The sequence below is a fragment of the Bradyrhizobium sp. 22 genome, assembly GCF_000482425.1.
GTDB lineage: Bacteria > Pseudomonadota > Alphaproteobacteria > Rhizobiales > Xanthobacteraceae > Bradyrhizobium > Bradyrhizobium japonicum_B.
The window spans coordinates 581373-638149 of the sequence record NZ_KI519399.1; the positions used below are offsets into that span (position 1 = coordinate 581373).

Genomic DNA, 56777 nt, shown 5'->3' on the forward strand with positions numbered 1-56777 from the left:
CTCGTCCTGGAGATCGCCGTGATAGGCCGCGGGCAGCTCGCGGCCGAGCTCGGTCTCGATCTCAAGATTGGCCTGCTTGGTCGAACGGCCGAGGAAGCGGTCGAACACCTGCTCGGAGGTGATCGGATAGCCGTGCCGCGTCAGCACGTCGGCATGGGCCCGGCAGGAGATCACCTCGCTGTCCACGAGCACGCCGTCGCAATCGAAGATGATGAGATCGATGGGCATTCAGTTCATCGCACGGGCGGTGCCAACCTCTCCCATCGGGAGAGGTGAAGAAAGATCGCAGAAAGAACTGTGCATCAATTCGTCGGCTTGTCGTCGTCGAGCGGGACGCAATAGAGCTCGAGCCGGTGGTCGACCAGCTTGTAGCCGAGCTTGCGGGCGATCTCCGCCTGGAGCTTCTCGATCTCTTCGGAGGTGAACTCGATCACCTTGCCGTCGCGCAGATTGATGAGGTGGTCGTGATGGCTGTCGCGCATCGTCTCGTAGCGGGCGCGGCCCTCGCGGAAGTCATGGCGCTCGATGATGCCGGCATCCTCGAACAGCTTGACGGTGCGATACACGGTCGAGATCGAGATCTTGTCGTCGACGGCGACGCAACGCCGGTACAATTCCTCGACGTCGGGGTGGTCGATCGCTTCCGCGAGCACGCGGGCGATGACACGGCGCTGCTCGGTCATGCGCATGCCGGTGGCGGCACAGCGCGCCTCGATGCCGGACGCCTTGGATGCGGAAGAAGGTTTCAGTGCGGTCATTGTTTGTCTGCCTGGCAGGGGCGCTTTCTGCCACCGATGTTACGACAAGTCACGCCGCATCAGAAGGGCGTTCAATTGTTCCCCGTTCGGCTGCTTATAGTAGCGTTCGCGGCGCCCGACCACCATGAATCCGCACCCGGCGTAGAGCCGCCGCGCCGGCTGGTTGTTTTCCTCGACCTCAAGAAATATTGTGCGGACGCCGCGCCCGGCGAGGTGGCCGAGATGGGTCATCAGCAGCGTGCGGGAGAAGCCGCGGCCGCGATAGGCCTCGTCCACCGCGATCGAGAGGATTTCCGCTTCATCCGCCCCGATCCGGGATATTGCGAAGCCGATGGTCCGGCGTCCCAGGCGCAAGCGATGCACCAGCGTGTTGCGCTCGTTGAGCATGGCCTCGAATTCGCCTTCGCCCCAGCCGTGCGCGAAGGAGGCGCCGTGCAGCTGCGCCAGCCGCGCGGCGTCGCGCATGGATGCGGGCTCGACGGCGGCGGTGCCGCCGCGCCACCATTGCGAGAGCCATCTCATCATGAGGTTGCAGATTGTGCTGCGAACGGCGGAGCTGCGGCGGGCTTTGCGTCGGGTGCCTTCAGGTAGAATGGCCGCGCCGGATTTGTCGCGGGATCGGCCGCCGCGCCGAGCCATGCGACCCAGCCGATATCCGGCGCTGCCTGCGTGTCGACCGCGACCGGTTGCTCGCCATCTTTCGGCCAGCGCTCGGCGAGGATATTTGCGGCATTGCCGACCAGATGCGGCGCGCCGAACTGCGAGGCCGCGATCGCCTCGTCGATGGCAGCGACGCGCGGCCGCACCAGCTGGCTGCCGTCGTCGGCGACGATCTGGAAATAGACATGGTCGTGCCGCGCATCGATCGCGGAGATCACCGGCGCGGATTTGCTCTGGCCGACGACGGCGGCAGCGTAGGCCGACAAGGTGGTGAGGCCGATCGCCGGCCGCGCGGCCGCGAGCGCAAGGCCGCGCGCCGCCGAAATGCCGACGCGCAGGCCGGTGAAGCTTCCGGGGCCGACGGTGACCGCGATGCGGTCGAGCGTGGTGAAGGCGACACTGGCCGATTGCATGACGCGCGCGATCATCGGCATCAAGGCCTCGGCGTGGCCGCGCTTCATCAGAAGCTGCTCCTGCGCAAGCAGCTCGGCCGCTTCGGTGTTGAGCACCGCGACGGAGCAGGCGTCGAGCGCAGTATCGATGGCGAGGATCAGCATGGCCTGATCATAGCATTAGCAACTGGATGATGGCCAAGGTTCTCGCCGTCATGGCCGGGCTTGACCCGGCCATCCACGACTTTGCAGCCTCAAAACGTGGATGCCCGGGACAAGCCCGGGCATGACGAAGGACGTGGTGCGCAGATCGCGCAATTCACATCGGCCGGACTTCGACCACGTCGGGCACGAAGTGCTTGAGCAGGTTCTGGATGCCGTGCTGCAGCGTCGCGGTCGATGACGGGCAGCCGGAGCAGGCGCCCTTCATGCTGAGATAGACGATGCCGTCCTTGAAGCCGCGGAAGGTGATGTCGCCGCCGTCATTGGCGACCGCCGGCCGCACACGCGTCTCGATCAGGTCCTTGATCATGTCGACCGTTTCGGCATCGGCCTCGTCGAAGAACTCGTCCTCGTCGTCGAGATCGGTATCGCCTTGCGCCGAGCCGTCGGCCAGCAGCGGCGCGCCGGACATGTAGTGCTCCATGATGGCGCCGAGGATCGCGGGCTTGAGCTGCTGCCATTCACCGTTCGCCTTGGTCACGGTGATGAAATCCGATCCGTAGAACACGCCGGTGACGCCGGGCACCTCGAACAGCTTTTCGGCCAGCGGCGAGCGCGTCGCGGCCTCGCGGCTCGAAAACTCCACCGGGCTGCCGTCGACCACGACGCGGCCGGGAATGAATTTCAGCGTGGCGGGATTGGGAGTGGCTTCGGTTTGAATGAACATGGTTTTCTCCAGACGTCGCCGGTTCAAGGCCGGCGCGTTGCCTCTTCCCTAGCAGATGGCGACGGTGAACGCACGATCAAGGGGAGGTGGGATATTAGCTCATAAAAATCAGTGGGTTGGCCTTACCCTCCCCTGGCGGGGGAGGGTAAGAGGCGGCGTGGCTACGACAGCGAATCCACGCTTTCGTCGCTCAGCGCGCCTGAAATGATCGTCACGGGAATCGGGAACGTCCCCACCACGTGCGCGAGCAGCGCGACCAGAGGGCCCGGTCCTTCGGCGCCGGGATTGGCGGCGAGCACCAGCATGGCGATGTCGGGGTCCTCGTCGATCACGGCGAGCAATTGTTCCATCGGCGCGCCCTCGCGGATCACCCGCTCCGGGGTGATCGCGGCGATGCCGTTGGCGCGGCCCGCGGCGCGGTCGAGCGCGGCTTCGGCGGCTTCCTGGGCCTCGGCGCGCATGATGTCGGCGACCCCCAGCCATTCCTGGCTCTGCTGCTCTGGCTCGACGATGCGCAGCATCACCACGCCGCCGCCGGCGCGAATCGCCCAACGGCTGGCATAGTAGACCGCGCGATCCCATTCGGCGGTGTCATCGACGATGACGAGGCATTTGGGCTTGTGGCCCGGCTCGTAGCAAAGTCGCTGGCTGGTCATGCATGTCCCGGATTGTGCACGGCTGGCATGCTGCCACGCCGTTGCCGCGTTCGACAAGCGGCGTCGGCGATCTTGGCTCAGGCTGAACGATCCCAGGGGATCGGCACCGGCGCCTTCGCGGCTGCAACGCTTTCTTCGCTGCCGGGCCTGACCGAAATGATGTGGCGATACTCGAATGGCAGCTCGGTTCCGAGCCAAAACTGATCGTTTTCGGCAATGGAATTCGGTTCATTGTCTAGCATGCCGACATAGCCATCTGGCGTGCGTTCGCGGATGATGACCCACATCCGTTCGACGGCCGGGTACTCATCGCCCTCAACGGTCATTTCGAAGATCAGCTTGGCGTAGTCGCCCACCCGGAGCATCTTGCGCAGGGCAAGGTCTGGGATGTGAAAGGTTGCGGGAGCTTGGCGATGACGCTCCTCGCCGTCGTCGAGACGCCAGCCGTCTTGGTGAAGGTCTGGCGCTCTCATCGATGCATTCCCCCTAGCGCCGGCGGATGAAGCCGACGATGTCCTTGGAGAGCTTCATGGTCTCGTCGGCGATCGCGCGGGCCCGGTCGGAGCCGTCGATGAGGATCGCGTCGATATGGCCGGGGTCGGCGACGAGGCGCTTCATCTCGCCGGCGATCGGCGCCAGTTTAGTCACGCACAGCTCCGCCAGCGCGTTCTTGAAGCTGGAGAACTGGCCGGCTCCGAACTCCCTGAGCACGTCGGCCTTGGAGCGGCCGGACAGCGCGGCGAAGATGCCGACGAGATTGTCGGCTTCGGGGCGCGCTTCGAGACCCTTCTCCTCAGTCGGCAGCGGCTCCGGATCGGTCTTCGCCTTGCGGATCTTTTGCGCGATGGTGTCGGCATCGTCGGTCAGATTGATGCGCGAATTGTCCGAGGCATCGGACTTCGACATCTTCTTGGTGCCGTCGCGCAAGCTCATCACGCGCGTTGCCGGGCCCGTGATCAGAGGTTCCGGCAGCGGGAAGAACAGCCCGTCATTGGTGCCCTGGGCGCGGATGGAATCGCCGAAGTCGTTGTTGAACTTCTGCGCGATGTCGCGCGAGAGCTCGAGATGCTGCTTCTGGTCCTCGCCGACCGGCACGTGTGTGGCCCGGTACAAAAGGATGTCGGCGGCCATCAGCACGGGATAGTCGAACAGCCCGACCGAGGCGTTCTCGCGGTCCTTGCCGGCCTTCTCCTTGAACTGGGTCATGCGGCCGAGCCAGCCCATGCGCGCGACGCAATTGAAGATCCAGGCAAGCTCGGCATGGCCCGAGACCTGGCTCTGGTTGAACACGATGTGCTTTTTGGGATCGATGCCGGCTGCGATGAACGCCGCGGTGACCTCGCGGGTGTTGCGCGTGAGCTCGGCGGGTCCGCCCCAGACGTCGACGCCTTGCGTGATCGCGTGCATGTCGACGACGCAATAGATGCAGTTGTGGGTTTCCTGCATCTTCACGAAGTTGACGATCGCGCCGAGATAGTTGCCGAGGTGCAGATTGCCCGTCGGCTGGACGCCCGAAAAGACCCGTTCAACGAATGGCATGGTCAGCCTTCCCATAGGTATTCGGCCGTCGTTTCCAACAGCGGCGCTGCCCCGTCAAGGGCAATTCGATAGCTGGCCCGTTAGGCGGGACGCTTCAAGGCGTTGACGGCCTCGCGCCACGAGGCCGCCCCCAGGATCTGCAGCATCAGGCCGTAGACGGCGATGCCAGCCCCGATCTGCAGGCCCAGCACGACGAAGCGGACGAGGCCGTGCGCCTCCGAGGGCACGAGGCCCGTGGTCAGCCAGAGCAGGGCGCCCATCGCAGCCGCCGCGAGCACGATCCGCGGCAGCCGGCTGCGGGCGGCCGCATCCACCGAGAAGCCGAACTCGGCCGCACCTTTCCGCAGCAGCGAGAGCGCGCTGCTCCAGGCGCCGGCCGCGATGCTCGCCGCGATCCCGCTCGCGCCGAAGAAATGGCCGAGCAGCACGGCCAGCACGACGGCGACCGCAAAACCTTTCGCGGTGGCGAGAAGCGGCGTCATCGTGTCGCTGCGGGCATAGAAGGCCGGCGACAGGGCCTTGATCAGCACGTGCGCCGGCAGGCCCAGCGCCAGCCACGTCAGCGCATGCGCGGTCGCTCTGCTGTCCTCGGTGCTGAAAGCGCCGTGCTCGAACAGCAGCCGCACGATCGGTTCGGCCAATACGATCAGGCCGAGCGTCGCCGGCAGCGCCAGCCCGGCCGCCAGCTCCAGCGCGCGCGATTCGGCATGCACCACCGCGTCCCTGTCGGAGCTGGCGACGGCGCGCGCCAGCTCCGGCACCAGCACGGTGCCCATGGCGACGCCGACGATGCCGAGCGGCAGCTCGATCAGGCGGTTGGCGAAATAGAGCCAGGATACCGCGGACGGCGTCGCGGATGCGATGATGGCGCCGGCCACCATCAGCCATTGCGGGCCGGAGCTTGCGATCATGCCGGGAACGGCCTTGGCGAAGAAAGCGCGCATCTCCTTGTCGAAGCTGACGCGAAGCGGCGTCGCGAGGCGTGCGCTTCGCTGCGACAGCAGCATCACGAGTTGCAGCAGTCCGGCGATTCCGACGGTGGCCGCCAGCAGCCAGGCGGCGACACCCGCGTCGGCATGCCAGACGAGCAGCATCGCGATCGCCGCGATCAGCGCGATGTTGAACAGCAGCGGCGAGAACGCCGTGAGGGCAAATCGCCCCTGCGCGTTCAGCAGGCCCATCAGCACCGTGACGGGTCCGGCAAAAGCGAGATAGGGCAGCATCAGCCGCGCGTTGGCGATTGCCAGATCGAGCGTCGCGCTGCCGAGAAAGCCGGGCGCGATCATCGTGATGATCAGCGGCATCACCAGCGCGATCACGATCGAGATCGCGACCAGGGCCGCGCTGACCGTGCCAAGCATGCGTCCTGCGAATGTGGCGGCGGCCTTCTCGCCATCGCGCTCGCGCACCCGAAGCCAGGCCGGAATCAGCGCGGCGTTCAGCGCCCCCTCGCTGAGCAGCCGGCGCACCACGTTGACGAGCTGGAAGGCTGCCAGGAACGCGTCCGCCACGGCGCCGGTGCCCAACAGGGCGGCAATCATGGAATCGCGCGCAAAACCCAACAGCCGCGAGGCCAGTGTTCCCGTCGAGACGGTCAGGAAGGAGCGGATCATTGCTCTTTAGTTGATCCCGTTGCTTGCTCGCGCACGGCCGGGCGTGATAGGCCGCAAGCCGGATTTCAGGCTGACAGGAAGCGGATTTTCGCAGGGTTCGCAATCCGCCAAACAGGATCAAGGTGAATGGCTGACGTGAAATATGACGTTCTCGGCATCGGCAACGCGCTGTTCGACGTGCTGGTCAGGACCGACGAGGCTTTTCTGGTCAAGCACGGCATGGCCAAAGGCAGCATGTCCCTGATCGATGAGGCGCGGGCGGCGGCCATCTACAAGGACATGGGGCCGGCCACGGAGGTCTCGGGCGGCTCGGCGGCCAACACCATCGTCGGCATCGGCAGCCTGGGGGCGCGCGCCGCCTATGTCGGCAAGGTCAAGGACGACCAGATCGGCAAGCTCTATGTCCACGACATCCGCGCTGCCGGCGTCGCCTTCAACACCCCCGCCGCCAAGGACGGTCCCGCCACCGGCTGCTCCTACATCCTCGTCACGGATGACGGCGAGCGCACCATGAACACCTATCTCGGCGCGGCGCAGGACCTGTCGCCCGCCGACATCGACCCGGCCGAGATCGCCGGCGCCGGGATCGTCTATCTCGAGGGCTATCTCTGGGACCCCAAGAACGCCAAGGACGCCTTCGTCAAGGCGGCCAAGATCGCCCATGATGCCAAGCGCAAGGTGGCGCTGACGCTGTCGGATTCGTTCTGCGTCGACCGCTATCGCGACGAGTTTCTCTCGTTGATGCGGGGCGGCACCGTCGACATCGTCTTCGCCAACGAGTCCGAGCTGCATTCGCTCTACACGACCTCGGACTTCGACGCCGCGCTGAAGCAGCTGCGCAACGACGTCAATCTCGGCATCGTCACCCGCAGCGAGAAGGGCTGCATGGTGGTGTCGTTGGAAGACGCCGTTGCGGCGCCGGCCTTCCCGGTCGACAAGGTGGTCGACACCACCGGCGCCGGCGATCTGTTTGCCGCAGGCTTCCTCTACGGCCTGGCGCGCAATCTGGCCTACAAGCAGTGCGGCGAGCTCGGTGCGCTCGCCGCCGCCGAAGTGATCCAGCACATCGGCGCCCGTCCGCTGGTGTCGCTGAAGGAGCTGGCGCAGCAGCGCGGGCTGACGGGATAAGGTCCCGCGCTCGCCCCGTCATTGCGAGCCACCGGGTCCGCGCAAAGCGCGGCCCGATGACAGGCTCCGCGAAGTAATCCAGTCTGTCTCAGCGGAAAGATTCTGGATTGCTTCGTCGCAAGAGCTCCTCGCAATGACGGCGCACCTCACGCTGTCTTCGCCGCCTTCAATCCGAGGCGCTGCTCGACTTCCTCGCGCATCACGAATTTCTGGATCTTGCCGGTCACGGTCATCGGAAACTCGTCGACGAACTCGACGTAGCGCGGGATCTTGTTGTGGGCGATCTGACCGTCGCAGAAGGCGCGCACCTCTTCGGCGGTCAGCGTCTCGCCCGGCCTGACGCGGATCCAGGCGCAGAGCTCCTCGCCGTAACGGGTGTCCGCGACGCCAAAGATCTGCACGTCCTGGATCTTGGGGTGGCGGTACAGAAACTCCTCGATCTCGCGCGGGTAGAGGTTCTCGCCGCCGCGGATCACCAGATCCTTGATGCGGCCGACGATGTTGCAATAGCCCTCGTCGTCGATGACCGCGAGATCACCGGTGTGCATCCAGCCATTAGCATCGAGCACGTCGGCGGTCTTTTCCTTCTCCTCCCAATAGCCGAGCATGACGCTGTAGCCGCGGGTGCAGAGCTCGCCGCGTTCGCCGCGCTTGACGATCCGGCCTTCGAGGTCGACGACCTTGACCTCGACATGCGGGTGAATGCGGCCGACGGTGGAGACGCGCCGCTCCAGCGGGTCGTCGGTCGCGCTCTGGAAGCTGACCGGGCTGGTCTCGGTCATGCCATAGGCGATGGTGACCTCACGCATGTTCATCTCGGTGTTAACGCGCTTCATCACCTCGATCGGGCAGGGCGCGCCGGCCATGATGCCGGTGCGCAGCGACTTCAAATCGAACGTCTTGAATTCGGGGTGGTCGAGCTCGGCGATGAACATGGTCGGCACGCCGTACAGCGCCGTGCATTTCTCCTGTTCGACCGCGCGCAGCGTCGCGAGCGGATCGAAGCCCTCGCCCGGGTAGACCATGGTTGCGCCGAGCGTGACCGAGGCGAGGTTGCCCATCACCATGCCGAAGCAATGATAGAGCGGCACCGGAATGCAGATGCGGTCCTGTTCGGTCAGGCGCATGGCGCGTCCGGTGAAATAGCCGTTGTTGAGGATGTTGTGGTGGGTCAGCGTGACGCCCTTTGGCGATCCCGTGGTGCCGCTGGTGAACTGGATGTTGACGGGGTCATCGAATTGCAGGACAGCGCCGAGCTGGGCAAGCCGTTCGCGATGCGCAACCCGGCCCATCCCCGCGACCTCTTCGAACGGGATCGTGCCCGAGGCCGCCGGGCCGCCGATCTGGATCACCATCCGCAACGCCGGCAATCGCGCTGCTCGCAAGTGTCCGGGCGTGGCACCCGCCAGCTCCGGCAGCAGCGTGTTGAGCATCTCCATGTAATTGCTGGTCTTGAACGCGGTGGCGGTGACGATCGCCGCGCAGCCGACCTTCTTCAGCGCGAATTCCAGCTCGCTGAGGCGGTAGGCCGGATTGATCGTCACCAGGATCAGGCCGGCTTTGGCGGCGGCGAACTGGGTCAGCGTCCATTCCGGCCGGTTCAGCGACCAGATGCCGATCCGCTCGCCGCGTTCGAGCCCCAGCGCGAGAAAGCCCGCGGCGAGCGCGTCGACCCGCTCGGCGAATTCTCTCCAGGTCCATCTGACACCGTGGCTGGGCGAGACCAGCGCCTCGCGGTTACCCCAGCGCCGGACCGCACGGTCGAGGCTGCGACCAATGGTGTCGCCGAGCAGCGGCGTGTCCGAGATGCCGCAAACGTAGCTATCCGCTTTATCGGCCAGATTATCAGCCAAGTCGAAATCCTCTCGTCAAAAAATGGTCGGTGCGGTCGCCTTCGGTCGTCATGCCCGGGCTTGTCCCGCCTGCGCGACCGAAGCCGCTTCGGCGCGGCGAAGGCCCGGGCATCCACGTTCTTCGTTCCGCACGGTGAGGCGTGGATGGCCGGGACAAGCCCGGCCATGATGCGTGGTGAGAGAGCGGTTTCTCACGCCGCCTTCTGCCCGCTTCCGGCAGCATCGAGCCCGGCATAGACCCCACGCTCGAATCCCGCGAACGCCTCCAGGCATTTCGCGTCGGCGAACGGGAGCAGCTGCATCAGGATCACGCCGGTGACGTCGCGGGCAGGATCGATCCAGTAATAGGTGTTGGCGAGGCCCGCCCAGGCGAGGCTGCCGGCGCTGCGGCCCTCCGCCGTCTTGGCGGTGTTGATCATGAAGCTGAGGCCCCACTTCTTCACCTGCTCCGGATAGAGATCGACGTCGTTGGTGTACATCGGCGCCGCCGTGGTCATCTTGCCCATGGCGAGGTCGCCGATGTGGTTCTGCCCCATCGTCGCGACGGTTTCGGCCTTCAGCACCTGGTTCCCGTTACCGCGTCCCTTGTTGAGGATCATCTGGGTGAACTTGATGTAGTCCGCCGCGGTCGAGTAGAGGCCGCCGCCACCCATGTGGAATTCCGGCTCCTGCTCGAGTTCGAACGGAATCGATGCGAGCTGGCCGTCCTCGCCGCGCGCATGCATGCCGACGAGGCGCTTGCGCATGCTCTCGGTGATCTTGAACGCCGTGTCGCTCATGCCGAGCGGGTTGAACAGATTGTCGCGCAAATAGGCGTCCAGCCGCTTGCCGCTGACGGCTTCCACCGCCTTGCCGACGAAATCGATGTTGGTGCCGTACTCCCAGCGCGTGCCGGGGTCGGTCATGACAGGGGTCTTCAGCGCCGCATTCTGGCAGGTGGTGATGGAGGGAATGCCGTGCTTGTCCAGATAGACCGCGAGATCGCCGTTCCACATATTGTAGCAGAAGCCGGCGGTGTGGGTCATGAGCTGGCGCAGCGTGATCGGCCGCTTGGCCGGTCGCAGCTTAGCCTCGCCCCTGGCATCGAAGCCTTCAAGCACCTGCGGATTGGCGAGATCGGGCAATACCTCACCGATTGGCGCATCCAGGGACAGCTTGCCCTGCTCGACCAGCTGCATCGCGCCCGCCGTGGTCACCGCCTTCGTCATCGAGGCGATCCAGAACACGCTATCGGCGGTCATCGGATCGGGCTTGGACAGATCGCGCTTGCCGAACGCGCCCTGATACAGCACGTCGTTACCGCTGGCGGCGATGGCGACGACGCCGGGGATCTCCTTGGCCTCGCTTTTCTGACGCAGGATTTCATCGATCTCAGCTTTGCTTTGCATGGCGTTTCCTCGGGTTTGATTATTGTTGGAAGCGATCAATTGTCCTCCCGGATGTCCGGCGCGGCAAGCGCATCTGTGGACCTGCACCGGTCGCGATGTCGTGACTTGACGATCTTGATCTAGCGCAGGACGACAACGCGGCTGAGCGCCTACGCTCTTTTGCAATCTGTGGTGGATCGACGTGCCTCGCTTCACCTTGGATGGGTTCACGCGATGGCTTCGCGGTTCTCGAGCCCTTGAAACATTTCGTGAGCTGCCGCGTTCAGCACTCGGCCCGATCGACGAGCCGATAAGACTTGATGCAAATGTTGCCGGCCGTGGATGGGCGGCGAGGGGGACCTCAGATGATTTCGACCTGGAGCGAATGGAAGCGCTATCCCCGTCCCGGACGGGGCGAGAACCTGGAGGCGCCGATTTCGCCTGGGATCTACGAGGTCCGCGTCGCCGGCACCGGCGCACTCTACTCCTTCGGCGCGGTGGACAATCTGGCGCAGGCGCTGGCGCTACTGCCGGTCGGCTCGAAGTCATGGTTCGGCCGCCGCGACACGTCTCATGTCCCGGATCTCGAATACCGGACCTGCGCGACGTCCACGAAGGCAGACGCCAAGGCGGCCGCGGAGCGCATGATCGGCCGCCGTGAGACTTATATGAGCGGCGCGGCGTAACCGCTGACAGGATCGGCTTCCGCGTTCGCGGTGGCCACCTCTCCTCGCTGGGAAGAGGTGAAGGACCAGCCGCTCCCGACTTGGCTATCAGCAGATGTGCGTTACGGGGCGGTGCATTCGGCACCGCTTGCCCCTATATTCCGGGCCGATCCGATCGCCCCAAGTCCGATTGCCTAAGGGAGTACGCCATGACACCAACCGCCGCCGCACGCGCCCCGCAAGCCACCGCCACCCTACGCGACCGGCTGAAGGACCCCTCGCTCCTGAAGGAGGCCTGCTACATCGACGGGGCCTGGGTCGGCACGCCGGTATTCGCCGTCAACAATCCCGCGACCGGTGTCCAGCTGGCAAAGGTCCCGCAGCTCGGCGCGGACGAGACCACCAAGGCGGTCGAAGCCGCTCAGCGCGCGTTTCCGGCCTGGGCCAAGCACACCGCCAAGCAGCGCTCCAACATCCTGCGCAAATGGTTCGAGCTGATCATCGCCAACCGCGAGGACCTCGCGCTGATCCTTACCTCGGAGCAGGGCAAGCCGCTCTCGGAGGCGCTCGGTGAGGTCGATATCGGCGCTGCCTATATTGAATTCTTCGCCGAGGAAGCGAGGCGCGTCTATGGCGAGACCATTCCGAGCCAGCGGCCCGATGCGCGGCTGCTCGCGATCAAGCAGCCGATCGGCGTCTGCGGCGCCATCACGCCGTGGAATTTCCCGAACTCAATGATCACGCGCAAGGTGTCCCCCGCGCTCGCGGCCGGTTGCACCGTGGTGCTCAAGCCCGCCAACGAGACGCCGCTGTCGGCGCTGGCGCTCGCGGTGCTGGCCGAGAAGGCCGGCATTCCCAAGGGCGTGCTCAACATCGTCACGGGTGACGCGCCGCCGATCGGCAAGGTGCTGTGCGAGCATCCGGCGGTGCGCTTCGTCGGCTTCACCGGCTCGACCGCGGTCGGCAAGATCCTCTACCAGCAGGCCTCAGTCGGCGTGAAGCGGCTTGGCCTCGAGCTCGGCGGCAACGCGCCCTTCGTGGTGTTCGACGACGCCGACATCGACGCCGCGGTCGAGGGCGCCATCGTCTCGAAATATCGCAACATGGGCCAGACCTGCGTCTGCGCCAACCGCATCTACGCCCAGGACAAGATCTACGACGAGTTCGTGAAGAAGCTGTCGGCAAAGGTCGCGGCGATGAAAGTCGGCGACGGCACCGAGAGCGGTATCACGCAAGGTCCGCTGATCAACATGAAGGCGATCGACAAGGTCGAGCGCCACATCGCCGACGCCGTGAAACGCGGTGCCAAGGTCGTGACCGGCGGCAAGCGCAGCGAGCTCGGCCGCTCGTTCTTCGAGCCGACGGTGCTGGCCGACGTCAAGCCGGACTCCCTGGTGTCGCAGGAGGAGACATTCGGTCCGCTCGCGCCGGTGATCCGCTTCAAGGACGAGGCCGACGTCATCGCGATGTGCAACGCCTCGCCGTTCGGCCTGGCCTCGTATTTCTACTCCCGCGATATCGGCCGCGTCTGGCGCGTCGCCGAAGCGCTGGAATCGGGCATGGTCGGCGTCAACACCGGCCTGATCACCACCGAGGTCGCGCCGTTCGGCGGCGTCAAGGAAAGCGGCCTCGGCCGTGAAGGCTCGCGTCACGGCATGGAAGAATATGTCGAGATCAAATACGTGATGATGGCGGGGGTGTAGCCGCCAGCATCGCTTGACGCAGGTCAAGCGGCTTCGGGCAAGACCGCTTAATTTGGCGCGTGCGGCACCATAGGGGTGGCGCGCGCGCAGGATTTGCGGCTCAGCTCATGCTGATGAGGACCTCTTTAGCCCTGGGTGAAAAGCAACTTCTCGGCCGCTTCTGGCAGAGCGCCTCAGGATACTGGCGCGGACCAACCGCCTGGACAGCGTGGCTTTTGGTGGTCGCGTTGATCGTCAACGTCGTCCTGCAACTCCTGACGCAGTACGGGCTGAACTTCTGGAACCGGGATTTCTTCAACGCCATCGGCCGGAAGGATCAGGCTGAGCTGCTGTACCAGGCAGTTCGGTTTGTGCCGCTGGCCGTGGCGAGCATCGCTTTGACCGTGTTCTCGGTGTGGGCGCGGATGACCCTGCAGCGTTCGTGGCGCGAGTGGCTGAGCAATTGCCTCTATAGCGACTGGCTGACGGACGATCGTGGTTCGAGGCGCAGCGCCATCGAGGGACATCACGAGGCGCCGGAATATCGCATTGCTGAAGACGCCAGGGTTGCGACCGACCTCCCGATCGATCTGGTCACCGGCCTGCTTCAATCGGTGCTTACGATCGCAACCTTCGTCGGGTTGCTATGGTCGGTCGGTGGCAGCCTCGAGATCGCGTTCGACGGCATCGCTTTTGCGATTCCCGGTTACCTCGTCCTCGCGGTGATCGCGTATTCCGCGCTGCTGGCGATCGGCATCTGGCTGACAGCCGGGCGGCTGACCCGGGTCATCGAGGAGAACAAGCGCATGGAAGCCGAGTTGCGGGCGATCGGAACCCATGTGCGCGAGACCCGCGAAGGCAAGGTTGTGCCGGAGGCCGGCATGAATAGCCGCCACGCCGTCGGCGCCGCCTTGAAAGCCGTGATTGCGATCTGGCGGATCTACTGCTGGCAATTGATGCGGATGACGTTGGTCACTTATTCGGGTCTGCTGGTGACGCCGGTGGTCGGCCTGCTGCTTTGCCTGCCCAAGTACCTCGACGACACCATGACGCTCGGCGAAGTGGTTCAGGCGTCGGCAGCATTCGTCGTTGTCCAGACCGCCTTCAACTGGTTCACGGACAATTATGCCAAGCTCGCGGAATGGACGGCGTCCGCCAACCGGGTTGCCGAGTTGCTGCTGGCTTTGGATGCCGATCGCGCTCCCCAGCGCTGAAGCCGGGCATCGATCGATCCTAGCCCAATGCACCGTGTCGCCGGACGCTTGAGACCACGCGCGTTGCGCCGCGACGGCTAAGTGGAAGCAGCTATATCTTCAGTTCCGTTCCGGTCACGCGCCGATACGCTTCCAGATATCGCTTGCTGGTCGCTTCCACCACGCTCGCCGGCAGCGGCGGCGGCGGGGCGTCACCGTTCCAGCGGCCGGCGCGGCGCTCGACGTCGAGATAGTCGCGCAAGGGCTGCTTGTCGAAGCTCGCCTGCGGCTGGCCGGGCTTGTAGGAATCGACCGCCCAGAAGCGCGACGAATCCGGCGTCATGACTTCGTCGATCAGGATGATGCGGCCGTCCTTGTCGCGGCCGAACTCGAACTTGGTGTCGGCGATGATGATGCCCTGCTCGCGCGCCAGCTCCTCGCCGAGCGTGTAGATCGCGCGCGTCATGCTCTCCAGCGTGTAGGCGACCTCGTCGCCGACGACTGCGCGCATCTTTGCGATGGTGATGTTCTCGTCGTGGCCGGTCTCGGCCTTGGTCGCCGGGCTGAAGATCGCCGGCTCCAGCTTCTCGCTCTCGACCAGGCCGGCATTGAGCTTCTCGCCGGCGAGCGTGCCTGAGGCCGCGTACTCCTTCCAAGCCGAGCCCGAGAGATAACCGCGGATCACGCATTCGATCGGGAATACGGTGGTGCGCTTGCACAGCATGGCGCGGCCGAGGATCTCGGCGCGGTGCGGTTCTAGCGCCGGCACGGCGGCGATGATCTCGTCGGTGTCGGCGCTGATCATGTGATGCGGCACCACGCCCTCGAGCTCGTTGAACCAGAACGCGCTGATCTGCGTCAGCACCGCGCCCTTCATCGGGATGGTCTCGCCCATCACCACGTCGAAGGCGCTGATGCGGTCGGTGGTGACGAGCAGCAGGCGGTCGTCGTCGACGGCGTAGATATCGCGCACCTTGCCGCGTCCGATCTTGGTCAGGGGCAGGTCGCTGGAGAGCATGGTGGTCATCGGCAAAGCTTTCGCGGACAAGGCCTTCAGGCAGAGCATCCGGCCGCACCTGATGGCGCGGCCGGAAACCGGATTAGCCTATTCCGGCAGTGGAATGAACTCATGTTCCTGCGGAACTGCGGCGAAACGGCCGGTTTTCCAGTCCTGCTTGGCCTGCTCGATCCGCTCCTTGCTGGAGGAGACGAAATTCCACCAGACATGGCGCGGCCCCTCCAGCGCATCGCCGCCGAGAAACATCATCCGCGTCGCCTTCAGCGCCTTCACGGTGATGCGGTCGCCGGGCCGGAAGATCAGGAGCCGCGGCCCCTCGTAACGTTCGTTCGCGATCTCGACCTCGCCCTCCACTACGTAAATCGCGCGCTCCTCATGATCAGGATCGAGCGGCACGCTCGCGCCTTGCGCGGCCGTGACCTCGGTATAGAACCAGGGCGAGACCATCGACACCGGCGAGGCGATGCCGAAGGCGGAGCCCGCGATTACCCGTGCGGTGAAATCGCGCTCGGAGATCATCGGCAGATCGCCCGCGCCGTAATGCTGGAACGAGGGCGCGATCTCCTCCGACCCGGCCGGCAGCGCGATCCAGCTCTGCAGGCCCAGCATCTGCTGGCCCGAGGCGCGCTGCGCATCCGGCGTGCGCTCTGAATGCGCGATGCCGCGTCCGGCCGTCATTAGGTTCATCGCCCCCGGCGCGATCTCCTGGACATTGCCCTCGCTGTCGCGATGCATGATCGCGCCGTCGAACAGGTAAGTGACAGTCGCAAGCCCGATATGCGGATGCGGCCGCACGTCCATGCCCTTGCCGGAGACGAACTGCACCGGCCCGAAATGATCGAAGAAGATGAACGGGCCGACCATCTGCCGCTTGCCGTGCGGCAGCGCGCGCCGGACCGCGAAGCCGTCGCCGAGATCGCGCGTGCGCGGCACAATGACGAGATCGAGCGCGTCGCAGGACATGGGATCGCCGAGCACGGGGTCGTTTGAGGGCTGCCAGCTCATGAAGGACTCCTTTTGGTCTTGTTGTGCCGATCGTAGCAGGATTCTGTAGTGCCGTCGCGGCGAACGCCGCTAACCCTGATGGACGGTTGGTCCTTGAAAAAGCCGGCGCAACAAAGGATGTTCGGATGCTTCCAACCGCGACCGATCGCAGCAGCCGATGACCCTTGCCGCAACCGAGCTTGCCTTTCGCGCCGCCAGCGTCGCGCTGCTGCTGGTGCTGGCGGCGTCGTTGCTCTCGGGCTTCCGCCACGTGCTGGCGGCTCGCCTCGGCGTGGCCTTTGCGCTCGGCTCGGCCGCGCATGCGGCGAGCTATTCGGTCGGCGTCACGTCGCTGATTCCCGCCTGGCACGCGCCGCTGATCGCGCTGTCGACCGGCAACATCGTGGTGTTCTGGCTGTTCACGCGCGCGCTGTTCGACGATGAATTTCGCCTGCGCAGGTGGCATGGATTGGTGTGGGCGCTGGTGACGGCCTTCAGCTTCGCGGGCTGCGTCTGGATCGCGCCGGGCGGCCACGCGCGGTTTTCCGTGACGATCGTCAATCTGATCGTGCTCGGCTTCATCGCGCTTGCGATCGGGCAGACGGTCGCCTCGTGGCCGGCTGATTTGGTCGAGCGCCGCCGGCGCGTTCGCGTCTTCATCGTCTGTGCAGCCGCGCTCTATGGCGGGTTGAATGCGGTTCTCCAGATCGCCGTCGCCGGCAGCGACGTCGGCGCTGTCGCCGATGCGATCAATACGGGCGTGCTTGCCTGCGTCGTCGCGGCCATCGCCTGTGCGATGATGCGCGTCGATGGCGCCGATCTGTTTCCGGCGTCGGTGGCCGCGCCGGCGATTCTGGCCCGGCCCGCACCGGTCGACGAATCCACCGACCAGAGGCTGATCGATGCCCTGATGCGGCTGATGGCGGACGAGCGGGTCTATCGCCAGGAGAACATCACGATCGGTGTGCTGGCAGGCCGGCTCAGGATTCCGGAATACCGGCTGCGCCGGCTGATCAATCAGCGCCTCGGCTACCGCAACTTCAATGTGTTCCTGAACAATCACCGCATCGAGGAGGCCAAGGCCGCGCTCGCCGATCCCGCTCAGGCCGAGGTTCCCGTCATCACCATCGCCATGGACGCCGGCTTCCAGTCGCTCGGCCCGTTCAACCGCGCCTTCAAGGCGGTCACGGGCGTGACACCGACGGAGTATCGGCGGTTGAAGGCCGGCGTTGCATTCCCGTAGCACCTTGAAATAACGACGCTATTTCGGAATCGGCCAGCTCTCGTCCAATTCCAACCAGGCCGCTTTCCAAATCCGGCGAGCCCTTCGCCGCCTGCTCCTGCTTCCTCCCGGCACGCATCCTAAGCCGGAGAGAGCCTGTGACCCGCCGCCGCAACATCGTCCTCCTCGCCACCACCATCGCCTGCGCCGGCCTCGCGCTCGGCGCCGCGCGGGCCCGCGACGTCCCGAAGATCGCCACCGGCTTCGTCGCCGACGTCTTGTGCGCGGAGACGTTCGTCTCCGGTCTCGATCCGCGGCGCATCTTTGCCGAGACCAACGATGCCATGCCCGGGACCGGGCTGATCACCTGGGCGATGGACTACCGGGTCGACCGCGTCCGCAAGGATGTCACGGTGACGTTGTTCGGCATCGGCCGCAGCCGTGCCGTCTATCGCGAAGGGCTCGGCTGCACGCTCGACCATGGCGCGGGAATCGTCCCCGTCGAGCCGCCCGCGACCGACAGGCAGCCTGCGCTGCTGCCCGAGATCGCCGGCCCCGCGATCGTGCCGCCGCAAAGCCCCGCGCTTGCCGCTGCGCTCGACCGCGCTTTCGCCGAGCCGGCGCAGCCGCCCTATCGGCGCACCCGTGCGGTGGTCGTGATGAAGTCCGGCCGCATCGTCGCGGAGCGTTATGCCGACGGCATTGGACCGGAGACGCCGCTGCTCGGCTTCTCCATGACGAAATCGGTGGTCTCAGCCCTGATCGGCGTGCTGGTGCGCCAGGGCAGGCTGAAGCTCGACGGACCCGCACCGGTCGCTGCCTGGAAGGATCCTGATGATCCGCGCCATGCCATCACGGTCGATCAGTTGCTGCGCCACACCGCCGGCCTTGCACTCGGCAGCTCGCTGCAGGCCTCGCTCGGCTCGGCCTTCGAGCCGGTCAACCGGATGAAGTTCATGGAATCGGACATGGCGGCCTATGCCGAGAGCATCCCGCTTGCCACCGCGCCCGGTAAGGCGTGGAACTATCACGACGGCAACACGCTCATCCTCTCGCATCTGATCCGCGATGCGGCCGGCGGCACGCCGGAAGACGCGCTACGCTTCGTGCGCCGCGAATTGTTCGCCCCGCTCGGCATGCGCGACGTCGTGCTTCAGCTCGACGGCTCGGGCACGATCGAAGGGTCGACCGAGATGCTCGCCTCCGCGCGCGATTGGGCGCGCTTCGGCCAGCTCTATCTCAATGACGGCGTCGCCGGCGGCAAGCGCATCCTGCCGGAAGGCTGGGTGAACTATTCGACGACCGCCACGCCGAATGCATGGGTCGGCATCGGCGCCGGCTTCTGGACCAACCAGGGCGACAGCTTTGGCGCAAATTTTCGCGTGGAGCACGGCTGGCCGCGCGATGCCTTCTTTGCGAAGGGCACGATCGGGCAATACACCATCGTGATCCCGTCGGAGCAGCTGGTGATCGTGCGGCTGGGGCGCTCGCCGAATGGGCCGCCGGAGGCGGATGGCGTGTTCGATCTCGTGCGCGACGTGGTGGCCGCGACGGGCGAGAAGGGGAAGCTGGCGGGGGTGGATTGAGGTCTTTCTTACCCTGCCCTGGAGGGGGAGGGTAAGCGGAGTGCCGCGGGAACCTACCTTCCCAATTCGGTCGCCTGCGCGACGCGATCGAACCGCTCCAGCGTCATGATCGCGTCGGCGAACTTCTCCGCGCGCGCGTTCAGCACTGGGCGGGCCAGCGTCAGGAATTTCTGCTGCATCGCCTGCGTATCCGGGAACGAGGTCGGCTCTCCGGACGGATCGGCGTAGAGCCGCTCGTGCACGCCGTCATCCGTCGTGATGCTCACGCGCGCGCCAAAGGGGTGGGTGCGGCCGATCTCGAGGCGGTCGTCCTGCACCACGTCGAACTTGTCGGCGAGCGCGTCGATGGCGGCATCGCCGAGCCGGCTGTAATCGTCCCAGCCGAACGAGCCCTGGTCGAGCGCGAGCGCGCCGGTGAAGAACATCGAGAACTGGCCGCCGACGATCGAGCGCGGGTGGCGCTTGGTGGCGGCATCGCCGGTCAGGGTGATGCCGTTGCGATGCAAACCGATCTCCACGCGCTTGACCTGGTCCGGCGTCAGATTGTGCTCGCGCCGCATCGCGATCAGCGCATCGATCGCGGCATGGGTGTAGCGGCAACTCGGATACGGCTTCACGCCGATCTTCATGGTCTCGTAGGTCTTGCCGAGCTCGGCGACCGCCTTGTCCGGATGCGCGTCGTCGGTATAGCCGGCGAGCAGGCCGTGCTTGCCCTCGACCGATTCGGTCGCGCCGACGAAATCGTTCCGCGCCAGCGTCGCGGCGATCACCCCGTTCATCGCGGCGGCGCCGACCTGGTAGCGCTTGTTCCAGGCGCCGTTGACGAGGAATTGCAGCGAGCCCGCGGCCTGGCTGCCGGAGACGCCGAAGGCGGCGACGAGTTGCTTCTCGCTGAGGCCGAACAGTTTTCCGGCCGCCGCCGCAGCGCCATAGGTGCCGGCCGTCGCGGTCGGGTGGAAGCCGCGCGCATAATGCGAGGTCGGGTCGAGCGCGTTGCCGAGCCGGCAGCAGACCTCATAGCCCGCCACGATCGCGGTCAGCACGTCGCGCCCGGACGCGCCGACCATCTCGCCGACGGCGAAGGCGGCCGGGACCACCGGCGCGCTCGGATGCAGCGAGGAATCGGCGTGGGTGTCGTCGAAATCGAGGGAATGGCCGAGCGCGCCGTTGAGCAGTGCCGCGACCGCCGGCGTCCAGGTCTTGGCATCGCCGAACACGGTGGAGTCGCCCTTGGTGTCGAGCGCCAGCGCTTCCAGCATTTTCAGCATCGACGGGGTCGATTCGGCCTCGCGCCGCGCCCGGATCGCGCTGCCCAGGAAGTCCAGCGTCAGCACCTTGGCGCGCTCCAGCACCTCCGCCGGGATATCCTGGTATTTCAGATTGAAGACATAGGCGGCGAGCGTTGCGGTTTCGTGAGCCATCGTGTTTCCTCGTTTTGGTGCGCAAGTTAGGCGGGCTGATTTGGCCTTTCAAGCGGCCTTGCGGCCGCGGGCATCAGCCATGCTTTTGCCTGGCCTCGAGCGGATCGGGACTTCAGACGATGGCATTCGCAAAGCAGCTGCTCGACCGGATCAGGTCGCGGCGAACGCAACTGGGGCTCGCGATCCGGGTCACGGTCGCGGCGACAGCGGCCTATGCGCTCGCCACCGCGCTGCATCTGATGCTGCCGCTCTGGGCGGTCCTGACCGCGCTGATCGTGACCCAGATGAGCGTCGGCCGCTCGCTGAAGGCGACGCGCGATTACATGCTCGGCACCATCGGCGGCGCGATCTACGGCGGCGCCATCGCGATCCTGATCCCCTATTCCAGCGAAGCGGGGCTGTTGGGCCTCCTGGTGCTGTCGGTCGCCCCGCTCGCCTTCATCGCCGCGATCAATCCGAGCCTCAGCGCGGCCACGGTGACGGCCGTGATCGTGCTGCTGGTCCCGACCATGCATCATTCCGATCCCCTCTCCTCGGCGATCGACCGCGTCAGCGAGGTCGGTGTCGGCGCGGTCACGGGGTTGCTGGTGTCGTTCCTGGTGCTGCCCTCGCGTGCGGTGCGCCAGATTCGCGCCGCGGCGGCGCAATTGCTCGAGCTGATCGCGGATGCGTTCACCGAGCTGCTCGCGGGCCTCACCCGCGGCCGCGACAACGACGCGCTGCACCGGATCCAGGACGGCATCGGCACCGCGATGGTCGGCATGAATGCGATCGGCGCTGAGGCCGAACGCGAGCGGGCCGCGCTTCTGTCGAGCGGGCCCGACACCGGCCCGCTGTTGCGCACCGTCCTGCGGCTGCGCCATGACGTCGTGATGATCGGCCGCGCCACCGTGGTGCCGTTGCCGATCGAGGTGCAGATGCGGCTAGCTGCTCCGCTGACGGAAGTATCGAGCGCGATCGCGCGCTTCCTGCGTTCGGCAGCCAGCGCCTTGCGTGAAGGCGTCGGCGCGCCGCCGATCCAGCCCGTCCACGTCGCGCTCCAGCACTATGCCGAGGCGGTCGCATCCGTCCGCCAGGACGGATTGATCCGCGGCCAGTCCAGCGACACCGCCGAGCGTTTCTTCGCGCTCGGCTTCTCGCTGGAGCAGATGCACCAGAATCTCTGCGACCTCGATCGCGTCGTCGGCGAATGGTCTGGGGCGGCGAGCGCCAAGTCCGTGCGTGTGGCAGAATAGATCAGAGGTCGAAGAATGCGAGCTGGGTCGCATCGCGCTGCTCGATTCCATCCGTCAGCCTCTTTAGTGCGACGTCGAAGCTGGGCTGCTTCTGTTCCAGCTCCCACGCGCCGTCATGGTCCCACTGAAAACACTGGGCATAGCCCGCTCCGGGCTCGACATGGAGCAGCAGACAGCGGCTGAGCTGCGACGGTTCGGCAACCGGCACCAGATGCTTTAGCGAGACGCCATATTCCTTGCGGAAATAGGCGCAGGCCTCCTCCAGCTCGTCGTCGGAATGCGCGATGAAGTCGAGAACATTGCGAAGCTGCGTCGCCAGCTCGCCCGGTGCGTAGAAGCGGAGCTCGGAGGACGATTCGGGCAGCCGCACCAAAAGCTCGGTCTCGCCGCGCGTGAGCAGGAAATTGCGATAGTCGTCGGGCAGGCGGACACCAAGGGCCTGCTCCGCCGCGCTCACATCGGCTTCGCTGGCCGGCGCGCCCGGCTTCCAGCGCCAGCCCTTTGCGGACGTTCCCGCCTTGCGCCGGGACTCGTATTCCGCATAGCCCGGAAACCCCATGATGTCCTCATAGCCGCCGAAGCGCGACCATTGATAGGCGTCGTCAAAGGCTTCCTCCCGTCGCTCGGGAAAGTAACCGCAGAGCAGCTCGGCGCGCTTGAGGATGCGGTCGTGGTTCGGAGCGGTCTTGCAAAGGTATTCGATCGTCTTCAGCGAGGCCTCCGGGTTGCCGGCCTCCAGATAGGCGTCGCTCAGCAGTTCCAGGATGCGGCCTTCGAGATCGTTCTCGTAGATCGACCACGCATAATGCGGTTGCCCGGCAGCCCGCCGTGCGCGGATCGTATCGCGCGCCTGTTCGGCGAAGCGTACGGCCTGCACTGCATCATCCCTGGCGTAGTCGCAGCGCGCGGCGTGCCAGAGATACAGCGGCTCATGCTCGGCCGGCGTGCCCTTGAGTGCCTCGAGCTGCTTTGCCTGATCAGCGCGCGGCGCGCTTAGCGCCAGTATCATCAGCTCGTCCAGCCCCTTCTGCCAGTCCGGCTTGGCTTGCGGATCGGGCCCGAGATCGCGCAGCGAGTGCTTGGTGTGATCCGTCTCGAGATAGCCGGCTGCGACGAGCTCGGCGACATGGCGCCGAAAGGCCGCGGCGGCGTCGGCGATATCGGGAAATTCTTCGCGCAGATATTGATCCGATCCGGGCTCGTCCTCCCGGTTCATGTGAATGCCCATGACCATCGGGCTGCTGCCGGGGATCAGCATCAGCTCGCGATCGTCGTCGCCGGGCGGACGGTGGAAGAACTTTGCCAGATACATGAGACCTCCCAAAGGCGCCGCGCGCATCGGGGCACCACGTCTCAGTCGCACGCTCGGAGATATCGGTTCAGGCCATCACGATTGGCGTTTGGCGAGGCCCTTGCCTTGCATGCGCCAGACCAGCAGATCGATGCGGTCCTGGCCGAAGAACGGCTCGTTCTCGAACACGAAGGTCGGCACGCCCCAATGGCCTGACGCGGCATGGTCCTTCTCGTTCGCCGCGATCACCTGCTCGTAGCGATCCGGATCCGCGTTGATCGCGGCATCCATCGCGGCGAGATCGAAGCCGGCCTGCTCGGCCGCGCGCGCGAGATGATCGCCCTCGTTCCAGCCCGCCACCGAGCCGTCCCACAGCACGCGCGCGATCGCATCGGTGAATGTGAGCCCGCGTCCCTCGAGCTGCGCCATGGCGCCGAGCCGGGTCAGGCGGTGGATGTAGGGCTGCTCGGCCGCGACATCGAACGTCGTCTTGTCCTGCACGATCGGATCGGGCCGGGGAAAGCGGAACGGAATGCCCTCGTGCTGCGCCACGCGCGTGCTGTCGAGCACGACATATCGAATGAAATTCGGGCTGGCCTTCTTGAAGAAGCCGGGCACGCGCACCGCGAGCGGGTAGACCGGCCGCAGGTTCACCGCGAGATCGTAGTCCTCCACGAGCTTGAGCGTCTTCGGCAGCGCCAGATAGCTGAACGGACTGCGGAAGGAGAAGAAAAGATCAACTGACAGGGTCATCGGCCCGCTCCACGATCCGTCCCATCATGCCGCGGACGACGAGCCTGTGGAAGGGCGTGATGAGCCTGAGGTAGGTCCGTCCGAGGAGGTTGTTGGTCCGCACCAGCGTGGTCGAGGTTACCTCGCGGTCCGCGGCATCGCCTGAAACGTCGACCACGATGCGGAAGTCGAGATGATAGTCGTCGAAGCCCGCGACCAGACGCTCGGGCGTCTCGTCGATCACCGGAAACAGCCCGATCAGGCCGTGCGGCGCCGGGGCGCCTTCGCCCGATGTCTTCAGCCCGAACGGCGTCACCAGGATGTTGCGCAGGCGCAGCAACGTGTCGATCCAGCCCGGCCCGTGCAGCACCATCCGCGTGCAGGCCTCGCGGGCATCGATCGCGGTCGCGCCGATCTGCACGCGAAACGCGTCGATGAACTGCGCGCCGGCCAGCAGCGCATTGGCATCGACTTCGGGAGGCACTTCGCGGACTGTTGCCATCATCCCGCCAATCTGCGCGTCAGCATGCGGAAGCGCAAGATCAGCAGCCCGGCATAAACGAAGGTCCCCACCGAGAACCCGACCCAGACGCCAACGGCGCCCAGGCCCGTGTGGAAGGCAAGAATCCAGCCGACGGGAAAGGCGACGCACCAATAGCCGATCACCGCGAACACCAGCGTCATCCTGGTGTCGTTGATGCCGCGTAGCGCACCGCCCACGATGGTCTGGAGGCCGTCGGCGATGAAGAAGGTCGCGCCGACCACCAGCAGCGTCGCTGTCAGCTCGACGGTCGCTGCGCTCGCCCCGCTGCTGCCGAAAAACAGTCGGCCTAGTTCGTATCGACCGAGGATGATCGCGACGGTCAGGGCCGAGACGAGAGCTGCTCCAAGTACGCCCGCGGCGAGCCCTGCGCGCCTCACCGCGGCCGAATCATTGCGGCCGAAGGCATGGCCGACCCGCACCGTCGCCGCCATGCCGATGCCGAGCGGCACCATGAACAGCACGGCCGTGACCTGGAGCGCAATCTGGTGCGCGGCAATCGCGGTGGTCGAGATCAGTCCCATCAGCAGCGCCGCGGAGGAGAACAGGCCGTACTCCATCAGCAGTGAGAACGAGATCGGCGCGCCGATCGCTATCAGCTGGCGCATCAACGGCCAGTCGATCCGCCACAGATGGGCGAGCGGATGATAGTCCGCGAATGGCTTTCGCCACGCGGCAATCGCGAGCACGGCGGCGAAAGTGCCGAGGTTGACGATCGTGGTCGCAAGTCCCGCGCCGAACAGGCCGAGCTCGGGCAGGCCGAACAGGCCGTGGATCAGGGCGCAGACCAGCAGAGCATTGACCGGGATTGCCGCGACCGTGATCCACAGCGGCGGCTGCGGCCGGTTCACCGCGCTCATCATGCTGCGCAGCGCGATGAAGCCGAGCGCCGGTGCGATGCCCCAGGCGAGGCCGTTGAGATAGCGCTGCGCCAGCGCGGCCGATTGCGGCACTTGGCCGAGCGCGAGCAGGATCTGCTCGCCGTAGAGCGGCGAAGCCATCATCGGCAGCGAGATCAGGAACGCGACCCACAATCCGACGCGCAAGGAGCGCCGAATGAGCCTGACGTCGCCGGCGCCGAAGGCCTGTGCGGCCAGCGGCGACACCGCCGACATCAGGCCGAGCCCGAAGGTGAAGCTGACGAAATAGACCGTGTGCGCCAGCGCCGCCGCCGCCACCGCATCCTCGCCGAGCCGCCCGATCAGCGCGAGATCGGTCGTGATCATCGCGATCTGCCCGAGCTGCGTCAGCATCAGCGGCACGGCCAGCCGCAGCGTCTCGACGAATTCCTGCGCGAGATGGTTTGGCGGCACGCCGGCTTGCGGCTGCGCTTGATGTTGCACGGTGTCGAGCATGACCGCTCATAGCACGGCCGCGCGACGAAAACATGGCCCCAGCCAGCAGCTCGGTGCCGTAAGGTGGGCAAAGGCGCATTTGCGCCGTGCCCACCACCTATCCAATATTGCAACAGACGCGTGGGCACGCTTCGCTCTGCCCATTCTACGATATTGTGCGCTTCCGCCACCTTCTCCCGCACGGGGAGAGGAAAGGACCTCAGCCCTTCCTGTCCGGCACGCGCTTGATCTTGGCGCCGAGCGCGTTCAGCCGTTCCTCGATGCGCTCGTAGCCGCGCTCGATCTGGTCGGCGTTGTTGATGGTGGAGGTGCCCTGGGCGCACACGGCCGCCAGCAGCATTGCCATGCCGGCGCGGATGTCGGGCGAGGTCATGGTCGCGCCGTGCAGGCGGCTGGGGCCGGCGATGATCGCGCGGTGCGGGTCGCACAGCACGATGCGCGCGCCCATCGCGATCAGCTTGTCGACGAAGAACATCCTGGATTCGAACATCTTCTCGAACATCAGGATGACGCCCTCGCATTGCGTGGCGGTGACGATCGCGATCGACATCAGGTCGGCCGGGAAGGCCGGCCAGGGCTGGTCCTCGAGCTTCGGCACATGGCCGCCGAAATCGTCCTGGATCTTCAATGTCTGATTGGACGGCACGATGAGATCGTCGCCCTCGACCCGGCAGACGATGCCGAGCCGCTCGAAGCCCATCCGGATCGAGCGCAGATGCTCGACGCCGGCGCGTGTGATGCGCAACGGAGAGCGCGTCACCGCGGCAAGCCCGATCAGCGAGCCGACCTCGATATGGTCGGGCTGGATCCGGTAGGTCGCTTCGCCCAGCGTCGCCGGCCCGTGCACGATCATGGTGTTGGTGCCGATGCCCTCGATCCTGGCGCCGAGCGCGACCAGGAAGTTGGCGAGATCCTGCACGTGCGGCTCGGAGGCCGCATTGCGCAAGTACGTGACGCCGTCGGCGGCGACCGCGGCCACCAGCGCGTTCTCGGTCGCGGTGACGCTCGGCTCGTCCAGGAACACGTCGGCACCGGCAAGCTTGGGCGCGCGGAACTCGAGCCGGTCGGTCGCGGTGACCCTTGCTCCCAGTTGCTCCAGCGCCAGCACATGGGTGTCGAGCCGGCGGCGGCCGATCACATCGCCTCCCGGCGGCGGCAGCATCACTTCGCCGCAGCGGGCGAGCAGGGGGCCGGCGAGCAGGATGGAGGCGCGGATCCGCACGCACAGTTCGGGGTCGAGATCGGCGGCGCGGATGCTCTTGGCGTGGATATTGAGCGTATTGCGGGCGGTCCATTCCGCGGACGCACCGACCGAGCGGATCAGCTCGACCAGCGTCTCGGTGTCGCGGATGCGCGGCACGTTCTCCAGCGTCACCGGATGCTCGGTGAGCAGAGCCGCGGCGATGATCGGTAGCGCCGAATTCTTGTTGCCGGACGGCTCGATCGACCCCGAGAGCCGGTGACCGCCCTCGACGATGTATTGGATGGGCGCCACGTCGGTTTTCTCCGTCCTGTTGCGTTGGGGCGGGCTGCTTCGGGAGCGGAAACTACCGAGAATTGAGCAGGGTAGCAATTCTGCACTTGCGGCGGCGGAAGCCGCTCATCGGCCTCGAACCGGCCCGCTGCGCCAGGCGTTTAGAACAAGCCGATGATATTCGCCACCACATAAAGGACGACGATCAGGATCAGGACGCCCATGGCCAGGAAGGATATCTCGATGGCGATGGCGCCGGTCCCGAGCGCGGCCGCGACCCCGGCCAGCAAGCGCTCTTCGCGAAACACCAGCGCGAGCACGGAGAACAAGATGGCGATCAGGCCGAGCGAGATTGCGGCGACCGTGGCGGTTTCACTCCAGCTTCGTCCAGCCGACTTTTCGACCTTCGGAGCCTGATATTCCACGCCCTTCACCTTCGCGACGATGCGGTCCTTGATGCGATGGCCGGTGTCGACGATCACCTTGTCCGCCGGCGGCGGCGGAAACACGATCGGCACCACCCAGTGCGGCAGCACCGCCGCGATCAGCGCCAGCACGCCGACAATGCTGCCGATGATACCGAGGCGGCGTGAGGGTGCAGTGGAACTGGGCGTTGCGGAGGCGATCATGACATGAGGCGTCCCGGCCGGAATTGGCCAATGGGTTCATGCCAGTTCGTCGCGATGGCGCGTGGTGAGGTTCAGACCGTGTGCCCCTACGTCGTCATGCCCGGGCTTGTCCCGGGCATCCACGTTCTCTGTTCCGCGGGGCAAGACGTGGATGTCCGGGACAAGCCCGGCCATGACGCCGCGGAATCAGCGAGCCTTCAAATATCGATCGTCGCGCTGAGCGAGTGTTCCTGGATGAAGTCGCGGCGCGGCTCGACCACGTCGCCCATCAGCTTGGTGAAGATGTCGTCGGCCTCGTCGACCTCCTTGACCTTCACCTGCAGCAGCGAGCGCACGTCGGTGTTGAGCGTCGTCTCCCAGAGCTGCTCCGGGTTCATCTCGCCGAGGCCTTTGTAGCGCTGCAGCGTGATGCCCTTGCGGCCGGCGTCGGTGACCGCCTCGAACAGGTCGGCCGGGCCGTAGACCATGTGCTCGACATCCCTGCGCCGCAGCTTGCCGGGGCGGGCGTAAACATCTTGAAGCTTCACCGTGTACTCGTCGAGCTTGCGCGCCTCGGCGGACCCCAGGAAGGCGTCGTCGATGACAGCGGCTTCCTTGACGCCGCGCACGGTGCGCTCGAACTGGAAGCCCTGGCCTTCCACGTATTGCCCGATCCAGCCGCGCTCGACCTCGTCGGCCTGGTTGTCCAGCCGGCCCGCGATGTATTGCGCCGCAGCCGCGGCTTTCTCGGGATCGCCGTAAATCGCCTTGTTCAGCACGCCGGTAATGGCGGCCTGCTCGATGACCTTGCGGTTATAGCGGCTGTGCAGATTGCGCAAGATGCTGCGGACCACGCGGGCGTCGTCGACCAGCGAGCGCAGGTCGCGGCCGGTGCGGTCGCCGCCGCTGCCGGGAATGAAGACGCAGTCGTCAAGCCCGGCGTCGATCAGATAGTCTTCCAGCGCCCGTTCGTCCTTCAGGTACTGCTCGGACTTGCCGCGTGAGACCTTATAGAGCGGCGGCTGGGCGATATAGAGATAGCCGCCGTCGATGATGTCCCGCATCTGCCGGTAGAAGAAGGTCAGCAGTAGCGTACGGATATGGGCGCCGTCGACGTCGGCGTCCGTCATCACGATGATCTTGTGATAGCGCAGCTTCTCGATCGAGAACTCGTCGCTGATGCCGGTGCCGAGCGCGGTGATCAGCGTGCCGATCTGCTCGCTCGACAGCATCTTGTCGGGGCGGACGCGTTCGACGTTGAGGATCTTGCCGCGCAGCGGCAGCACCGCCTGGAATTCGCGGTTGCGGCCCTGCTTGGCGCTGCCGCCTGCCGAGTCGCCCTCGACGATGAACAGCTCCGACTTGGCCGGATCCTTCTCCTGGCAGTCGGCGAGCTTGCCGGGCAGCGAGGAGACCGAGAGCGGGCTCTTGCGGGTCAGCTCGCGCGCCTTTCGCGCGGCTTCGCGGGCGGCTGCGGCCTGGATCACCTTGCCGACGATCATCTTGGCCTCGGAGGGGTGCTCCTCGAACCAGGCCTGGAGCGCCTCGTTGAGCACGTTCTCGACCACGGGACGCACCTCCGAGGACACCAGCTTGTCCTTGGTCTGCGACGAGAACTTCGGATCGGGCACCTTCACGGACAAGACGGCGGTGAGGCCTTCGCGGCAATCGTCGCCGGTCAGCGCGATCTTCTCCTTCTTGGCGTTGGCCTCGGCATAGCCGTTGACCTGGCGCGTCAGCGCGCCGCGGAAGCCGGCAAGATGGGTGCCGCCGTCGCGCTGCGGGATGTTGTTGGTGAAACACAGCACGTTCTCGTGGTAGCTGTCGTTCCACCACAGCGCCGCCTCGACGCCGATGCCGTTGGCTTCCGCCCGCACCATGATCGGCGCCGGCACGATCGGGCTCTTGTTGCGGTCGAGATACTTGACGAATTCCTCGACGCCGCCGGAATAGTGCATCTCCTCGCGCTTCTCGACCGCATGGCGCATGTCGGAGAGGGCGATGTTGACGCCCGAATTGAGGAAGGCGAGCTCGCGCAGGCGGTGCTCCAGCGTCGCGAAATCATACTCGACGTTCTTGAACGTGTCGGTCGAGGCGTGGAACGTCACCTCGGTGCCGCGCTTGCCCGGCGCGTCGCCGACGACCTTGAGCGGCGCCACGGCGTCGCCATGGGCGAATTCGATGTAGTGCTCCTTGTCGTCGCGCCAGATGCGAAGCTCCAGCTTGCTCGACAGCGCATTGACGACGGAGACGCCGACGCCGTGCAGGCCGCCGGAAACCTTGTAGGAGTTCTGGTCGAACTTACCGCCGGCATGGAGCTGGGTCATGATGACCTCGGCCGCCGAGATGCCTTCGCCCTTGTGGATGTCGACGGGAATGCCGCGGCCGTCGTCGCGCACGGTGACGGAATTGTCGGCATTGAGGATCACGTCGACGCGCGTGGCGTGGCCCGCCAGCGCTTCGTCGATCGCGTTGTCGACGACCTCGTAGACCATGTGGTGCAGACCCGAGCCGTCGTCGGTGTCGCCGATATACATGCCCGGGCGCTTGCGGACGGCATCGAGACCCTTGAGCACGCGGATCGATTCCGCACCGTATTCGCTCGGATTGGAGGGCTCGTTTTCGGCAGCGGGCTGCCGAGCTGGTTCTGTCATGAGAGGCCTTCGAATGTCGCCCGAATCAGCGGCGCAGAAGGCGCTGATTTGCGAGGCTATTTGTGCCATGAAAGCGGGCTAGCGCCTAGCGCAAAGTATGCTGCCGCAACCCTTTGAGCAGATAGGGTTTTTCGGTCGGTTTTCAAGCCTTCAGAAGGCCGATTTGGGGCCCTGCAAAAAAGCGATTCGAGGGGTCGTTTTGGGGCCCTGAAAGGCGTGGATTTTGCGGGGCGTGACGTCGTCCCAGGCGCCGGTCAGAGCATCTTTTTGGCAAAGTTCATGGCGCGACCCGCGGTGCAGCCGTTCCCGCTTGCAAGCGGGAACGGCTGCGCGCCGCCTTTGTGGTCGGCTCAATACATCTGCAGCGGCAGCACGTCGCCGCTCGGGCCCACCACGAGGCCCCAGATGTCGCCGGCGGCCACGGTGAGCTTGTCGGTGCGAGCGGGCTGTCCTTGCGTGCGCACCGCGTATTGGTACTTGCCCGGTGGCAGATCGAGCATCGGGCCTTTCGGCGCTTGCGGGCCGCCGGCACCGGCCGCGATCTTCACCGCCTGCTTGTTGATCGTGAGCGAGGCCTCCTTCGGGCCCATGTTGCCGAGCATCACCCGGGCCTGCCCGGCCTTCGGCATGATGTCGGCCTTCACGGCGACATCCGCGTTCTTCTGCGCCAGACTGACCGTGGTCTCGCCCTTGGTCCGGCCGAGCTTGAGCACGGCCGGGCCCTGCGGCCAGGTGAAATCGATCTGCGCGTGGTCTGCGGACACCGCCGCGCCGTCGGTCTTTTCCTGCCAGCCGAGCTTGGACAGCTCCGCGCGGTAGAAGGCGAGGACGTCCTGGAGCGGCGCCGGGATGCTGGCTGTCAGCTCGCGGCGGAGCGGGGCCTCGCCGCCGGGGATCTTGGTGGTGGCAAGCGATTTCGACGAACGCTGCGTCGGCACGGGCAGCGGGGATTCGGTGTCGAGCTTGAGCGGCTCGGAGGATGGGGCCTGCACTTCCGGGATGGCTGCCGGCTTCGCCGTGGCCATCACCAGGCCCGATCCGCTGGCGCTCACGTTCACGTTCGGGCCCATCTGCATCACGGTCATCGAGATCGACTTGCCACCCCTGGCGAATTCCATCACCGCCATGTTGGGCTGGTTGATCACGGAGGGCTGCTCCTTCCAGCCGGCGGGCTTGAGCGATGCGCGATAGAACGCGGTGAGCGCCTTCACGCTCGACGCCGAGGAGAATTCCAGCCGGCCGTCGCCGCCGTCGAATTTCACGCCTTCGGCGTTTTCGGGCAGCGGCACCGGCGTCGTGCCGTCGGCAAGCGCCGTGAGCGGTGCGTCCGAGAGAGAGACGGCCTGGGCCTTGCGCCTGATATCATCGGCGGCGATGAGCTGCTGGGCCGCCCCCAAGGCCTCGCCGAGGAATCTCGCGTCTGCCTCCTTCTTCGCCTTGGCGCGGGCGGCAAGCGCGGATTCCTTCACCTGCGCGGTCAGGCTGACCATGGTGAAATCATACTTGCGGCCAAGCCGCAGCACGCCGGTTTCCTCGGCGTTGGAGATCCTGATCGCGACGTCGTCGCCGGCGGCGAGCGGTGCGTTGCCATCCTCCCGCCAGCCGCGCGCGGCGAGCTCGCGCTGATAGAAGGCGAGCACGGCGGGCAGCTCGGCCATCGCGGCGGCCGACATCTCGCGCGTATTGGATCTGGCGCTGCCGAGGCTCCTTGCCGATTTGGTCGGCTTGGGCCGCGGCAACCCGGCCATGTCATCGTCGGCCTCGAGCTCTTGCGGTAGTGCGAACGGCGCCACCCTGATCTCGACGTTGGTGCGGCCGTCGTCGCGGCGCGTCAAGGTCAGCATGACCGGCTTCTGCTTGTAGAACTGCGTCGTGTCGCCGCCGGGATGATCGAAGAAGACACGCAGGCCGTTCGGCACCGTCTCGCCGAGATCGGCGTTCGGCCAGCGCGCCGCCGTCTCGGGCGTGAGCCTGCGCCAGCCGATCGCCGCCATTTCCTTGGCGAAGAATTCCGACGTCGCATCCAGCGCGCCGGGCGCGATGCAGCCGAGATAGGGTCGGGTCTCGTCGAACACGAGGTTCGTCGCGCCGTCCGGAAAGGGGACGTTCGCATAGATCCGGTTCGGCGTGTAGGACACCGCGGATTGATCGGGGCGCCCGCGCGCCTGGGTGAAGGAGACGCGCAGCCCCTGCCGTCCCTTCTTGAAGGTCAGCGCGGCGCTCCTCTCGTCCAGCGGATAGACATAGGGCATCCAGCCGTCGGCGCTGAGCAGCTTCCTGGCGGCGTCCGACGCCGCGCTAACGGCGCTCGGCACCGTATAGACTACGCGGTGGGCGTCGGGGCGCGAGGTGTCCTCCATCGCGCCATCGAGCCGCGGCAGCGTATGGACGTCGACGATGCCCTCGTCGGCCGCGCCCGCGGGACGCGCAATGCCCGCCATCGCGAGAATGCCGCAGGTCAGCAGCAGCCATCTGGCCGGGACTTGCGCCCCAAGCGGGATCATCGGCATCGTCAAAACTCCTGGATGTCGCGCGGGTCGCCATGCCCTGCGCAGCGGACTGCGGCGCCGTCGGCGCGCGGCCTCTGACCAGAAGTCGCGGCGGGAACCGGAGAGGTTCAACAGGGCGCCGATGCCGGGGCGTGAAGCGGCGCTCAGTACAGCTGAAGCGGCGGCCACGCCTCTCCGTCCGGCCCGACCGTGAGCTCCCAGGTATCGCCGGCTGCGACGGTGAGCATGTGCGTGGTGGCTCGACGACCGGGCACGCTCAATCCGTAGGAATATTTGCCGGGCATCAGATCCAGCGCGACGGCGTTGGCGCCGGCGGGACGCGCAATGCTCCGCTCGTTGATCGTGAGGACGGCCTCGCTCGCGCTGATATTGCTGAAGACCAGCTTCGACTGACCAGGCTCGGGCAGGACGTTCGCGCGTGTCGCGACATCCAGATTTTTCTGCACGAGCTGGACCGAGGTGCTGTCGCGGTTGCGGGCGAGCGCCAGCGCTGCAGGCCCGACCGGCGAGACGAAGGCGAGGCGCGCGTGATCGGCGTCGACCGCTGCATCATGCTGCTGTTCCTGCCAGCCGAGCTTTTGAAGCTCGGTACGATAGAAGGCGAGAACATCGCCGAGCGCTGCGGGCACACGCGCTTCGAGCTTGATCCGGAGCGGAGCCTCGAGGCCCGGCATCATGGTGGTGTGGATGCCGCGATAGAGATAGCGGGTCGGCGCTGGCAGCCTGGCATCGGGATCCGGCGTGAGCGCGGCCGAGAACAGCGGCGGCAGGTTCGACACGAAGGCGCCGGCGCTGGCCGCGAGCAGGCAGCTTGCGATGAGCGCAAGACCGCACGCGAACAGCTGCCATCGTGCCGGAGCTTGCGCCCCATGCCTCACCGTCGTCATGCCCGTGCTCCAAGGATATCGCGCCTGTCCGAGATATTCGCAGCGATGGCCGCGTGTTGCGGCCTCAAGCAGCTAGTCGCTGACGGAAACGGGCGGGTTCAACGCGGCGGCCTAGCCTCTGGCCGAGACTCGTCCGCTCTCGACGTCAAACACTTCGCCTCCGGCGCCGATCTCGGCGAAGGCCGCGGGGTCCGCGCCGGTCAGCCAAACCTGCGCGCCGAGCTTCTTCAGCTCGTCGAACAGCGCGGCGCGGCGGCTGGGGTCGAGATGCGCCACGACCTCGTCGAGCAGCAGCAGTGGCACGATGCCGGTCATCTCGGCGACCAGGCTCGCATGCGCCAGCACGAGGCCGATCAGCAGCGCCTTCTGCTCGCCGGTCGAGGCGTCGCGCGCCGGCATGCTCTTCGGCGCATAGATCACCTGCAGGTCGGTGAGATGCGGGCCATCGGTGGTGCGGCCGGCAATCGCATCGCGCGGGCGGTTGTCGCGCAGGATCTGGCGATAGCGGTCCTCGACCGAGGTCGCGGTCTCCTGAAGCAGTGCATTCTCCATCCAGCCGTCGAGCGCGATCTGCGCCGAGGGGAAAGCGGAGGCCTGCGCGCGCGCGTTGAGCATGCCGGTGAGACGCGCAGCAGTCTGGCCGCGCGTGGCCGCGACCGCGACCGCAAGCTCCGCGGTCTCGCGCTCGATCGCATCACACCAATGGTCGTCGTAATTGCGGGTTTCGAGCAGCCGGTTGCGCGAGCGCAAGGAGCGCTCCAGCGCGTTGATGCGGCTGGAATGCTCGCTATCGATGGCGAGCACCAGGCGGTCGAAGAAGCGCCGCCGCTCGGACGCCGCGCCCATGAACAGCCCGTCCATCGCCGGCGTCAGCCACACCATCCGGATGTGGTCGCCGAAGGCTGCCGCCGAACCCACCGGCTCGCGGTCGATGCGGCAGCGCCGGCTCACCGCGCTGTCGGGCCGCGGTGCATCGATGCCGGTGCCGAGCGTCGCCAGCCCCAGCGCGCCCTCGACCTGCGCGGAGACGGCCCAGGAGCCGTCGCCCTGGTTGTCGGCGACGTCTTCCAGCGTGGCGCGCCGCAGCCCGCGTCCCGGCGACAGGAACGAGATCGCCTCGATGCAATTGGTCTTGCCCGCCCCGTTAGGCCCGACCAGCGCCACCAGGTCAGCCGCCGTCTCGAGCCCCGCCGCCCGATAATTGCGAAAATGCGTCAGCGTCAGGCGATGAATGCGGGAGGGGGTCATATCACTCTGTCATTGCCGGGCTTTACTTCCCTCCCCCCTTGTGGGGGAGGGTGGCGCCTCACGTAGTGAGGCGACGGGTGAGGGGTATCTTACCGCCCGGCAAGCTTTGCAAGGATATCCTCCAACACGGAAGTGGACCGCTGAAGCACGTCATTGTTCCAGTAGCGCGCGATGGCAAAGCCTTCAGTAGACAGAGCTACGTCACGATCCGCATCGCTTCGTGATTCTGCGTGCTGGCTTCCGTCGACTTCGATCACGAGCCGCTTGTCGAAGCAGACGAAGTCGAGAATGTAGTTTCCGAACGGGACCTGCCGGCGAAACTTGTATGCCGACATGCGGCGGTCTCTGAGCAGACGCCACATCGCCGCTTCGGCATCCGTCGGCGCGTGCCGCATGTTCTTCGCGAATTGGCGGAGATTTTTGGGGACCGGCCGATGGGACGGATCTTGCGGCACTAACCCCTCACCCGACCGAGTCTATGTCCTCCAGCGGAACTGCCCTCTCCCACAAGGGGAGAGGGCACAACAATGCGGATCGCGCTCTTGTTGAGAGGAAAAGCCGCTGCTTCATCCTCACACCCGCATCGGCATCAGCACGTACAGCGCGCTCTTGTCGTCGCGGTCCTGCACCAGGGTCGGCGAGCCGGGGTCGGCGAGGCGGAGCGTGGCGACGTCGCCTTCGATCTGGGCGGCGATGTCGAGCAGGTAGCGGGAGTTGAAGCCGATATCGAGGGCGTCGGAGGCGTATTCGACCTCGAGCTCTTCGGTCGCGCTGCCGGAATCCGGATTGGTCACCGACAGCACCAGCTTGCCCGGCGACAGCGACAGCTTGACGGCGCGCCCGCGTTCGCTGGAGATGGTGGAGACGCGGTCGACCGCGTTCTCGAAATCCTTCTTGTCGACGACGAGCTCCTTGTCGTTGCCTTGCGGGATGACGCGGCCGTAATCGGGGAAGGTGCCGTCGATCAGTTTCGAGGTCAGCACGACGTTGCCGATGGTGAAGCGGATCTTGGCCTGCGACAGCTCGACCGTCATCTCGGCGTCGGTATCCTCGATCAGGCGCTGCACCTCGCCGACGGTCTTGCGCGGCACGATCACGCCGGGCATGCCCTCGGCGCCCTTGGGTTGCACCAGGTCGAGCTGGGCGAGGCGGTGGCCGTCGGTGGCGACGCCGCGCAGGGTGGCGGCCTTCGCCGTGCCGGCGGCGTGCAGATAGATGCCGTTGAGGTAATAGCGCGTCTCCTCGGTGGAGATCGCGAACTGGGTGCGGTCGATCAGCCGCTTGATGTCCTTGGCGGCGAGCGAGAAGGAATGCGACATGTCGCCGGCGGCCAGATCCGGGAAGTCGTTCTCCGGCAGCGTCTGCAGCGTGAAGCGCGAGCGGCCGGCGCGGATCGCCAGCACGGCGCGGTCGCCGTCGGCCTCCAGCACGATCTGCGAACCATCCGGCAGCTTGCGCACGATGTCGTAGAACATGTGCGCCGGCACGGTGGTGGAGCCCGCGGTGGCGGTTTCCGCAGGCAGCGTCTCCGTCACCTCGAGGTCGAGGTCGGTCGCCTTCAGCGACAGCTTGGCGTTCTCGGCCCGGACCAGCACGTTGCCGAGGATCGGAATCGTGTTGCGGCGCTCGACGACGCGGTGGACATGGCCCAGCGACTTCAGCAGTTGCGCGCGTTCGACCGTAACCTTCATTGTACTACTCGCCCGATCCCCAAGGAAACAACGTTAGGAACGCCGGGCGGCGGGACGCGCGCCACGGCACCGAAGACCCCGAAAAGCCGGATCATCCAGCCGATATGACCAAAGCTGCCAGGGTCGCGCAAGGTGGCGCGGATGGCCCCCGGATTCAAGGGATTGGGGGCCAGTTCCGCACGATTCCCACGATTTACCGCCCAAACGAAAACCGCCGCCCGGGCGAGGCCGGGGCGGCGGCAGGATGGCAGGAGCGCCTTAGGCGCTTATTCCTGGAGCTGGCGCTTCAGCGACTCCACTTCCTCCGACAGCGCGGTGTCCTTGGAGACCAGCGCCTCGATCTTGCGCACGGCGTGCAGCACCGTGGTGTGGTCGCGCCCGCCGAAGCGGCGGCCGATTTCGGGCAGCGAGCGCAAGGTCAGTGTCTTGGCGAGATACATCGCGACCTGGCGCGGACGCACCACGTTGGCGGTGCGGCGCGAAGAGAGCAGGTCGGAGCGGCTGACATTGTACTGCCGCGCCACCACGCGCTGGATGTCCTCGATCTTGATCCGCTTCGGCTCCTGCGGCCGCACCAGGTCACGCACCTCGTGCTCCGCCATCTCCAGCGTCACCGGCCGGTTGTTGAGCTTGGAGTGCGCGAGCAGGCGGTTGATCGCGCCTTCGAGGTCGCGGCCGTTATGGGTGATGGTGCGCGCCAGATAATGCAGCACCTCCTCGGGCACCTCGAACGTCGCATGATGGGTGCGGGCGGCTGCGACGCGCGACTTGAGGATGCCGTGGCGGAGCTCCTCGCCGAGCGAGCCCATCTCGACCACGAGGCCGCCGGCGAGCCGCGAGCGCACGCGATCGTCGAGGCTTTCGAGATCGGACGGCGGACGGTCGGCCGCGATCACGACCTGGCGGCCGGCGTCAATCAGCGCGTTCAGCGTGTGGCAGAATTCGGCCTGGGTCGATTTGCCCTGTAGGAACTGGAGATCGTCGATCACGAGCACGTCGATGCCGCGCAGCGCTTCCTTGAAGGCCAGCGCCGTCTGCGTCTTCAGCGCGGCGACGAAGCCGTACATGAATTTTTCCGCGGTCAGGTACAGCACCTTGCGCTCGTTGCCGGAATTGCCGGCCCAGGTCACGGCCTGCAGCAGATGCGTCTTGCCGAGGCCGACGCCGGCATGGATGTAGAGCGGGTTGAACATCACGGGGTCGCCGCGGCGCCCTTCCGCGACCTGACGGGCAGCCGCATGCGCCAGCGTGTTGGAGCGTCCGACCACGAAGCTCGCGAAGGTCAGGCGCGGATCGAGGGGCGAACCGCCGAGCGCATCGTGATTGGCCGAGACCGGCGCGGTTGCGGTCGAGCGCAGCTCCGGCGCAGGCGCGCGGCGTGCTTCGACCGGGGCGGGCGCGTCCTTCGGCTGCGTCACCGGGCGCACGGCCGAACGCACCGTGAGGTCGATGCGATGAACTTCCGGCATCTCGGCCTGCCAGCACGACAGCACGCGCTCGGCGTAATGGGCCTGGATCCAGCTCTTCAGGAAGCGCGTCGGCACCGAGAGCCGCACGCTCTCGTCCTGCACGCCTTCCAGATCCATGCGTGCAAACCAGCTCGTGTAGACGTCTTCGCCAACGCTCGAGCGCAGCCGACCCTTCACGCGTGACCAGCGATCCTGTTCCATTGTCATCGTCAGAAAACTTCTCTTGAGAGATTTAGTTGCGTGGTGAGCGCCATGCAGAGTTCCTGCCGTCAGGGGTTCTGTCATGGGGCGACCTCAGAGCGAGTCCATCGTCAGACATGGCTCCGCCGTTCGGCGAGAACGCCGCGTCCGGTCAGCGATGTCAGAGATGGAGGGTTCGCGAGGTCAGCGCGTACTCGGCGCTCCGTCACACGCGGGAGGCTGGAGGTCGGACTGATCTAAACCGGCATCGTTCGAAGAGAAGACGTGTTTCAATACCGCGTTGAGTCCGTAAGACATGATACCTCCCCGTCCTGCCGTGATTGCTCACGACAAGGTCCTGCGTGTCCAAAAGACAGCCGCGGCGTACGATGTCGCGGATGCCTGCCCGTTCGAATGTCCGCTCGACTTCGCCACCTTGCGTGCCGGGATAACTTTGCGATGTCCCTCATATGCGCCTGGCACGAGGCGGGAAGATCCCGCTTGGAGACATTCAGACAAACAGCTACCATTCCCATATTGCTATGGGTTGTGAACCGACATCACTTTTTGAAGCGTCGCCTACGTGCACACCGCCGCCGATTTGCACGCTCGCCCCGTTTCCTAAACCGCGCTGGTCTGAAGATCGTGGGCGCCGCTGACGACCTAAGGAATACACTAAGCGGAAAGACTCGCAACGAATTGATTCACACTTGAGCCACCAAAAAAACTTGACGTCGGTTAACGTCGCGCGCGACTTGTGCACAGGCTTCGGAGCAAGTTTTTGGATTCGTGCGCAGAATCGAGAACGCCGCACCTCATGTGACAATTCTCCGCCACCGCCAAAATTTTTTAACAAAATCTTCATGCGCCCGACGCGCGGACGAATTTTCCAAATGCTTGCGGTCACTATGTCGATAAGTGATTAGCGAGACATCGTTTTTTGAGTCTCGTTTCGCAGGGTAACTCCCACGCTGTGTGTGTTCCGGTGAATCTACGGTGTGTAGAACTTTCGTCGCTTGCGGATTCAATTCGAGCCCGCGGCACAGGGGTTTTCGCAACGCGGTGAAGGTCTGCGCCGTTGCAAGACTGCTGTTGCAGGACATCGGCAGGTAGAACTACGGAACGAAGAATGGTGCAGGCGCTGCGAGCCCGCCGATCGAGCGTCGATCGTGCGTGTCCGCTTTCCGTGTATCATGACAGGCAACAAAAAAGCCCGGCGCGATGCCGGGCTGTTTGACGTGTGCGATGTGCGATCGATCCGTCGACCGGTCGGCCCACCGTGACTTGCAGGCTGACCTGACGAGCTTGCTTGCGAGCTTACTTGGCGAGCTTGGCGATCTGCGCGGTGAGGCGCGAGACTTTGCGGCTGGCGTTGTTCTTGTGAATGATGTTGCGCTGCGCGGCACGCATCAAGGCCGGCTCGGCATTCGCCAGCGCCTTCACGGCGGCGGCGCGGTCGCCGGTCGCGATGGCTTCCTCGACGGTCCGCACGGCACCGCGCATCTGGGTGCGGCGCGACTTGTTGACGGCGGTGCGGCGGGCGATCTTGCGCGTCGCTTTCTTGGCGGAAGTGGTATTGGCCATGGTCTCAATATCCTTTGCGGGTACCGGTCGCGTCTTGGTCGGGTAGCGCCGGCTTGCTTGACCGCGGAATCGACGCTCGGATTTAGGGTGTTCGGTTGCTGGGCTGTCCCGGGAACATGAGGCCTCAAGGAGCCCTAAGCTCAAGTGGCCTGCAACTGCTCAAAGAACAGCGGCGGCAGGATTGCGCCCACCGCCAGTTGGCGCCCTTATAGAGAGGCTCTTCGGCACCGTCAACGCTTTCCGGGCTGGAAAAGCGGCCCCAAGGCGTCCCAGGAGGCACTGTAACGCCCTGAAGAGGTTGAATTTCTGCCGTCGCCCGGCTATTGGCTGGCGGGGTCTTGTCCAGGTCCTCCGATCGGACGACCAAATAAGGTGAGGCATGATCCGCGGCTTTTTCCGACTGATTGGGCTGTTGCTGCTCGCCGGCGGGTTCATCTTCATGGTCTATGACGGCGCCCGCTGGGTGGCCGATCAGACCCTCAGGTTCACCCGGTTCGGCCAGTTCTGGAACGACATCAATCAGGCCAGCCAGTCGGCCTTCCGGACCTGGGTCGAGGCCAAGGCGCCCTGGCTCTGGACCTCGGTGATCCGCCTGCTGCTGGATCAGCCGGTCTTTGCCGTCCTCGGCATTCTCGGCATCCTGCTGATGATCCTGTTCCGGCCGCGGAAGCCGCTGATCGGCTATTCCCGGGATTGATCTTTGGCGGCACCGGTGTGTCCCGCCCGATCGGCGTCGGCGTGGGCGCTTAAGGCAAGCACAAGCTCGGTGCACTTCTTCCGTTTGCAAGCGGGAGAAAGGGCGCACCGTGTCTGCATCGAGCGGCGTCGCGTCACAGCGCTCCCCGCAAACGCTTTATTAACCATAACCGGTGCATCACTGGAGCTGTCTCGTTTCGAGGGATAGGTCCGGTGCCAGTTGCACGCGCGTTTCGATCGTCGATCTCGGCAGTGGTCCTGACAGCGTCCGCCGCGCTGACCCTTGGCGGCTGCATGCAGACCGCGGGCCCCGTCGCGGTCATGCCACCGCGCGCCGACCTTGATTCCATGGCCTATGGCCAGCCCTACAATGCGCCGCAGCCGGTTGTCGTCGCCGACGGCGGCGGCGCCATCGGCGCGCTGCGCAATTCCTTTGCCTCGTCGCCCGCCCCCATGCCGGTCGGCTACGCCGCGCCGATGGCGGCGCCGGTGCGCTATGACGCCTCCTACCATCTCGACGCCGGCGACAAGCTCCGCGTCGTGGTCTACGGCCAGGAAGGTCTCACCAACAGCTACGCCATCGATGCCGGCGGCTCCATCACCATGCCGCTGATCGGCGCGGTGCCGGCACGCGGTCGCACCACCGCCGGACTTGCCGGCGAGATCGCCGCGCGCCTGCGCAACGGCTACATTCGCGAGCCTTCGGTCGCGGTGGAGATCGAGGCCTATCGTCCGTTCTTCATCCTCGGCGAAGTCACCGCGCCCGGCCAATATCCTTACGTGCCGAACATGACGGTCGAGAGCGCTGTCGCGATCGCCGGCGGCTTCTCGCCCCGCGCCAAGCGCGACGTGGTCACCGTCACCCACACCGAGCGCGGCGGATCCATGCGCGCCGTGGTGCCGCTCGGCACACCCTTGAACCCCGGCGACACCGTGTTCGTCGGCGAGCGCTGGTTCTAGGTTTCAGCCAAACTCTCTCTTCGCGTCATTCCGAGGCGCGCCTAAACGCGAACCCGGAATCCCTTTCTCCACCGACTCTGCCTCACGATGGATTCCGGGCCTGCGCCTGTCGGCGCATCCCGGAATGACGGCGGGGGACGTCACCAGATTCCTACCTTCGAAAATCCAGCCGGCCGTTCGGAAAACATCCGTCGATCCGGCTAGCGTCGATCACGAGGCCGACCCATGGTCGCGTGATCGCCGGCGTGGTCAGGTTGATGTATTTTCCGACCAGGCGAGCTGCGCCTTCGCGCGCGGCCTCGATCAGCCCGTGCCGGCGGCCATCGTCCCAGTCGAAGCGCAGATAGACCCGGCCGGCCCCGACGCGGATCTCCGCGCATCCCTGTTTCCATTTGTCCGGCGTATCGCCGACAATGGTCGGATCGGCCCCGCCGTTCCAGCGGCTCGTCCACATGCCTTCGAGCGGGTCGGATCGCGCTGCGATTGTTGCCCACGATGCCGCATTGTCGTCCGCGGCATCGCCGGGCAGCGAGGCCGTCGCGGCATAATCCATCACCTCGGAATCGTCAGGAGAAGGGACATCCATGGTTCCGAACGGATTGCGGATGACGAGATGCGTGATGGATTGCTGCATGGCGATCTCCCGGCGTGAGCTGGCTTTGATCCGCCAGCTCTATCGCCGCGCGCCACGCTGCAGCCACCCGATTTCTGCTTTGGAGGCAAGGCCCAACCCTCTCCCCGGTCATTCCGGGGCGCGCGTTAGCGCGAACCCGGAATCCATAACCACGATCGGGAGTATGGATTGCGGGCCTGCACCGCTTCGCGGCGCATCCCGGAATGACAGAAGAGAAACACAAGTCCTATCTCAAATGCTTCGCAAAGAATTCCATGCTGCGCGGCCAGGCGATGTCGGCGCTGGCCTTGTCGTAGCTGGCGCGCTCGTCGCAATGGAAGCCGTGCTGCGCGCCCGGATAGACGAAGACCTCGACCTCGGGCCGTTTCGACTTGATGGTCTCGACGTCGGTCAAGGGGATGCCCGCATCCTTCTCGCCGAAATGCAATTGGGTCGGCACCTTCGGCGTCTCCTCGGCAAAGCGAACGACGGCGCCGCCGTAATAGCCGATCGCGGCCTTCAGGCCGGTCAATCGCGTCGCCGCGACGAAGGCGATGCTGCCGCCCAGGCAAAAGCCGATGATCCCGACCGGGCCGATGTCCTTCACCGCATCGATCGCCGCCTGCGTGTCGCGCAGCATCGCAGCCCAGTCCGGATTGGCAACGAACTTGCGCGCTTCGGCGACCTCATCGGGCGAATAGCCCGACTGGAAGTTCGGCGCGGTGCGGTCGAAGATCGACGGCGCGATCGCGACATAGCCTTCCCCGGCGAGGCGGTCGCAGACCGAGCGGATGTGGTGATTGACGCCAAAGATCTCCTGGATCACCACCACCGCGCCCTTCGGTGCGCCCGAGGAGTCAGCGCGATAGGCGCCGAGCTGGAAATTGTCGGAGGCCGTCAGCTTGATGTCCTGTCCCACGCGGGTTGTCCTTTTTAGTTGTTAAGAACTCAGTCTCTCCCCTCATCCTGAGGAGCGCGCCCTTCGCGCGCGTCTCGAAGGATGAAAGGCCGAGGTGCCGCAGCGGGCAGCACCTACTCCCACATCCAGTTCTCGCCGTAATCCTCCTTCCATCCCGCCAGCCGCCCCTGGCGGAATTGCAGAAACAGGCGGTGGCGATAGGGGATCAGGCCGCTGCCGCCGATGTTGCGCAGCGCGAGATAGATCTCGTTGCCGGGACGCCCGCGCACATATTGCAGTGGCTGCCCGAGGGCGCGGGCGGTCTGCTCGGCGTCCATGCCGAAGGCGAGCGGAATGTTGTTGGACAAGGTCGCGACGAAGGGCCGGCGCGACGGCACCGCGCCGAACGGCTCGGCCTGCGCCGACGACGACAGCAGCGCAGTCGTTGCGACGGCCGCGAAGATCGCTCGCATCATGTCTTGCGTCCCGGATTGCCTAGCCTATGCCGCAGGTTCTTCAGGCAAGTTCTTCAGGAAAGCCGAGACGGCGTCAACAAAAGCCTTGGGCTGATCGATGTTGACGGCGTGACCGGCAGCGGGGATCGCGACCTTTTGTGCCCCGGGGATTTTTGCGGTCATGTAGTCGGACGCGGCCAGGAACGGCGTGTCGTCGGCACCGACCACGATCAGCGAGGGCACCTTGATGTCGGGCAGCAGCTCGATCACGCGGGCATCGCGCTGGGTCAGCATGCCGCGTGCGGCGAGCGCCAGTCCCTTGGCATCGCGATGACTGGCGGCGGCGCGCTCGGGCGTTGCCGACTTCAGGACCTCGAGGCCTTCGCGGTCGAGCCTGTCGGCGGTGGCGAGCGCCCGCGCATTCCAGGCTTCGCGCGCGTCGTCCTTCTTGAAACCGGGGCCGGTGTCGATGATCAGCAGCGCGCGCGTCCGCTCCGGATGGGCGCGATAGAACGCGAGCGACATGTAGCCGCCGAGCGACAATCCGCCGATGATCGCGCGCTCCGCACCGACCGCATCGAGGATCGCCGCCATGTCACCGACCGTGAGGGCTTCGCTGTACGCGCGGGGATCATCGGGATAGTCGGACCGGCCGTGGCCGCGCATGTCCCACAGGATCAGCTTGTGCTCCCTGGCGAGCGCATCGACCTGACCATGCCACATCGCCGACGTCGAGGAATAGCCATGGGTGAGCAGCAGCGGCGGTCCCTCGCCGTGAACCTCGTAATGGATATTGACGCCGTCCCGATTGATCCCAGGCATGGTTTCCGTCCCTCTTGTCTCTTGCTCACTCTAGCGGCGAATGACAGCGCAGGGGGGCGCGAAAGCGCGAAAAATTGCCCTTTGTTATCAATGCCATTGTACTGTGCATGGGGTTGTTTTGCAGATTTCAGGTCCCGCCATCGCAACCAGAACCCATAAAATTGCACCGAATTCCCCAAGGTTCCATTGAGCACGCCTCTTAAGGGCCGGAGAACCTGATCCGGCTTAGGCTGATGCCAAATCCCGATCCCATGCTTTGGGGAAGCCATGAACGCGCCAGCCAAATCCGCCGCCAAACGCCGGCTTCTGCTCGCCTCCGACCGGAGCGACGAGAGTTCCGAGCTCGCCAGCATCCTGAAAGCGGTCGGCGACGTCTCGACGGTGACGACGCAGGACATCCCCGAAAAGCCCTCGCGCGATCTCTCCGGCCTCGTGGTCGACATCAACCTGCGCTCGCCCGAAAGCGTGCAGCGGGTGCGCAACAAGCTGCGCGGCGATGCCTATCGCTCGATGCCGCGGCTGTTCGTCCTCGCGGACGCCCTCCATCACGGCACCATGCAGGCCTGGGCGTTAGGAGCTACCGACACCATCTCACGCCCGCTCCAGGCCGAGGCCATCCTGCAGCGCATTCGCGCCGCCTTCCCGGACACCGCGGCCTATGACGCGACCGATCGCGGCAAGACGCTCAACCGCGGCGTCGAGGCGGCGCATGCGGTGCTGGCGAAGATGTTCGAGAAGCTGCCGCTCGGCGTGCCCCTGACCTTCGACGACGTCATCGCGGCGGAAAGCAAGATCCTGAAGGCGATCAAGCATTCCTCGCTGCGCGAATGGCTCACCACGGTCGGCTGCCATCATGTCGGCAGCTATCGCCACTGCCTGTTCGTCACCGGCTTCGCGGTCGCCTTCGCGCAGCATCTCGGCATGCGCGAGGACGATCAGCGCCGCCTCGTCCGCGCCGCGCTGCTTCACGACGTCGGCAAGGCCTTCGTTCCCTCCGCGCTGCTCGACAAGCCGGGCAAGCTCACCGACGAGGAGATGGCCGAGGTGCGCCAGCATCCTCGCCGCGGCTATGACGCGCTTGCCGCCCAGGGCGGTTTCCCGCCGGAGATGCTCGACGTGATCCTGCATCATCACGAGTTTCTCGACGGCAGCGGCTATCCGAACGGCCTGTCGTCGAACCAGATCAGCGACATCGTGCGTCTGACGACGATCGTCGACATCTACGCCGCGCTGGTCGAGAAACGCGCCTACCGCATGCCGTTCACGCATTCGCGTGCGTTTGCCATGATGGAAGGCATGAGCGGCAAGCTCGACCAGCAGCTGCTGCAAGCGTTCCGCCCGGTGGCGCTGGGGTCGTTCTGAAACTAGCCCGTCATTCCGGGGCGCGCGAAGCGCGAACCCGGAATCTCGAGATTCCGGGTTCAACGCTACGCGTTGCCCCGGAATGACATTCCCTCACCCCACCATCTTCCGCAGCTCCGCCTTGGCGACCTTCTCCAGCGTCGAGCGCGGCATGTCGTCGACCAGCCTGATCTCGCGCGGCACCTTGAAATCGGCAAGGCCTTTGCGGCAGGCTTCCATCACCCGCTCGTGCAGATCGGGCGCGGCGCCGGCGACACCGCCCAGCGGGATGATGAAGACCACCGGCACCTCGTCCAGCATCGGGTGCGGCTTCGCCACCACGGCGGCTTCGCGCACGCCCGCTACCAGCGCGATCACCTGCTCGATCTCGGAGGCCGCGACGTTCTCGCCGCCGACCTTCAGCATGTCCTTGGCGCGGTCGCCGAACTTGATGTAGCCGTTTTGGAGCCGCTCGACGCGGTCGCCGGTGAGGAAGAAGCCGTGCTCGTCGAAGCTCTCGCGCGTGGCTTTCTCATTGTGCAGATATTCGGCGAACAGCGACAGGCCGGGGATGCCCTTGATCGACAGATTGCCGGTGCCGCCGACCTCGGTCGGCCGGCCCTCGTCGTCGGTGATGCGGATCTGATATTCGGGCGCGGCGCGGCCGATCGACATCGGGATGTTGGGCTGGTCGACCTCGCCGACGATGCCGTGGGTGATGGTCTCGGTCATGCCCCACCAGCCGATCATCTTGATGCCGAAGGCGGCGAAGGCCGGCGGTTCGTTGATGGCGGTGCCCCACAGGCGGAACTTGTGGTCTTTCGGGATCTCCTGCTCCAGCAGCGCCTTCATGCAGAACGGGATGGTCGAGGTCCAGGTCGCGCCGTGCTCGCGCGCGACGCCCCAGAACCGGCTCGCCGAGAAGCGCGGCTGGATCACGCAAGTGGCGCCGACCCACAGCGTGGCCAGCATGGAATAGGCCAGCGCGTTGGTGTGGAACAGCGGCAGGTAGGTCTGATGCACATCGCTCGCGTGCAGGTCCTCATGCGCGGCGTTGATCTTGGCGCCCCACAGCGCGTTGGCGTGGGTCCACAGCACCGCTTTGGGTCGCGATGTCGTGCCCGAGGTGTACTGCACGCTGCACGGCGCCAGCGGATCGGTCGGGCGCCTGGGGCGGTCGGCGCTGTCGGCGAACAGCGATTCAAACCTGTCACCGCGGGAGACCGCCTGCGCAGGCGCCGCGCCGGCATCATGTGAGGTCACCGCCATCCAGCGAATGTTGCGGCAGTTCTGCGCGACGAGTTCCGCATAGGCGGGTTGGGTGATCGCGGCAACCGCGCCGCAATGATCTGCGAAATACGCGATCTCGGCCGGTGCCGAGCGCGTGTTGGTGGTGACCGCGATGGCCCCGAGCTCGACACAGGCAAACCAGGCCAGCATCGCCTCGATGCAATTGTCGAGATGAATGAGCACATATTCGCCCGGCTTCACGCCGCGCCGTGCCAGCCCCGCCGCCAGCGCGCCGACCCGCTCGTGAAACTCGCCATAGCTCCAGCGCCGCGCCGGTGCCTCGAACGGCGCCCAGATCAGGAACGGATGATCGCGCCGGACCTCGGCGCGCATCTTGAGCAACCAGGGCACGTCGAGTCCGTCGAACGGGCCGACGATTCCGGCGGTGGTTTGTTGAAGTGACATGGCTCCTCCCCGTGCATCCCGCATCTTGATGGCGGCTGTCATGCGATTATTGCGTCTTCCTGCCATCGGATGACGCGGGGTGCAAATGAGGAGATGGGCGTTCTGTGCAGTGGCAGCGTGTTCGGTCTTTCCTCATTCCGGGATGGTCCGAAGGACCAGACCCGGAATGACGGAGACTAATCCGCGTACGACGAAATCTCGATCAGGCTGCCGTCGGGATCCCGGCAATAGACCGAGCGCAGCGTGCCGCGGGCGCCTTGCCGCGGGCCTGGACCGGCCTCGATCGCGATGCCATGTGCAGCCAGATGCGCCGCCACCTCGTCCGGTGTTGCCGAGGTGAGGAAGCAGAGGTCCTCGCTGCCGGCGGTCGGATGGTCGGCGGTGAACCACTCCACCCTGTCGGCATCGCGCTGGCGCACGTTGATCCTCTGGTTACCGAATTGAAGGAAAGTCCGCGGCGCTTTGCCGCCGCCGGGATCGAACACCTTGACTTCCATGCCGAGAATCTTGCGGTACCACTCCGCTGTCGCCGCAACATCGCTGACGTTGATCACGAGATGATCCAGGGCATGAACCTTGACCGTCATGTCTCATCCTTTCGTCATGATGCGCCCCGCGCACTTTCCGCCCGCGACGACCTTTGTTACAACCCGATCGGCTCGACCTACAAGCTATTCGACCTTCAAGAACAACACTGGGAGAACCCTTGAGATGATCACTCGCCGTACCGCGCTGGGCCTGCTCGCCGCCAGTCCGCTTGCAGCCACCCCGCTGTCGAAGGCCCTTGCCGCCGATTATCCGGCCCGGCCCGTGAAATGGGTGGTGGGCTATCCGCCGGGCGGCGCCACCGACATCCTGGCGCGCCTGATCGGCCAGCGGCTTTCGGAAAAGCTCGGCCAGCAATTCGTGGTCGAGAACAAGCCGGGTGCCGGCAACAACATCGCAACCGAATCGGTCATCAATGCCGAGCCCGACGGCTACACGCTGCAGCTGGTCAACCCGGCCAATTACATCAACGCCTCGCTCTACAAGAACCTCAAGTTCAACTTCGTGAACGACATGGCGCCGGTCGCCTCGTTCCAGCGCGTGCCGAACGTGATGACCGTCAACAAGGACGTGCCGGCCAAGAACGTCGCCGAGTTCATCGAATATGTGAAGGCCAATCCCGGCAAGGTCAACATGGCCTCGTCCGGCAACGGCACCTCGGTGCATCTCTCCGGCGAGATGTTCATGGCCATGACCGGCTGCAAGATGCAGCACGTGCCCTATCGCGGCGCGGCGCCCGCGATCACCGACATGCTCGCCGGACAGGTGCAGGTGATCTTCGACAACATGCCTTCGATCATCCAGCACATCCGCTCCGGCTCGCTTCGTGCGATCGGCGTCACCACGGCGGAGCGCTCGCCGCAGCTGCCCGACGTGCAGACGGTCGCCGAAACCGTGAAGGGCTACGAGGCCAGCGCGCTGTTCGGCATGGGCGCGCCCAAGAACACGCCGAAGGACATCATTGCCAAGCTCAACGCCGAGGTCAACGCGGTGCTCAAGGAGCCCGACATGGCCAAGCGTCTGGTCGAGCTCGGCGGCGAGCCGCGGCCGCAGACTCCGGAAGCGTTCGGCGAGGAGATCAAGGCCGAGACCGAGAAGTGGCGGAAGGTCGTCGAGTTCGCCGGCCTGAAGGTCGAGTAGCGATCCCGGAAATGACGGGAATGAAGCCCTGCCGTTCGGCAGGGCTTTTTTCTTACGCGCTTCGTTTCCTTGGTCTGGGCCGAGCTGGCCGCGGTCGCTCTACCGCTTCGCGTCCGCCTGCTCCGTGCCGGTACACGAGATCAACATCGTGTAGGCGCGGGCGTTCGCGGCGATGTCGGCGGCTTTCTGCTCGCCCTTTGGTTCCCCAGTCCGATAAGGCACCACGGAATTGTCGAGGAAGTCGCGCAGCGCGCCGGTCTTGATGGCGAAGTTGATGTTCTCGGTCAACTGCCCGGTCTCTTTGATCATCCTGAGCGCGTTGAGCTTGGCAACGACGACGCCTGCGACTTGACCGGACATGTCGAAGAGGGGGCCTCCACTGTTGCCAGCTTGAATTGCCGCGCTGATCTGCAGGCGTCCCGTGTGATTGCGGAAGCCGCTGAGCGAGCTGACGATGCCCGTGGTCACGGTCAGGTCGGAGGAAAGATAGCCGTGCAGCGGGAAGCCGATGGCCACTACGGAATCGCCGGAGTGCATGGAGCGGTCCCGAATCCTGGCGAAGTCCTTGAATGACGCCGTCGCCGGCGCTTGCAGCAGCGCAAGATCGTTGGTCGCGTCGCTGGAGACGACGCGCAGAACCATGGCGGCCTCCCCGGCGAGATTGCCCTTGATCTCGCCGGTGCAGCTATCGATCACGTGACTGTTGGTGACGATATGTCCGTTGGGACTCACCACGAAACCAGTCCCCGTGAAGGTCCCGGTCCGAGCCGGCTTGGCGGGAGGCGCGCCCTGCTTGTCGCCGGCCATTGCCGGCTTTGCCGCGCCCTTGGCGAAGTCGCCGGCCTTGTCGAGCCCGTCGGCTTTCACTCTCGTGACGCAATTGGCCAGTGCGGCGATGACCGGCCCGGTCGACGTCAGATCGAAGTTCAGAACCGTGCGGCCGGCGGTCGCCACCATCAGGCTCGCCTTCTGGAACGTCCGCACGACGTTGAGCGGCATGACGGCCGTGAGCATGTTGGGCTGATACGCCGTCGCGTACAGCCTGGCCTGCTCCTGGCCATCGAAGGTCACGTCGATGGCGGCGTTCTCGCCCTTGTTGAAGTTGTAGCCGGGACTTGCAAAGGCCAGCAACCAAGTGCCGGCGGAATTCTGGCTCACGACCAGGATGACGCCGTTCGCATAGGGCGATGTGGCGGCGCAATGCGAGAAGGCGCCGGTCTCATCGTTGCTGAACGCGCCCCCGATCCAGTTACCGATCTTGAGGCTGCCAAAGGGGCCTTTCGCATCGGCGGTGCCGGCGAGAGCCAACTGTGACAACAACGCAATGATCAATGACTTAAGCCACATACTCCGCCCCCGGCCGCTCTCGCGCACATCTTATCTGCCGGAACGGGCTTTGCGCAACCGGCAGTTGTTCGCCGCAAAACAGATCCGCTCGCCGCGGTTCGCGGTTGCGTTTGCTTTGCATCGCTGTATACTTTGCGATACAAAGTAGCCGGCAATCCCGGCGAGCAAGTGTGAGCGAGGTTTCGGCGTTGCCGATGCGCGATCTCGACAAGGCGCTGGCCGACATCGTGACGATCCGCAGCCAGATCGCGGCGGGCACGGCTTTCCGCGGCTACGGCCCGGCGACGATGGCCGCGACCGGGGCCGTCGCGCTCATCACAGCGGTGCTGCAATTCTGGCTGCTCGGCGATCCCACGGGTGAGCCGCTCGGCTTCTTCGCCGGCTGGTTCGTCGCTGCCGCGCTGTCCGTCTTGATGATCGGGATCGAGATGCGGGCGCGTTCGCGCCGCCATCATTCGGGTCTGGCCGACGCCATGATCCACCAGGCGGTCGAGCAGTTCCTGCCCGCAGGCGTTGCCGGCGTGCTGCTCGCGGTGGTGATGTGGAAGTTCGCGGCCGAGACGTTGTGGCTGCTGCCGGGCCTGTGGCAAATCCTGGTGTCGATCGGCATTTTCGCCTCCGTCCGCTCGCTGCCGCGCCCCGTGGCGCTCGCCGGCGCCTGGTATTTCGTGTCCGGCTTTTCGGTGGTGGTGATCGCGAGCCAGACCCACACGCTGTCACCATGGACCATGGGCCTGCCCTTTCTGATCGGGCAGTCGCTGATGGCGGCCATTCTGCATGTCGCATCCGGAGACCATGATGTCGAAGACTGACAGCGCACCCTTCTCCTACGAAGGGCTCGACCGCGTGATTCACGAGAAGGCGAGGCTCGGGCTTCTGACCTCGCTGATGGCGCATCCCAAGGGGCTGGCCTTTGCCGACCTCAAGCAGCTGTGCGGCCTCACCGACGGCAATCTCAGCCGACACCTTGCGGTGCTCCAGGAGGCCGGCCTCGTCGACGTGACCAAGGGCTACGAGGGAAACCGTCCGCACACCACTTGCCGCCTCACCAAGATCGGGCGCCGCCGTTTCCTCGATTATCTCGCCGTGCTGGAACGCCTGGTGCGCGACGCCGCCAGGGCCGCCGGCCGCGAGGCGCCGCCGCTCGGCCGCCTCGGCATCGTCTCGACCTGATCCTTCCCCTTTTTTGACCGGAGACTTTGCAATGCAAAGTGATGCGTCCCATAGCGAGAAGCTTCATGTCGGCATCATCATGGACGGCAACGGGAGATGGGCGACACGGCGCGGCCTGTCGCGCGTGCGCGGCCACGAGGCCGGCGTCGAGACCATCCGTCGCATCGTCGAGGCCGCGTCCAAGCAGGGCATCGGTACGCTGACGCTCTACGCCTTCTCCACCGACAATTGGCGGAGGCCAAAGGCCGAGGTAGCCGCATTGATGACCTTGCTGCGCTTCTATCTCGCCAACGAGGTGCAGAGCCTGGTCAAGAACGGCGTGCGGCTCACCGTGATCGGTCGCCGCGATCGCCTGCCCGAAGGCATCGCCAGCGCGATCGCGCAGGCCGAACAGGCCACCGCCGGGGGCGACACGCTGCATTTGCGCATCGCGGTCGATTACTCCGCGCGCGATGCCATCCTCAATGCCGCGGCGAAGGCGGCGGCGCTGACCAGCATCACCCGCGAGGCCTTCTCGCAGCTCGTCACCGGCGAAGCCGGCCTGCGCGACGTCGATCTCATCATCCGCACCTCGGGCGAGAAGCGGCTCTCGGACTTCCTGCTCTGGGAAGGGGCCTATGCCGAGCTGCACTTCACCGAGCGGATGTGGCCCGAGTTCGACGCCGGCGATCTCGCCGCGGCGCTGGCCTCCTTCCACGGCCGCGAGCGCCGCTTTGGCGGCCTCCAGGCGATCCTGCCGGAGGAGGTGCCGTCACTCTCCCGTGTGTGACGCGTTTTCAGCGGCGCGGACGGATCAGTTGCCGGCGGATTCCAGGATTCCTCGATCGGCCAGTGTCCCGGCAAGCTGCTCGGTGTAGATGATCCGTCCCCACCGGTGCAAATGCGACGGATAATGCGCAAAGAGGATATCCAGCATGACGGCCGGGGTGTCGAGAAACTGCGAGGGATCAAGGCCAAGGCGAGCCGCAATTTTCCTGCCGGCGTCGGTGTGGAAGCTCTGCGGGCCGCCCTGGGCATTGACCGAATTGACCGGCGCGATCACGAGATAGATCTTTGAGCGATCGAGCTTCGAAAGCGTTGCGGACAGAGAGTCGAGAGCCTTTTCGAATTCCGCGTTCATCACGAACGGTTTTGAATCGGGTAGCGGCTTGAGAAGAGCGTGACCGGCCAGCGTGGCCCTGAAAGCTTTCAGCGAACGCACATTGAGCATCCGGTTGGGCTCAATGGCGCCGCCATGCTCGCGCCAAATGGTCGAAATGAACTGGTCCTTGCCGCCGTAGTAGACCGCATAAGCGCCCGGGAGCGGGTTGTACACCGCCCGCTCCATCAGCAGCCGGATATATTCGAGCCCCCCGGCCGGAAAGGTCAGGACGGAAGGAGCTTCGAAATGGTCCGTCCTGATGAAATCCGGCCACGCGTCCCATCTTGGATCGCGCTCGAACTGGACCGGACTGAACACCAGAACGAGCTTCCTCGGTTGGCGTCCGCGGGCGATCATCTTGTCGAGCATGGCAGCGTAGCCATCCGGGCCGACGAACCCGATGGTGCAGAACGATTCGACGTTCGATCCCGGAAACGCCTGCAAGAGGGTCGGGACGTGAACTCCGAAAAGGCACGAGCTGTCGCCGAGAAAAGCGAGATCGGAGGTCGGCAGCCGCTCGGAACGCCTGATCTGCTCGAGCACGATATAGGTCTCGATCCCGCGCGACCATTGATGCTTGCTCTGCTGGTAGATGTAATGCGCGCTACCGAGAATGAGTGCGGTCAATACCGCGACCGGAACAAATTCGCGCGCCACCGTCTGGACCGCATGGCTCAGCGGCCATTTTTCGATCGCCTGGATCGTGCGCTTCAGCATGGCTAGAACTGAAAGTAGATGAAGGTGGCGTTGACATGCCCGGACGCCGCGATGGTCACGGCCGCCAGAGCCGCAAACAGCGGATATCTCATCCACGCAGGCCGGTGAAGCAGGAAATAGTCACCGCGCAACTGTAGCTGCCATTCCAGGAGCATCAGCGGGCCGGCCAACGACAGAATTGCCAGCACGATGGCGCTGTGCACCGGCGCCCATTCCCAGTTCGCGAGAGCGCTCAGCATGCCGACCAGCAAGGTCCAATTGGCGGCTCGAAAGAGAAACCAGCCGACAAACACGACCAGCATCGTGACGGCCCAGCCAGCGCCGCGAGCCGCCTTTGACGACGGCGCGTCTCCGCCCGGCACCCTGCGCCATAGCGCCAGAGCTGCGCCATGAAGCAGCCCCCAAAGCACGAAAGTCCAGGATGCGCCGTGCCAGAGGCCTCCCAACGCCATGGTCAGCATCAGATTCCGGTTCGTGATCGCCGCGCCGTGGCGGTTGCCCCCGAGCGGGATATACAGATAGTCCCGCAGCCATGTGCTGAGGCTGATGTGCCAGCGTCGCCAGAACTCGCTGATCGAAACCGACCAATAAGGGTAACGGAAATTCCAAATCAGCTCGAAGCCGAACAGCAGTGCAACGCCTTTTGCGATCAGGCTATATCCGTTGAAATCGGCATAGATCTGGATGCCGAATGCGATCGTGGCGAGCACGACCGACCAGCCAAAGGGCTGATCCGGAATGAAGAGCGTGTCGACGATCACCGCCAGGCTGTCCGCCACCACGATCTTCATGGCATAGCCGTAAATCAGGAGCCAGAGCGCGCGCTCGGCGTGGTCGGCCGTGAATTGGCGCGGCTTGGAAAATTGATCCAGGAGATTGCTGGCTCTTTCGATCGGTCCCGCCACGAGCTGCGGGAAGAACGCCTTGAAGGCGAGAAACTTGACGAGGCTTCTCTCCGCGACGTGTCTGCCGCGATAGACGTCCACCACATAGGCGATGCCCTGGAAGGTGATGAACGAGATGCCGAGCGGCAAGACGATGTGCAATGTCGGCAGGTTCGCACGTAGTCCTGCGCGCTGCGCAAGCGTCGCGAACGAATCGACGAAGAAGTTGAAATACTTGAATATCGCGAGAACGACCATCGCCGCCGCGACCGCGGCAAAAACCAGAAGCTTTCGGGTGTGTTCGTGAGGGGTCGCGGCGATCAGGATCGCCGCCGCGTAATTGACGATGGAAATTCCGATCAGCAAGGGCAGGAAGCGCCAGTCCCACCAGCCGTAAAAAACGTAGCTTGCCGTCAATATGATCAGATTTTGGACCGGGAGCCTGGAAGTCGCGTGGTATAGCAGGAAGGTCGCGGGGACGAGACAGAGGAACGCGACGGAGACAAAGGACATTGCAGGAATAAGTCACATTATTGGGCTGCGACACCGCTCGTGTTCCGCTCCGTCGGAAAACGATACGGGCGGACGTGCCACCGGGATCGCGCAATCGATCACAGTTCAGGGAAAGCGGCGACTGATGCCTGTTTACTACTGCAACATCCAATAGCAACTTTGAGGCGAAATCAACCGTTTCGGCCGTGCGCGGGCTCTCGGAGGGTGCGCCCCTGGGACGCACACCCGACAATCTGCGCCCTGGGCGCATCATCATCACGGACTTCACCTCCGCGGTGCTGGACCTGTGGCGCGAACTCTGATGTCGTGACGGGCCCTCAATCGCTCGTGTCCGCATGCCCTCCTTCAAGACCATTCGCGCCCGCGCCGAGAAACGCAAGGGCGGGCCCAAGGCCCTGGAAAAGCTGATGCCGGGAAAGCCCGACCTGAAGCGTCTGGCCAAGCTCGGCGACGATCGCATTCTGGCCGAGATGACCAAGCGAGTGTTCTGCGCCGGTTTCGCCTGGAGCGTGATCGATTCGAAATGGGATGGCTTTGAAGAGGCCTTCCTGCATTTCCAGCCTGCCAAGCTCAGCTTCCAGCCGGAAGATTATTGGGAAGGCCTGTTGCGCGACGCGCGCATCGTGCGCAACGGGGCCAAGATCATGTCGGTGCGCGACAACGCCGCGTTCGTCCAGGAGATCGCGAAGGAGCATGGCAGCTTCGCCAAGTTTCTGGCGAAATGGCCGTCGTCCAACCAGATCGGCCTGCTCGATCTCCTGACCAGGCGCGGCAGCCGTCTGGGCGGCAACACCGGCCAGATGCTGCTGCGCTTCGTCGGCTGGGACGGCTTTGTGACGTCCAAGGACGTCGTCGTCTGCCTGCGCGATGCCGGTCTCGACATTGCAGAAGAGGTCAAGTCGAGGGGCGATCTCGCCAAGGTGCAGGCGCAGTTCAACGCCTGGGCCGAGGAAACCGGCCTGCCCTACACTTATCTATCGCGCATCTGCGCGCTGTCGGTGGGCGAGAACCGCAGCGAATAATCTGTGAGCCTGGCTCAGCCGGCAGATCGTGTGCATCCTGTGGCGATCTCGTGCCGTGAGCGCGGCAGATGCGAACGCGCGATCACAAAATGCATTTCGCCGGAACATTTGTCTGCAGCACCTGTTCGGGCTTGAGCCAGGCGGACAAAGGTGCAGGGAACGCGCGCTCCCGCCCAGGCCAATGAAACCGGACACAGAACGGAGCAGCTCATGAAGCTCACATCCGAACAGGTGAAGCAGACCGTCAACCAGCTCGGCGCCCAAGTGCTGCCTGACGAGCATCCCGCCATGCCGCAGCTCAACAGCATGTTCGGCGAGCACACCTTCTTCGTCGACGAAATGGGCCTCAAGGTGCTCGAGCCCACTGCGTCGCCCAGCGCCGATCGCCAGAGCGGTGAAGTCGTCAGCCTCGCCGATTGGGGCGATTCCGACCTGACCCGCCTGATGGCGCACGAGCCCGAGCCGACCGGCGTGATCGTGGTGTTCGAGCACATGCGGCATTGAGTGTGACGCGGGTGCTGCCTAGGCTTGCTCCGCCTCTCCCGCTTGCCGGAGAGGCGGTCGGGCTTGCCGAGCGCGGCGGGTGAGGGCTCTCGCCACATAGGGACGTCCTCAGCTGTTCTCGATCACCTTGCGTTTCCGGCGAGCGGCCTCGCTCAAATGCCGAGCGTCAGCTGCGGCTCCGCGTCGTCGCCGGCCTGGAGGGCGGACAGCGAGACACCCAGCAGC

Annotated in this window: 54 protein-coding genes (2 of these 54 cut by a window edge); 16 read left to right on the top strand and 38 right to left on the bottom strand. The window is 65.3% G+C overall.

Annotated features, from left to right (window positions below; all coding sequences use genetic code 11):
- From K410_RS0104075 to murJ, 9 genes are all read right to left on the bottom strand, one after another.
- Positions 1-228: the beginning of an HAD family hydrolase gene (locus K410_RS0104075; RefSeq protein ID WP_028133657.1), read on the bottom strand. 453 nt of this gene lie to the left of the window's left edge; the window shows 228 of its 681 coding nt (coding positions 1-228); the start codon lies at positions 226-228; the stop codon falls past the left edge of the window.
- Positions 229-302: 74 nt separating this feature from the next.
- On the bottom strand, positions 303-758 hold the full coding sequence (locus tag K410_RS0104080) for a Fur family transcriptional regulator (protein WP_028133658.1): 456 nt from the start codon (positions 756-758) through the stop codon (positions 303-305).
- A 39-nt stretch (positions 759-797) separates the two neighbouring features.
- A complete protein-coding gene (gene rimI, locus K410_RS0104085; protein WP_028133659.1) occupies positions 798-1283 on the bottom strand; it encodes a ribosomal protein S18-alanine N-acetyltransferase in 486 nt (161 codons plus the stop codon).
- Complete coding sequence (tsaB, locus tag K410_RS0104090) at positions 1280-1975, bottom strand: tRNA (adenosine(37)-N6)-threonylcarbamoyltransferase complex dimerization subunit type 1 TsaB (RefSeq protein WP_028133660.1); 696 nt, start codon at positions 1973-1975, stop codon at positions 1280-1282. Before tsaB ends, rimI begins: the two co-directional genes overlap by 4 nt.
- Before the next feature lie 154 nt (positions 1976-2129).
- Positions 2130-2699 carry a NifU family protein gene (locus tag K410_RS0104095; RefSeq protein ID WP_028133661.1) on the bottom strand — a complete coding sequence of 190 codons (570 nt, stop codon included), beginning with the start codon at positions 2697-2699 and terminating at the stop codon, positions 2130-2132.
- Between the two features lie 161 nt (positions 2700-2860).
- The gene (locus tag K410_RS0104100; protein ID WP_028133662.1) at positions 2861-3355 is read right to left on the bottom strand and encodes a universal stress protein; all 495 of its coding nucleotides are present in this window, start codon (positions 3353-3355) and stop codon (positions 2861-2863) included.
- A 77-nt stretch (positions 3356-3432) separates the two neighbouring features.
- Entirely contained in the window at positions 3433-3828 is a 396-nt protein-coding gene (locus K410_RS36470; RefSeq protein ID WP_049819925.1) for a hypothetical protein, read from the bottom strand.
- A 13-nt stretch (positions 3829-3841) separates the two neighbouring features.
- A complete protein-coding gene (trpS, locus tag K410_RS0104110) occupies positions 3842-4894 on the bottom strand; it encodes a tryptophan--tRNA ligase (protein WP_028133663.1) in 1053 nt (350 codons plus the stop codon).
- Positions 4895-4974: 80 nt separating this feature from the next.
- Positions 4975-6507 (bottom strand): murein biosynthesis integral membrane protein MurJ, encoded by a 1533-nt coding sequence (gene murJ / locus K410_RS0104115; protein WP_028133664.1) that lies wholly within the window; start codon positions 6505-6507, stop codon positions 4975-4977.
- Between the two features lie 126 nt (positions 6508-6633).
- Here murJ and K410_RS0104120 point away from each other — a divergent pair, with 126 nt between their 5' ends.
- The gene (locus K410_RS0104120; protein WP_028133665.1) at positions 6634-7635 is read left to right on the top strand and encodes an adenosine kinase; all 1002 of its coding nucleotides are present in this window, start codon (positions 6634-6636) and stop codon (positions 7633-7635) included.
- A 146-nt stretch (positions 7636-7781) separates the two neighbouring features.
- Here the strand turns inward: K410_RS0104120 and K410_RS0104125 are convergent, their stop codons facing one another.
- Both K410_RS0104125 and K410_RS0104130 read right to left on the bottom strand, forming a co-directional pair.
- Complete coding sequence (locus K410_RS0104125; protein ID WP_028133666.1) at positions 7782-9476, bottom strand: AMP-binding protein; 1695 nt, start codon at positions 9474-9476, stop codon at positions 7782-7784.
- A gap of 203 nt (positions 9477-9679) precedes the next feature.
- Positions 9680-10876 (bottom strand): serine hydrolase domain-containing protein, encoded by a 1197-nt coding sequence (locus tag K410_RS0104130; RefSeq protein WP_028133667.1) that lies wholly within the window; start codon positions 10874-10876, stop codon positions 9680-9682.
- 344 nt (positions 10877-11220) lie between these two features.
- Between K410_RS0104130 and K410_RS0104135 the strand changes: the two genes are divergently transcribed.
- The 3 genes from K410_RS0104135 to K410_RS0104145 all read left to right on the top strand — a co-directional run bounded on the left by K410_RS0104135 (position 11221) and on the right by K410_RS0104145 (position 14416).
- Positions 11221-11541, top strand: a complete 321-nt coding sequence (locus K410_RS0104135; protein ID WP_027572396.1) for a hypothetical protein — start codon at positions 11221-11223, stop codon at positions 11539-11541.
- 188 nt (positions 11542-11729) lie between these two features.
- Positions 11730-13223, top strand: coding sequence for an NAD-dependent succinate-semialdehyde dehydrogenase (locus tag K410_RS0104140; RefSeq protein ID WP_028133668.1), 1494 nt, complete (start codon positions 11730-11732; stop codon positions 13221-13223).
- Positions 13224-13330: 107 nt separating this feature from the next.
- Positions 13331-14416 carry an SbmA/BacA-like family transporter gene (locus K410_RS0104145; RefSeq protein ID WP_028133669.1) on the top strand — a complete coding sequence of 362 codons (1086 nt, stop codon included), beginning with the start codon at positions 13331-13333 and terminating at the stop codon, positions 14414-14416.
- 91 nt (positions 14417-14507) lie between these two features.
- On the opposite strand, the gene K410_RS0104150 is transcribed toward K410_RS0104145, so the two are convergent.
- Both K410_RS0104150 and K410_RS0104155 read right to left on the bottom strand, forming a co-directional pair.
- Complete coding sequence (locus K410_RS0104150) at positions 14508-15422, bottom strand: phosphoribosylaminoimidazolesuccinocarboxamide synthase (RefSeq protein WP_028133670.1); 915 nt, start codon at positions 15420-15422, stop codon at positions 14508-14510.
- Between the two features lie 78 nt (positions 15423-15500).
- Complete coding sequence (locus K410_RS0104155) at positions 15501-16418, bottom strand: pirin family protein (RefSeq protein WP_028133671.1); 918 nt, start codon at positions 16416-16418, stop codon at positions 15501-15503.
- A gap of 157 nt (positions 16419-16575) precedes the next feature.
- On the opposite strand from K410_RS0104155, the gene K410_RS0104160 reads away from it, so the two are divergent.
- On the top strand, positions 16576-17640 hold the full coding sequence (locus K410_RS0104160) for an AraC family transcriptional regulator (protein WP_028133672.1): 1065 nt from the start codon (positions 16576-16578) through the stop codon (positions 17638-17640).
- Between the two features lie 137 nt (positions 17641-17777).
- Complete coding sequence (locus tag K410_RS0104165; protein ID WP_028133673.1) at positions 17778-19205, top strand: serine hydrolase domain-containing protein; 1428 nt, start codon at positions 17778-17780, stop codon at positions 19203-19205.
- A gap of 53 nt (positions 19206-19258) precedes the next feature.
- On the opposite strand, the gene K410_RS0104170 is transcribed toward K410_RS0104165, so the two are convergent.
- The gene (locus K410_RS0104170; protein ID WP_028133674.1) at positions 19259-20626 is read right to left on the bottom strand and encodes an MmgE/PrpD family protein; all 1368 of its coding nucleotides are present in this window, start codon (positions 20624-20626) and stop codon (positions 19259-19261) included.
- A gap of 119 nt (positions 20627-20745) precedes the next feature.
- Between K410_RS0104170 and K410_RS0104175 the strand changes: the two genes are divergently transcribed.
- Positions 20746-21861, top strand: coding sequence for an FUSC family protein (locus K410_RS0104175; protein WP_028133675.1), 1116 nt, complete (start codon positions 20746-20748; stop codon positions 21859-21861).
- Position 21862: 1 nt separating this feature from the next.
- Here K410_RS0104175 and K410_RS40245 read toward each other — a convergent pair whose 3' ends face one another.
- The 14 genes from K410_RS40245 to rpsT all read right to left on the bottom strand — a co-directional run bounded on the left by K410_RS40245 (position 21863) and on the right by rpsT (position 40085).
- Positions 21863-23173 carry an SMI1/KNR4 family protein gene (locus tag K410_RS40245; protein WP_028133676.1) on the bottom strand — a complete coding sequence of 437 codons (1311 nt, stop codon included), beginning with the start codon at positions 23171-23173 and terminating at the stop codon, positions 21863-21865.
- A 75-nt stretch (positions 23174-23248) separates the two neighbouring features.
- Complete coding sequence (locus K410_RS0104185; RefSeq protein ID WP_028133677.1) at positions 23249-23905, bottom strand: 2-hydroxychromene-2-carboxylate isomerase; 657 nt, start codon at positions 23903-23905, stop codon at positions 23249-23251.
- Positions 23889-24389 carry a DUF2867 domain-containing protein gene (locus tag K410_RS0104190; RefSeq protein ID WP_028133678.1) on the bottom strand — a complete coding sequence of 167 codons (501 nt, stop codon included), beginning with the start codon at positions 24387-24389 and terminating at the stop codon, positions 23889-23891. Before K410_RS0104190 ends, K410_RS0104185 begins: the two co-directional genes overlap by 17 nt.
- Positions 24386-25780 (bottom strand): MATE family efflux transporter, encoded by a 1395-nt coding sequence (locus tag K410_RS0104195; protein ID WP_028133679.1) that lies wholly within the window; start codon positions 25778-25780, stop codon positions 24386-24388. The genes K410_RS0104190 and K410_RS0104195 overlap by 4 nt, the downstream gene beginning before the upstream one ends.
- Before the next feature lie 199 nt (positions 25781-25979).
- The gene (murA, locus tag K410_RS0104200; protein ID WP_028133680.1) at positions 25980-27275 is read right to left on the bottom strand and encodes a UDP-N-acetylglucosamine 1-carboxyvinyltransferase; all 1296 of its coding nucleotides are present in this window, start codon (positions 27273-27275) and stop codon (positions 25980-25982) included.
- 140 nt (positions 27276-27415) lie between these two features.
- The gene (locus K410_RS0104205; protein WP_028133681.1) at positions 27416-27883 is read right to left on the bottom strand and encodes a hypothetical protein; all 468 of its coding nucleotides are present in this window, start codon (positions 27881-27883) and stop codon (positions 27416-27418) included.
- A gap of 197 nt (positions 27884-28080) precedes the next feature.
- Positions 28081-30516, bottom strand: coding sequence for a DNA topoisomerase (ATP-hydrolyzing) subunit B (gene gyrB / locus K410_RS0104215; protein WP_028133682.1), 2436 nt, complete (start codon positions 30514-30516; stop codon positions 28081-28083).
- 350 nt (positions 30517-30866) lie between these two features.
- Positions 30867-33026, bottom strand: coding sequence for a hypothetical protein (locus K410_RS0104220; RefSeq protein ID WP_028133683.1), 2160 nt, complete (start codon positions 33024-33026; stop codon positions 30867-30869).
- 143 nt (positions 33027-33169) lie between these two features.
- Positions 33170-33913: a hypothetical protein gene (locus K410_RS0104225; protein WP_028133684.1), complete on the bottom strand. Its 744-nt coding sequence runs from the start codon at positions 33911-33913 to the stop codon at positions 33170-33172.
- A gap of 111 nt (positions 33914-34024) precedes the next feature.
- On the bottom strand, positions 34025-35161 hold the full coding sequence (gene recF / locus K410_RS0104230) for a DNA replication/repair protein RecF (protein ID WP_028133685.1): 1137 nt from the start codon (positions 35159-35161) through the stop codon (positions 34025-34027).
- An 89-nt stretch (positions 35162-35250) separates the two neighbouring features.
- Positions 35251-35616 carry an endonuclease domain-containing protein gene (locus K410_RS0104235; RefSeq protein ID WP_028133686.1) on the bottom strand — a complete coding sequence of 122 codons (366 nt, stop codon included), beginning with the start codon at positions 35614-35616 and terminating at the stop codon, positions 35251-35253.
- Positions 35617-35733: 117 nt separating this feature from the next.
- Positions 35734-36852, bottom strand: a complete 1119-nt coding sequence (gene dnaN / locus K410_RS0104240) for a DNA polymerase III subunit beta (protein WP_028133687.1) — start codon at positions 36850-36852, stop codon at positions 35734-35736.
- Between the two features lie 266 nt (positions 36853-37118).
- The gene (gene dnaA, locus K410_RS0104245) at positions 37119-38528 is read right to left on the bottom strand and encodes a chromosomal replication initiator protein DnaA (RefSeq protein WP_028133688.1); all 1410 of its coding nucleotides are present in this window, start codon (positions 38526-38528) and stop codon (positions 37119-37121) included.
- Positions 38529-39818: 1290 nt separating this feature from the next.
- Complete coding sequence (gene rpsT / locus K410_RS0104250; protein ID WP_027563963.1) at positions 39819-40085, bottom strand: 30S ribosomal protein S20; 267 nt, start codon at positions 40083-40085, stop codon at positions 39819-39821.
- 379 nt (positions 40086-40464) lie between these two features.
- Between rpsT and K410_RS0104255 the strand changes: the two genes are divergently transcribed.
- Positions 40465-40782 carry a hypothetical protein gene (locus K410_RS0104255; RefSeq protein WP_028133689.1) on the top strand — a complete coding sequence of 106 codons (318 nt, stop codon included), beginning with the start codon at positions 40465-40467 and terminating at the stop codon, positions 40780-40782.
- A gap of 212 nt (positions 40783-40994) precedes the next feature.
- On the top strand, positions 40995-41741 hold the full coding sequence (locus K410_RS0104260; protein ID WP_028133690.1) for a polysaccharide biosynthesis/export family protein: 747 nt from the start codon (positions 40995-40997) through the stop codon (positions 41739-41741).
- 151 nt (positions 41742-41892) lie between these two features.
- Here K410_RS0104260 and K410_RS0104265 read toward each other — a convergent pair whose 3' ends face one another.
- The 4 genes from K410_RS0104265 to K410_RS0104280 all read right to left on the bottom strand — a co-directional run bounded on the left by K410_RS0104265 (position 41893) and on the right by K410_RS0104280 (position 44529).
- Positions 41893-42375 carry a hypothetical protein gene (locus K410_RS0104265; RefSeq protein ID WP_028133691.1) on the bottom strand — a complete coding sequence of 161 codons (483 nt, stop codon included), beginning with the start codon at positions 42373-42375 and terminating at the stop codon, positions 41893-41895.
- Between the two features lie 226 nt (positions 42376-42601).
- A complete protein-coding gene (locus K410_RS0104270) occupies positions 42602-43273 on the bottom strand; it encodes a dienelactone hydrolase family protein (protein ID WP_028133692.1) in 672 nt (223 codons plus the stop codon).
- Between the two features lie 113 nt (positions 43274-43386).
- Entirely contained in the window at positions 43387-43728 is a 342-nt protein-coding gene (locus tag K410_RS0104275; RefSeq protein WP_028133693.1) for a hypothetical protein, read from the bottom strand.
- A gap of 24 nt (positions 43729-43752) precedes the next feature.
- Complete coding sequence (locus tag K410_RS0104280; RefSeq protein ID WP_028133694.1) at positions 43753-44529, bottom strand: alpha/beta fold hydrolase; 777 nt, start codon at positions 44527-44529, stop codon at positions 43753-43755.
- A 267-nt stretch (positions 44530-44796) separates the two neighbouring features.
- On the opposite strand from K410_RS0104280, the gene K410_RS0104285 reads away from it, so the two are divergent.
- Positions 44797-45891, top strand: a complete 1095-nt coding sequence (locus K410_RS0104285) for an HD-GYP domain-containing protein (RefSeq protein WP_028133695.1) — start codon at positions 44797-44799, stop codon at positions 45889-45891.
- A 93-nt stretch (positions 45892-45984) separates the two neighbouring features.
- On the opposite strand, the gene K410_RS0104290 is transcribed toward K410_RS0104285, so the two are convergent.
- Both K410_RS0104290 and K410_RS0104295 read right to left on the bottom strand, forming a co-directional pair.
- A complete protein-coding gene (locus K410_RS0104290) occupies positions 45985-47565 on the bottom strand; it encodes an AMP-binding protein (protein WP_028133696.1) in 1581 nt (526 codons plus the stop codon).
- Positions 47566-47741: 176 nt separating this feature from the next.
- Positions 47742-48152, bottom strand: coding sequence for a VOC family protein (locus K410_RS0104295; protein WP_028133697.1), 411 nt, complete (start codon positions 48150-48152; stop codon positions 47742-47744).
- A gap of 124 nt (positions 48153-48276) precedes the next feature.
- Here K410_RS0104295 and K410_RS0104300 point away from each other — a divergent pair, with 124 nt between their 5' ends.
- Complete coding sequence (locus K410_RS0104300; protein ID WP_028133698.1) at positions 48277-49251, top strand: Bug family tripartite tricarboxylate transporter substrate binding protein; 975 nt, start codon at positions 48277-48279, stop codon at positions 49249-49251.
- A gap of 99 nt (positions 49252-49350) precedes the next feature.
- On the opposite strand, the gene K410_RS0104305 is transcribed toward K410_RS0104300, so the two are convergent.
- Entirely contained in the window at positions 49351-50598 is a 1248-nt protein-coding gene (locus K410_RS0104305; RefSeq protein WP_028133699.1) for a S1C family serine protease, read from the bottom strand.
- Between the two features lie 194 nt (positions 50599-50792).
- On the opposite strand from K410_RS0104305, the gene K410_RS0104310 reads away from it, so the two are divergent.
- Genes K410_RS0104310 through K410_RS0104320 form a run of 3 tightly spaced genes read left to right on the top strand, consistent with a single transcriptional unit; the run spans position 50793 to position 52540 of the window.
- On the top strand, positions 50793-51410 hold the full coding sequence (locus tag K410_RS0104310; protein ID WP_028133700.1) for a hypothetical protein: 618 nt from the start codon (positions 50793-50795) through the stop codon (positions 51408-51410).
- Positions 51397-51771: a transcriptional regulator gene (locus K410_RS0104315; protein ID WP_028133701.1), complete on the top strand. Its 375-nt coding sequence runs from the start codon at positions 51397-51399 to the stop codon at positions 51769-51771. The genes K410_RS0104310 and K410_RS0104315 overlap by 14 nt, the downstream gene beginning before the upstream one ends.
- Before the next feature lie 31 nt (positions 51772-51802).
- A complete protein-coding gene (locus tag K410_RS0104320; RefSeq protein WP_028133702.1) occupies positions 51803-52540 on the top strand; it encodes a di-trans,poly-cis-decaprenylcistransferase in 738 nt (245 codons plus the stop codon).
- A gap of 24 nt (positions 52541-52564) precedes the next feature.
- Here K410_RS0104320 and K410_RS0104325 read toward each other — a convergent pair whose 3' ends face one another.
- On the bottom strand, positions 52565-53725 hold the full coding sequence (locus tag K410_RS0104325; protein WP_155253221.1) for a hypothetical protein: 1161 nt from the start codon (positions 53723-53725) through the stop codon (positions 52565-52567).
- Entirely contained in the window at positions 53632-55026 is a 1395-nt protein-coding gene (locus tag K410_RS0104330) for an MBOAT family O-acyltransferase (RefSeq protein WP_028133704.1), read from the bottom strand. Before K410_RS0104330 ends, K410_RS0104325 begins: the two co-directional genes overlap by 94 nt.
- A gap of 335 nt (positions 55027-55361) precedes the next feature.
- Between K410_RS0104330 and K410_RS0104340 the strand changes: the two genes are divergently transcribed.
- Together K410_RS0104340 and K410_RS0104345 are read left to right on the top strand one after the other, a co-directional pair.
- Complete coding sequence (locus K410_RS0104340; protein WP_028133705.1) at positions 55362-56048, top strand: DNA-3-methyladenine glycosylase I; 687 nt, start codon at positions 55362-55364, stop codon at positions 56046-56048.
- Between the two features lie 210 nt (positions 56049-56258).
- Entirely contained in the window at positions 56259-56552 is a 294-nt protein-coding gene (locus K410_RS0104345) for a hypothetical protein (protein ID WP_028133706.1), read from the top strand.
- Between the two features lie 152 nt (positions 56553-56704).
- On the opposite strand, the gene dinB is transcribed toward K410_RS0104345, so the two are convergent.
- Positions 56705-56777 carry the 3' end of a DNA polymerase IV gene (gene dinB / locus K410_RS0104350; protein ID WP_028133707.1) on the bottom strand. The gene runs 1028 nt beyond the window's last position, so the window shows 73 of its 1101 coding nt (coding positions 1029-1101); its start codon lies beyond the right edge, outside the window — the gene reads right to left on this strand; its stop codon occupies positions 56705-56707.

Excerpts from the sequence above, each read along its gene's own strand:
- K410_RS0104080 (WP_028133658.1), bottom strand. The coding sequence starts at position 758 with ATGACCGCACTGAAACCTTCTTCCGCATCCAAGGCGTCCGGCATCGAG.
- rimI (WP_028133659.1), bottom strand. The coding sequence starts at position 1,283 with ATGATGAGATGGCTCTCGCAATGGTGGCGCGGCGGCACCGCCGCCGTC.
- tsaB (WP_028133660.1), bottom strand. The coding sequence starts at position 1,975 with ATGCTGATCCTCGCCATCGATACTGCGCTCGACGCCTGCTCCGTCGCG.
- K410_RS0104095 (WP_028133661.1), bottom strand. The coding sequence starts at position 2,699 with ATGTTCATTCAAACCGAAGCCACTCCCAATCCCGCCACGCTGAAATTC.
- K410_RS0104100 (WP_028133662.1), bottom strand. The coding sequence starts at position 3,355 with ATGACCAGCCAGCGACTTTGCTACGAGCCGGGCCACAAGCCCAAATGC.
- K410_RS36470 (WP_049819925.1), bottom strand. The coding sequence starts at position 3,828 with ATGAGAGCGCCAGACCTTCACCAAGACGGCTGGCGTCTCGACGACGGC.
- trpS (WP_028133663.1), bottom strand. The coding sequence starts at position 4,894 with ATGCCATTCGTTGAACGGGTCTTTTCGGGCGTCCAGCCGACGGGCAAT.
- murJ (WP_028133664.1), bottom strand. The coding sequence starts at position 6,507 with ATGATCCGCTCCTTCCTGACCGTCTCGACGGGAACACTGGCCTCGCGG.
- K410_RS0104120 (WP_028133665.1), top strand. The coding sequence starts at position 6,634 with ATGGCTGACGTGAAATATGACGTTCTCGGCATCGGCAACGCGCTGTTC.
- K410_RS0104130 (WP_028133667.1), bottom strand. The coding sequence starts at position 10,876 with ATGCAAAGCAAAGCTGAGATCGATGAAATCCTGCGTCAGAAAAGCGAG.
- K410_RS0104135 (WP_027572396.1), top strand. The coding sequence starts at position 11,221 with ATGATTTCGACCTGGAGCGAATGGAAGCGCTATCCCCGTCCCGGACGG.
- K410_RS0104140 (WP_028133668.1), top strand. The coding sequence starts at position 11,730 with ATGACACCAACCGCCGCCGCACGCGCCCCGCAAGCCACCGCCACCCTA.
- K410_RS0104145 (WP_028133669.1), top strand. The coding sequence starts at position 13,331 with ATGCTGATGAGGACCTCTTTAGCCCTGGGTGAAAAGCAACTTCTCGGC.
- K410_RS0104150 (WP_028133670.1), bottom strand. The coding sequence starts at position 15,422 with ATGACCACCATGCTCTCCAGCGACCTGCCCCTGACCAAGATCGGACGC.
- K410_RS0104155 (WP_028133671.1), bottom strand. The coding sequence starts at position 16,418 with ATGAGCTGGCAGCCCTCAAACGACCCCGTGCTCGGCGATCCCATGTCC.
- K410_RS0104160 (WP_028133672.1), top strand. The coding sequence starts at position 16,576 with ATGACCCTTGCCGCAACCGAGCTTGCCTTTCGCGCCGCCAGCGTCGCG.
- K410_RS0104170 (WP_028133674.1), bottom strand. The coding sequence starts at position 20,626 with ATGGCTCACGAAACCGCAACGCTCGCCGCCTATGTCTTCAATCTGAAA.
- K410_RS0104175 (WP_028133675.1), top strand. The coding sequence starts at position 20,746 with ATGGCATTCGCAAAGCAGCTGCTCGACCGGATCAGGTCGCGGCGAACG.
- K410_RS40245 (WP_028133676.1), bottom strand. The coding sequence starts at position 23,173 with ATGTATCTGGCAAAGTTCTTCCACCGTCCGCCCGGCGACGACGATCGC.
- K410_RS0104185 (WP_028133677.1), bottom strand. The coding sequence starts at position 23,905 with ATGACCCTGTCAGTTGATCTTTTCTTCTCCTTCCGCAGTCCGTTCAGC.
- K410_RS0104190 (WP_028133678.1), bottom strand. The coding sequence starts at position 24,389 with ATGATGGCAACAGTCCGCGAAGTGCCTCCCGAAGTCGATGCCAATGCG.
- K410_RS0104195 (WP_028133679.1), bottom strand. The coding sequence starts at position 25,780 with ATGCTCGACACCGTGCAACATCAAGCGCAGCCGCAAGCCGGCGTGCCG.
- K410_RS0104205 (WP_028133681.1), bottom strand. The coding sequence starts at position 27,883 with ATGATCGCCTCCGCAACGCCCAGTTCCACTGCACCCTCACGCCGCCTC.
- gyrB (WP_028133682.1), bottom strand. The coding sequence starts at position 30,516 with ATGACAGAACCAGCTCGGCAGCCCGCTGCCGAAAACGAGCCCTCCAAT.
- K410_RS0104220 (WP_028133683.1), bottom strand. The coding sequence starts at position 33,026 with ATGCCGATGATCCCGCTTGGGGCGCAAGTCCCGGCCAGATGGCTGCTG.
- K410_RS0104225 (WP_028133684.1), bottom strand. The coding sequence starts at position 33,913 with ATGACGACGGTGAGGCATGGGGCGCAAGCTCCGGCACGATGGCAGCTG.
- recF (WP_028133685.1), bottom strand. The coding sequence starts at position 35,161 with ATGACCCCCTCCCGCATTCATCGCCTGACGCTGACGCATTTTCGCAAT.
- dnaN (WP_028133687.1), bottom strand. The coding sequence starts at position 36,852 with ATGAAGGTTACGGTCGAACGCGCGCAACTGCTGAAGTCGCTGGGCCAT.
- dnaA (WP_028133688.1), bottom strand. The coding sequence starts at position 38,528 with ATGACAATGGAACAGGATCGCTGGTCACGCGTGAAGGGTCGGCTGCGC.
- rpsT (WP_027563963.1), bottom strand. The coding sequence starts at position 40,085 with ATGGCCAATACCACTTCCGCCAAGAAAGCGACGCGCAAGATCGCCCGC.
- K410_RS0104255 (WP_028133689.1), top strand. The coding sequence starts at position 40,465 with ATGATCCGCGGCTTTTTCCGACTGATTGGGCTGTTGCTGCTCGCCGGC.
- K410_RS0104265 (WP_028133691.1), bottom strand. The coding sequence starts at position 42,375 with ATGCAGCAATCCATCACGCATCTCGTCATCCGCAATCCGTTCGGAACC.
- K410_RS0104275 (WP_028133693.1), bottom strand. The coding sequence starts at position 43,728 with ATGATGCGAGCGATCTTCGCGGCCGTCGCAACGACTGCGCTGCTGTCG.
- K410_RS0104280 (WP_028133694.1), bottom strand. The coding sequence starts at position 44,529 with ATGCCTGGGATCAATCGGGACGGCGTCAATATCCATTACGAGGTTCAC.
- K410_RS0104285 (WP_028133695.1), top strand. The coding sequence starts at position 44,797 with ATGAACGCGCCAGCCAAATCCGCCGCCAAACGCCGGCTTCTGCTCGCC.
- K410_RS0104290 (WP_028133696.1), bottom strand. The coding sequence starts at position 47,565 with ATGTCACTTCAACAAACCACCGCCGGAATCGTCGGCCCGTTCGACGGA.
- K410_RS0104295 (WP_028133697.1), bottom strand. The coding sequence starts at position 48,152 with ATGACGGTCAAGGTTCATGCCCTGGATCATCTCGTGATCAACGTCAGC.
- K410_RS0104300 (WP_028133698.1), top strand. The coding sequence starts at position 48,277 with ATGATCACTCGCCGTACCGCGCTGGGCCTGCTCGCCGCCAGTCCGCTT.
- K410_RS0104305 (WP_028133699.1), bottom strand. The coding sequence starts at position 50,598 with ATGTGGCTTAAGTCATTGATCATTGCGTTGTTGTCACAGTTGGCTCTC.
- K410_RS0104310 (WP_028133700.1), top strand. The coding sequence starts at position 50,793 with ATGCGCGATCTCGACAAGGCGCTGGCCGACATCGTGACGATCCGCAGC.
- K410_RS0104315 (WP_028133701.1), top strand. The coding sequence starts at position 51,397 with ATGTCGAAGACTGACAGCGCACCCTTCTCCTACGAAGGGCTCGACCGC.
- K410_RS0104320 (WP_028133702.1), top strand. The coding sequence starts at position 51,803 with ATGCAAAGTGATGCGTCCCATAGCGAGAAGCTTCATGTCGGCATCATC.
- K410_RS0104330 (WP_028133704.1), bottom strand. The coding sequence starts at position 55,026 with ATGTCCTTTGTCTCCGTCGCGTTCCTCTGTCTCGTCCCCGCGACCTTC.
- K410_RS0104340 (WP_028133705.1), top strand. The coding sequence starts at position 55,362 with ATGCCCTCCTTCAAGACCATTCGCGCCCGCGCCGAGAAACGCAAGGGC.
- K410_RS0104345 (WP_028133706.1), top strand. The coding sequence starts at position 56,259 with ATGAAGCTCACATCCGAACAGGTGAAGCAGACCGTCAACCAGCTCGGC.